The organism is Achromobacter veterisilvae (assembly GCF_037619525.1).
GTDB lineage: Bacteria > Pseudomonadota > Gammaproteobacteria > Burkholderiales > Burkholderiaceae_B > Achromobacter > Achromobacter veterisilvae.
Map to the genome: position 1 here is coordinate 3,397,717 of NZ_CP148753.1, position 53,918 is coordinate 3,451,634.

The window sequence follows — 53,918 nt, forward strand, 5'->3', positions numbered from 1 at the left end:
CTGGCCGGCACGAAGATCTCCAAGCTGGATCTCTGATCGGGCCTTGCCCGTAAAAGCGAAACGCCGCGGATTTCCTCCGCGGCGTTTCGTTTTGCCGTGCCGGCGGCTCAGCCGATCAGCGAGTCGCCGTTGTTGCGCACGGCGCTTTCGCGCTGCATTTCGGCCGCTTCTATTTTCGGATCCAGGCCGCGCCAGCGCCTGATCCGGCCGCGGTTCTCCTCGGGCTCCCAGCCCAATATGCCGTAGCGCGTGATTTCGGTTTCGCCCGTGTCGTATTCCACTTCGAAGTAGCCCTGACGATCGGGTAGCGTGCCGCCAGGGAACCAGTCGGTTTCAGGCATGGTGTGCTCCTTGCTAGACGATGGGAGGGAGGCCGGCGCGGGCTCGGCGGCCCGCGCGGCGCTTTCATTGTGGGCTGGCCCGGACGATCCCGCAAGCGGCGGGCGGAATTGGCCGGGGCGCTTCAGGAGAGCGGCACCGCGGTGGTGTAGAGCACCTGCTTCAGCGCGAAGCTGGACCGGATGCTGGCCACGCCGGGGATGCGGGTGATGTGTTCGACGATGAGGCGTTCCAGCGCGTCGACGTCGGGAACCAGGGCGCGGATGAGGTAGTCGGCATCGCCCGACATCAGGTAGCACTCCATGATCTCGGGCAGCACGGCGATTTCGCGTTCGAATACGTCCAGCGCGGCCTTGCGCTGCTTGTCCAGGGATATCTGGATGAACACATTGACCTTCAGCCCCAGCTTGCGCGCGTTGAGCAGCGTGACGCGGCGGTCGATCAGCCCTTCGGCCTCGAGCCGGCGGACCCGCGCGAGACAGGGCGACGCCGACAGGTTGACGCGGGCCGCCAGCTCGACGTTGGTCAGGCGCGCGTCGCGCTGGAGTTCGTTCAGGATACGGATGTCAGTGGCATCTAGGTTGATTTCCAGCATAAGTCACCTGGTTGTCTTCAATCGGCAGTTCGGATGTGCTGAGTATGCCGTTTATCGCAGTGAATTGAGGTGAAATGTGCTGGGGTTTACCCTATAGACTATTCCTTCGTTTGGCCATTCGGCCAAAACGCGGAATATTCATGCGGTAAGTCGAGCAGTAATGAGTCAGCAGAGCAGGTGGGTCAGGTTTTTGCCGCTGGTGGGCGCGGTGGCGGTCTGGGGCGGCAATTGGCCCGTCATGAAACTGGGCTTGGCGCACATGAGCCCGCTGTGGCTGGCCGCCAGCCGCTTCGGATCCGCCGCCGCGATCAGCGTGCTGGTGCTGGGCCTGCTGGGGCGCCTGCGCCTGCCCACGCGCCAGGAGCTGCCGCTGGTGGCGGGCGTGGCGCTGCTGCAGATGGGCGCGTTCACCGCGCTGGCCTTGTGGGCGATGCAGTATGTGGCGCCCGGCCGCGCGTCCGTCATCGCGTACGCCACCTCCATCTGGGTGATTCCGCTGTCCTCGCTGGTCCTGAAAGAGCGCCTGTCCCTGGCCCAATGGCTGGCGACGGCGCTGAGCTACGCGGGCATCGCCGTCATCGTGGCGCCCGCCTTCAGCCCGTGGCAGGCGCACACCGTCATCGGCCTGGCGATGCTGCTGGGCGCCTCCTTCGCCTGGGCGTGCAACATCATCCAGTTGCGCGGCAGCCGCCACGTCCGGCTGGGGGCGGAAATGATCCCGTGGCAGACCGCCATCGCCGCCGTGCCGCTGGCCGCGCTGGCCTGGATGCGCGACGGCGCGCCGGCGTTCCTCGCGGTGCCGGACGCCTGGCCCGTGATCCTGTACACGGGGCCGCTGGCCACGGCGCTCACTTTCATCGTGGTGCTGGGCATGACGCAGAAGATGCCGCCGGTGGCGACCTCGATCGCGATGCTCTGCGTGCCGGTGATCGGCTTGCTCGTGTCCGCGCTGGTCTTCCACGAACGCATTTCGGCCGACCTGGCGCTGGGCCTGGCCTTGATCGGGGCGAGCGTCGCGGCGTCCGCCGCGGCGGCCCGCTACGGGCGTCCGATGCTGTTGCGCCCGTCGTAGATCGTCCCCGGCCCGCGCGAGGCGCCTTTCGGCGCCGGCAGGCCCTAGAATGGCAGGCGCCGGGGAGGGCCCGGCTTCATGCGGGCGTGCGGCGGATATGGATTCGTTATATGTGTTGGTCGTGGCGGGCGCCATGACGGCGGGTTTCGTGCAAGGCCTTTCCGGTTTCGGTTTCGGCATGGTGGCCATGTCGTTCTGGGCCTGGACGGTGGACCCCAGGCTCGCGGCCGCGATGGCGGTGTTCGGATCGCTGACCGGGCAGTTGCTGGCGGCGTTCACCGTGCGCCGCGGCTTCGCGGCCAAGCGTCTGCTGCCGTTCGTCGCGGGCGGATTGCTGGGCATTCCGCTGGGCGTCAAATTGCTGCCGCACCTGGATCCCTTGGTGTTCAAGGCTTGCATCGGCGGGCTGCTGGCGATCTGGTGCCCGGTCATGCTGTTCGCGACGCGCTTGCCGCGCATCGCGGCGGGCGGGAAGGTGGCCGATGGCGTGGTGGGGGCGGTCGGCGGGATCATGGGGGGCATCGGCGGCTTTACCGGCGTGATTCCCACGCTGTGGTGCACCTTGCGCCGTTTCGACCGGGACGTGCAGCGCTCGGTCATCCAGAACTTCAACCTCTCGATGCTGGCCGTGACGATGGCCAGCTACATCTACGCGGGCGTGGTCACCCGCGACATGCTGCCGCTGTTCGCCGTGATCGTGCCGGCGATGCTGGTGCCCACGCTAGTGGGCACGCGCGTCTACGCCGGCATCAGCGATGCGGCCTTCCGCCGCATCGTGCTGGGCCTGCTGACGGCGTCGGGCGTGGCCCTGCTGGTGTCGTCCGTTCCCAAGCTGCTGGCGTAGGACGTGCTATCGTTGGAAGCTTCTAGAGAGAGTCACGCATGGCATTGCATCGTTTCCAGAAAGGCGAACTGGGTCATTGGTTGCGCGTCGTCGCCGACAACGGCGAACCGGGCGCCGAACAGACCGAAGTGCCCGAGCACGTAGCGACGGCGCTGGAGACCTTGCGTTGCATCGAAGCCGGCGCCGACGGGCGTTGGCTCATCACTGGCAAGGGCAGGCTTGCCCTGCGCATGGAAGAGCCGGGCGCCATCCACGTGAGATAGCGCCGCGCGGCGCGGCAGGCCCGGCTGGCCGGAACACAGAGCGCGCATATCGTCCCTCGGCTATGTCCGAAGGCCGCGGTATTGTTGCGTCTTGATCGCCGGCCGTACTGAATTCCGCACAATTTGCGAATGTTTTCGCAGTATTTCTCGCATTTGCGACCATTTGCCACCGGGTACGGGAATCTCCTGAGACAGAATGCGCGATTTGGTCGCTTTCGGCATATCGCGGGCATGGCGTCGCCAGTAAGATGAACTTGCGTGACGTTTGCAGGTCTATTCATTTGCGCGGGAAGAATGCTCTCGCAATGTCACGCGTGGTTCACGCGGTTTAGGTAACCGACTGGGAGGTAGCACATGCAGCATCGTGACCAGGAAGTACTGATCGACGTTTCCACGGCGGCCATGGATACCGGCGGATATGGCGTATTGCTGACGGTAACGGCCGAGGGCGGCACCGAAGTGGATGCCGCGTTTTCCCACTTGGGCAACTGCGCTTCGTTGGACGAAGCACGCGACCGCGCGGAGATCTTCGCGCAGAATTGGGTAGAGGAAAACATCTTCCGATAGGGCATCCTGCCCTGGATGGAACTGATCAGCGGGACCGGTCTGTGCGTGCATGAAACTACGGAGAATGCTCAACGATTTGCGGCGAAAATTTCGGTTATCGTTGCTGCTCCAAAACCTGGGGCCCCGATCGGGCATGCGCCGTTCCAAGATGACTGCCGCACAGACCAATTCCACTCTCGCGGTCCACATCCGCGCATTGCGCGAACATTTCGATTCCGTCATCCTGCCCATGTGGATGGAGCAGGGATTCAATGGCGCGTTGGGCCTGCCCTTCGAATCGCTGGATTCCGCTTCCGGCGCCCCGCTGCCGGCGACGCGCTATCGCGCCATGGCCTGTGCGCGCCAGTTGTATGTCTTTTCCGAGGCGCAGGGCGCAGCCGCCGCCAGGCACGCGGATACGCTCTTCGAATCGCTGCGCCGTGTGTTCCGCGATGAGGAACATGGCGGCTGGCGCTACAGTGTCGACGCCGAGGCGCGGCCGCTCGATGAAACCCAAGACCTGTATACGCACGCGTTCGTCGTGCTGGCCTGCGCGGCGTACTTCCGCCGCAGCCGCAATGCCGACGCGCGCAAGCTCATGCTGGCCACGGCGTCGGCCATCGAGGCGCGCTTCAAGACCACGGATTCCCTGTATCACGCCGCGCTGAGCGCGGACCTGGACCAGCCCTTGCGCCCGCCGGCGCAGAATCCGATGATGCACCTGACCGAAGCGTATCTGGCGGCCGCGCAAGTGGCGGAGCCGGCGCTGTTCGCGCAACGCCTGCGCAGCCTGGCGCAAGGCATCAGCCACCGCTTCGTGCACGCGCCCACGCAATGCATTTCGGAAGAGCGGCAGGGCACGGCCGGCAACCGGCTGGAACCGGGGCACCAGTTCGAATGGCTGTCGCTGGTGCAGGGGTCGGCGCCGGTGTTCGAAGGCCTGGACCTGGCGGAATCGCTGCCGCGCGCCGTGCAATGGTCCCGCAGCCATGGCGTGGACGAGGGCGGCGTGGTGGCGTCCCTGGATGAATCGGGCGCCGTGATCGACGACACCCGCAGGATCTGGGCGCAGACTGAATACCTGCGCGTCTTGGCGGTGCAGGGCGATCTGCCCGCGCTGGCCGCCGGCCTGGCCGCTTTCCGGTCCCGTTTCCTGCATCCCGGGGGTTGGTACGAATGCCTGGACGCGGGCGGGAAGGTCGTGCGCCCCGACATGCCTTCGACTTCGCCCTACCACCTGGCGACCTGTCTGTCGGCGCTGCCGGACGTTGTTTAATTGCGGCGTTAACAATTATTTGCGGTCCTATAGACATAAAGCGATAGAAAAGCATTGGTGAAATCCCTTACAATTTGGTAACTATGTTTGTGGGGAAGCATCAATGAGCGTTATGTGCTTGGCTTGCCAACGCATTAACCCGGGGCTTGCTGGCGTTGCGCCGCATGCCCAACTCGGACATCAAGGATTCACCAATCCAACCCAGAGAGGGCGCGAGGAAAGCCGCGAGGACCATTTCCGCTGCCTGAATTGCGGCGCCAAATGGCTGCGCGAAACCGACAAGTGGGGCGTCGACCTCGGCTTCAAGCTGGCGCCGTGAACATAGCGCCGCGCGATTGAAAACGGGCTCCGGAGGAGCCCGTTTTATTTGGAATAATAGGCCGGGGCCGGCGGGAAACCGGTGTTATCCCGGCGCGCCGGCCGCCAGCACGTCGGGATCGCGGCCGGCGGTTTCCAGCAGCCACAGCCGGAAACAGGCCAGCGCATAGTGGTCGCGGCGCTGGGCCGGGGCGCACAGGTGGTAGCCGCGGGCGATGCGTATGGGCAGGTCGGGGAAGGGGGCCGCCACGCGCCCGGCCTGCAGGTCGTCGCGGACCAGGCAGCGCTGCAGGACGGCGATGCCCATGTCGGCCATGACGGCGCGCACCAGGATGGACACCTGGTCGAAACCATTGGACAGCTTGACCGATTCGCGGGGAACGCCGGCGGCCGCGAACCACTGCGCCCAGTTGTCCACGCCATTCGAGTGATACAGCAGCGCTTCGCCGAGCAGGCCGGCGGGCGTGTTCCAGAGCCCCTGCGCCCGGCGCGCGGCCAGCCGGCCGGGGTGGCAGATCACGACCATCTCGCGGCCGATCACATAGTCGGCGTGCCAGCCGGGCCATTGCTCGGGCGTGCCCGACAGGATGCTGGCGTCGGGCGTGGCGGCCGAGAAGTCTTCGTTGCGGCGATACGCCGCGAAGCTGAGCTGGATGTCGGGGTGGCGCTGGTGGAAGTCGGGCAGGCGCGGCACCAGCCAGGCGCTGGCCAGCGTGGGGACCGAGGACAGCGTAAGGCGCAGCCGGCGGTCGTCGGCGCGCAGTTCGGCGCTGAGCGCCTCGATCGCCTGCAAGGGGGCCTGGGCCCCGTCGTACAGGCGGCGGCCGGTGTCGGTCAGGGTCAGGCCGTGGGCGTTCCGGTGCATCAACGGCTGTCCGAAATGCGCTTCCAGCCTGGCGATGGCGCGGCTGACCGCGCCCTGTGTGACGCACAGGGCCTCGGCGGCCTGCGTGAAACTGCCCAGGCGCGCCGCCGTCACGAAGGCATGCAGTTCGGACATGGATGGCGATTGCAGGCGCATCCAGCATGACCTTTGGTAATGAAAGAGTGCAATATAGTCGTTTGAAAGGGGACCGTAAAGTTCGGACACTGGCGGCCTTGTCGATAGACCTTCACCTTTCGGAGCCATCCCCATGTCCCGCCGCCTTTTCGGCCGGTCCGCGCGCTTCGCGCTCGCCGCCTTGTTCGCCAACCTGACCTTCGCCGGCGCCGCCCAGGCCGGCGAGTATCCCGTCCGTCCGATCAAGCTGGTGGTGCCCTTCGCCGCGGGCGGTTCGACCGACATCGTGGCCCGCCTGGTCGCCGAGTACGCGGGCCGCGACCTGAAGCAGACCATCGTGGTCGAGAACAAGGCCGGCGCGGGCGGTTCGCTGGGCATGGAGCAGGTGGCGCGCTCGACGCCCGACGGCTACACGATCGGCATGGCCACCATGAGCACGCACGGCTCGAACCCGGCCGTCTACCGGAAGATGAACTACGACCCGGTCAAGGATTTCGTGCCGGTGGCCAACGTGGTGGCCGTGCCCAGCATCTTCGCGATCAACCCGAACGTCCCGGCCAAGAACATGGCCGAATTCGTGGCCCTGGCCAAGGGCGCGCCGGAACGCTACAGCTTCGCCTCGCCGGGCGTGGGCTCGCTGGGCCACGTGAACATCGAGAACTTCATGATGCTGGCCGGCATCGAGCTGCTGCACGTGCCGTACCGCGGCGCGGGCCCGGCGCTGAACGACGTGATGGGCGGTCAGGTGGACGCGATCACCGACAACCTGTCGTCGACCTTGCCGCAGGTGCAGGGCGGAAAGCTGCGGGCGCTGGCGGTGCTGGGCGCCGAACGCTCGCCCTTGCTGCCGGACGTGCCGACCTACATCGAACTGGGCTATCCCGACATGGGCACGGGCGGCTGGTTCGGGCTGGTGGCGCCCGCGGGCACCCCGCAGGCCGTGGTCGACCGCCTGAACCAGGCCGTCCGGGCCGCGCAGCAGGATCCGGAATTCCGCAGGAAGGCCGAGGACGTAGGTGGTACGCTGATGCCCACCACGCCCCAGGAATTCCAGGCGCAGATCGAGCAGGCCCTGGCCCGCTACGCCAAAGTGGCCAAGACCGCGAACATTCAGGCTGATTGACGATGACCCACGCCGACTTCGACGCAGTTTCCGTGCATGAACCGGCAGGCCCGGCATTGCCCCTGGTCTGCGATTCGCCGCATAGCGGCGAGCGCTATCCCGGGGATTTCGGGGCGGCGGCAACCCTGGCGCAACTGCGCCAGGGCGAGGACACGCACGTGGACGCGTTGTGGTCGGCGGCGCCCGCCCTGGGCGCGACGCTGATCGCCGCGAACTTTCCGCGCGTCTATATCGATCCCAACCGCACGTTGCAGGACCTGGACCCGGAACTGCTGGCCGAACCCTGGCCCGAGGCCCTGGATCCGGGCGAGAAGACCCGGCTGGGCAAGGGCTTGATCTGGCGCAGGATGGACAAGGCGACGCCGATCTACGACCGCAAGCTGACGCTGGCCGAGGTGCGGCACCGCATCCAGGCGTACTACCAGCCCTACCATGCGGCCCTGTCGCAGGCGATTCAGCGGGTGGTCCAGCGGTTCGGCGCCGTGTGGCACCTGAACCTGCATTCCATGCCCAACGACGCCTACGAGCGCCTGGGCCGCCAGAGCGAGCATCCGCTGGCGGACTTCGTGCTGGGCGACCGCGACGGCACGACGTGCGAACCGGAATTCATCGCGTTGATCGAAGCGGCGCTGCGCGACAAAGGGTATACGGTTGCGCGCAACGATCCCTACAAGGGCGTGCAACTGATCGCGCAGATCGGCCAGCCGGCCTTGAACCGCCATAGTCTGCAGGTGGAGATCCGCCGCCCGCTGTACATGGACGAGGCCACGCGCGAGCGCAATTCGGGTTTCGCGCCGCTGCAGGCCGACCTGTCCGACGTGCTTGCGCAGGTGGCGGCATACGTGCGGGCGCGCCAGGCCGCGCCGACTTAAGTTTTCAGATGACGGGCCGTAGTCTGTAACAGGAGCCGCGCCGCTTTCGGAGCGGCGATACGGAGCCGCCATGGCTGAGAAGATCATCAATGGGTTCTCGGTGGTCGCGTACGCGACGCAGCCCGAGGGACGCACGCCGCCGCGCGCCTTTCTGGAAACGCGGCGGCTCGGCAAGAAGGACGGCGCGGAGATCGAGGCGGGCGGCCAGGACGACGATTCCGAGCCGGACAACCAGGCGTTCGAGATCTTCGCGAGCCGCCGCTTCCGCAGCACCGTCGAAGCCATGTCGGCCGCGCGCAACGCGCTGGACCGCGTCGAGGACGTGGACGCCGACGGCGTGCCGGACCACCTGCCCGAATAGCGGCGCGCGCGGGCGAGGCCGGCCGCCGCCCCATATTGTTATCCCGACTTTGTATTTGTCGAACCCCTGAGCGCAGGCCGATGATGCCGCATGGCAATCATCGCCATTCACAGTCTGCTCAAAAGGAAGGTTGATGAATACGAACGTCCATTCCGGCGCCCTGGCGGCGCGGGGGCTCTCGCGTCGCGCGCTGTTGCGCGCCGCCGGCATCGCGGGACTGGCCGCGCCGCTGGGCATGCTCGGGTCGCGTGTGCTGGCGGCCAGCGGCGCGCCGCGCGAATTCAAGATTGCATGGAGCCAGACCGCGGTCTGCCAGTCGCCCGTATCCGTGGCGCTGGAGCGCGGCTTCTTCGACAAGTACGGCCTGAAGGTCGAGCGGATCAACTTCAGCGGGTCCACCGATCAGTTGCTGGAGGCGATCGCGACCGGCCATGCCGATGGCGGCATCGGCATGGCGCTGCGCTGGCTCAAGCCGCTGGAGCAGGGCTTCGACGTCAAGCTGGCGGTGGGCACGCATGGCGGCTGCATGCGCCTGCTGACGGCGGCGGACTCGCCCGTCAAGAGCGTGAGCGATCTCAAGGGACGCCGCGTGGCCGTGTCGGACCAGGCCAGCCCGGTGAAGAACTTCTTCGCCATCCGCGTGGCGCAATTGGGCATCGATCCTGAATCGGTGGACTGGCGCCAGTATCCCCAGGACCTGTTCGGCGAAGTCCTGCGCAAGGGCGAGGTCGACGCCATCGCCGGCGACGATCCGCTGATCTACACGCTGCGCGAAGACAACAAGCTGCGCGAGATCGCGACCAATATCGAGGGCGACTACGAGAACCGCACGTGCTGCGTGCTGGGCTTGCGCGGCGACCTGGTGCGCAACGATCCCGAGGCCGCCGCGGCCATCTCGCGGGCGGTGATCGACGCGCAGCGCTGGACCGCCTCCAATCCGGACGAGACGGCCCGCATCTTCGCGCCCTACGTGCCCGGCAAGGTGCCGGCCGAGCGAGTGGCCGCGATCCTGCGCAGCCATAGCCATGGGCACGCGTCGACCGGGGCCGCGCTGCGCGAGGAGATCGTGGGCTACGCGAAGGACCTGAAGACCATCAAGGTGCTCAGCCCGGGCCTGGACATCGACAAGTACGCGCTGGCGGTGGTGCCCAATGTCCTCGGCTGACGTGCTGCCCGCGGCCGCGGCGGGCGGGAGCGCGGCGCCGCGCGGCTGGCGGGTGTGGAAGACCGGCGTCGCGGCCGCGGCGCTGTGGGCCGGCGTGGGCGGCGTGACGCTGGCGTGGCCGAACGTGCAGGTGGGCTTTTCGTCCTGGGGCTACACGCGCGAATTCGGCGCGGCGGCCGTGGCGCTGGCGGCGCTGCTGTTGCTGGCGGCCGTGCCCGGCGCCGGCCGGCTGCGGCCGGTGCGCGCGCTGCACCGGGCCGGACCCTGGCTGTCGGCGTTGGCCGTGGCGGTGGGTGCTTGGGAGATCGCGACGGCCAAGCTCGCGCTCCTGCCCAGCCCGTTCTTCGCGCCGCCGCAATCGCTGATCGAGGTGTATGCCACCGACTACCAGCGCCTGGCCGACAGCCTGGCGAATTCGCTGTGGCTGTTGGCCAACGGCTTTCTGCTCGGCGCGGCGGCGGGATTCCTCACGGGGGTCGCGATCGGCTGGTCGCGGGGGCTGGGCTACTGGGTGCATCCCGTGCTGCGCTTCCTGGGACCGGTTCCTTCCACGGCGCTGCTGCCGATGGCGTTTTTCTTTTTTCCATCGAGCTGGTCGGCCGCCGTATTCCTGATCGCGCTGGCGACCTGGTTCCCGGTCACGGTGCTGACCTGGTCGGGCGTGGCCGGAGTGAACCGGGCGTACTACGACGTGGCCCGCACCATGGGGGCCAGCGAATGGTTCCTGGTGCTGCGGGTGGCGATTCCGGCGGCGCTGCCGCAGGTCTTCGTGGGCTTGTTCATGGGGCTGGGCGCGTCGTTCTCGGTGCTGGTCGCGGCCGAGATGATGGGCGTCAAGTCGGGGCTGGGCTGGTACCTGTCGTGGGCGCAGGGCTGGGCGTCCTACGCCAACATGTACGGGGCGCTGATCGTGATGGCGCTGGTGTTCTCCGGGCTGATCAGCCTGCTCTTCCTGGGGCGCGACCGCCTGTTGGCATGGCAGAACGGAGTCGTGAAATGGTAGGGGCGGCGGTGGCGGAAAGGCCGGATGCGCGCGGCGCGGCGCTGGCCGTGCGCGGCGTGAACCATCATTTCGATCTGGACGGCGCGGCCCTGCCGGTGCTCGACGGCATCGACCTGGACGTGAAGGCGGGCGAGTTCGTGGCCTTGCTGGGCCCCAGCGGCTGCGGCAAGTCGACGCTGCTGCGGCTGGTGGCCGGTCTGGAGCCGCCGGCCGAGGGCGGCCTGCTGGCGGACGGCGAGCCGATAGCGGGGCCGTCGCCGTCGCGCATCGTCGTCTTCCAGGACCCCACGCTGTATCCCTGGCGCACTGTCTGGAACAACGTGGCCCTGGGCCTGCAGGCGCGGGGACTGCTGAAGGCGCAGCGCGGCCGGGTGGACGACGCCCTGCACCGCGTGGGCCTGAAGGCGTTCGGCCAGGCATATCCGCACCAGTTGTCGGGCGGCATGGCGCAGCGCGCCGCGCTGGCGCGCGCGCTGGTCAACGACCCGCGCATCCTGATCCTGGACGAACCGCTGGGCAAGCTGGATTCGTTGACCCGCATCGCCATGCAGTCGGAACTGGTGGAACTCTGGCAGCGCTCGGGCTTCACGGCCCTGCTGGTCACGCACGACGTGGAAGAGGCCTTGTTCATGGCGTCGCGCATCGTGGTGCTGAGCGAGCGCCCCGCGCGGATCAAGGCCGAGATCGTGAACGACCTGCCATACCCGCGGCACCGCGGCGATCCGCGCCTGGCCGAGCTGCGCCATCGCGCGCTGGCCCTGCTGGGGCTGGATGCGACGTGGTGAATACCGGAGGGCTGGCGCTCGCCGCCGTGGCGGCCGGCGCCGCCATGCTGGCGTGGTCGCGGTCCGCGCGGCGCGTTCCGCAGGCAGGCGCGGCGGGGCCGGGCCTGCCATGGCTGGCCGCGGGGGCGCTGGGCGCGGCGGGCGGACTGCTGGTCCTGGGATGGCGGCAGGCGCAAGGCGTGCCGGGCCTGCTGGGATCGCGCCTGGGGCACCTGGTGCTGGCGGTCGTGCTGGTCCTGCTGCTGGCGGCCGCGGGCGCGGCCTGGTTGCATCGGCGCCAGGCATCCGCGTCCGCCGCCGAGCGGCCCGCCTGGCGGCGCCTGGAAGCCATGCTGACCGGCGCGCTCGCGCTGCTGGCGCTGGTTTTCGGAACCGCGATCTGGCGGTTGCCCGGCGAGGCGCTGGCGATCGCCCACTGGCCCTTCGCCTGGCGCTACGACCCGGACCTGCCCGTCAGCCCGCACACCTGGCGCCGGCTGTGGGCGGCGCTGGCGCAGACCGGGGCCGCCGCGGTCCTGCTGGCGGCCGCGCTGGCGGCCGGGCGTTGGCGCCTTGCGTGCCTGGCCGCCGCCGCCGCGCTTGCGCTGGCCGCGGACTGGCCGCGTCCGCAGATGCTGTTGACCGAAGCGAACCGCTCTTCCTATCAACGTTCCGCGCTGCCGTTCTCCGACGCCAATCTGCTGGACGGCGGGCGCCTGTACCAGGCGCATTGCGCCGCCTGCCATGGCGCGGCGGCCGACGGGCGCGGCGAGCGGGCGGCGGGGCTGCCGGTGTGGCCGAGCGTGCTGGGCCCGGCGCTGTTCGAGAATCGGCTGGAGGGCGACCTGCACTGGCGGGTGGCCGAGGGCGGGCAGGTTCCGGCCGGCCGGCCCGCGATGCCGGCGTTCGGGCAGACCCTGGATCCGCGGCAGATCTGGCAGGTGCTGGATTATCTGCGCTTGCGGGCGTACGCGGCGGGCGGGGGCGCCGGGATGCCGGCCGTTCCCGCGCCGGTCGTGGCGCTGGACTGCCGCGATGGGCGCGCAACGCGCCTGAGCGGATTGCGCGGATTGCCCCTGCGCGTGGTCGCGTATGCGCCGCGGGCCCCCGAGGAACCGCAGGATCCGCGCCTGCTCACCGTGGCGTTGACGCGCGGCGGGGCGGGCTGGCCGGACGCGGACTGCGTGGCGGCCGGCGCCCAGGCCTGGGATGCGTACGCGCTGGCGGCGGGCGTGCCGCCGGACGAACTGGCGGGCGCGCAGTTCCTGGTCGACCGCCGTGGCTGGCTGCGGGCGCGCCGCCTGCCTGGCGCGGCGCCGGCCTGGACCAGCGCCGACAACGTCTGCGGGCCCGCCGGACGCATGGAAGACGGGTCGGCCGGCGGCCTGGGCGAACTTTTGCTGGCGATGGATCGTGCGCCCATCGCCTTGCCGGATATCCGCCGCGAACAGTAGGCGCGTATCCCAGCACATTCCAATCCTATGCGAGGTCTGCAAGATGAGTACGTTGAACGAGTACCTGGGCCAGAAGCGCGATGCCGTGCTGGCGCGCAACGCGCGCGATCCGCAAACGCTGGCGCCGGTGAAACTGCGCGCGCAGGTCAGCGCCGAAGGACGCAGCGGCGTGCGCCGCATCCGCATCCGGGACCACCAGGTGGTCAGCGACAGTCCGGCGGATTTCGCCGGCTACGACCTGGGGCCCAGTTCTCCCGAACTGCTGCTGGGGTCGCTGGGTAGCTGCCTGACGCACATCTTCCTGATCAAGGCGGCGGAACTGGAACTGCCGCTGGAATCGCTGCAGGTGGAGATCGAGGGCGACCTGGATCCGCGCGGCGGCAAGCCGGGCTACGAGAAGGTCCCGTTCTTTCCGCACAATATCCGCTACACGGCCCACATCGTCTCGCCGGCCGACGAGAGCGCGGTGCGCGCGGTGCACGAGGCGGTGGAGCAATGGTGCCCGATCCTGAACCTGCTCAAGCAGCCGCAGCCGCTGGAAGGCAGCGTGCGGCATACGCGCCCGGCCGCGAGCTGAGGCCGGGGGTCAGGTCAGCGTGCTGCGCATGAGGATGTCGGTCAGCGCGCGGGTGGGCCGGTTCGGCGAGGGCGCCGAAATCACGATGAATTCCACCTGCGGCAGCGCCGGCAGTTGCGCGGCGCCCGCGGGCGCGGCCAGCCCCGCGGTGGACAGGTGCGAGGGCTGCACGGTGATGCCCAGGCCCGCGCGGGCGGCGGCCTGGCAGCCGGCGTAGCTGGTGCTGGTGCAGACGATCTGCCAACTGCGCCCGGCCCGCGCGAGCGCGTCCAGCGCCAGCGTGCGCGTGACGCTGGGCTCGCGCAGCAGGATCAGCGGCAGCGGCATGTCGGGCGCCACGCGCAGCCCCTCCTTGGCCTGCCACAGCAGGGCTTCCTTGTGCAGCGTCTGGCCGCGGCGGTCGCCGCGGCGGCGCTTGCCGATCATGACGTCCAGCCCGTTGTCGTCCAGCAGCTTGTAGAGCTCGCTGGTGACGCCGATGGTCAGGTCCAGTTCCACTTCGGGGTGGGCCAGCCGGAAGGCGGCCAGCACGTCGGGCAGCGGGCCCATCGCCAGGTCGTCCGAGGTGCCCAGGCGCACGCGGCCCCGCAGGCGCGGCGCGTCGAACAGGCGTTCGGCCCGTTCATGGGCGTCCAGGATGATTTCGGCGTGCACCAGCAGGCTGCGGCCGTCGCTGGTGAGGACGAGCGAGTGCGTGTCGCGCAGGAACAGGCGGCGGTTCAGCGCCAGTTCCAGTTGGCGGATGTGTTCGCTGACGGTCGGCTGCGTCAGGCCCAGCCGCCGCGCGGTTTCCGTGAAGCTGGGAGCGGCGGAGGCGGCGGCGAAGGTTTTGAGCCACAAGGGATTGAGCATCGTGCCTGGTCATAGGGTATTTCGATGACAGTTAAAGTACTCAATGGCCTTCACGATGACAAGGCGCGCGCCTATAGTTTTCCGCAAGTTCCACGGAAATCCCTGCCATGCGCCGCTTTCTTCCCGACCAATTCACGCTCGTCCTGATCGCCACCGTGGCCTTCGCCAGTTTCTTTCCGGCGGTGGGCAAGGGGGCGTCGTTCATGATGGTGGCGAGCAACCTGGCGATTTCGCTGCTGTTCTTCCTGCACGGCGCGCGCCTGTCCACGGAGGCCATCGTGGCCGGGGTGAAGGACCTGCGCCTGCACGCGCTGATCCTGGCCTGCACCTTCCTGCTGTTTCCCGCGCTGGGGCTGGGCCTGCGGGCGCTGTTTCCGGGCCTGCTGGCGCCGGCGCTGTGGCTGGGCGTGCTGTTCGTCTGCACCTTGTCCTCCACCGTGCAGTCTTCCATCGCCCTGACGTCCATGGCGCGCGGCAACATCCCGGGCGCGATCTGCGCGGCCACCGCGTCGAATCTGCTGGGCACCGTGCTGACGCCGCTGCTGGTGGCGGTGCTGCTGCACCGCCAGGGCGGGGGCCATGGCCTGGCCGATGCCGGCCGCATCCTGTTGCAGCTACTGCTGCCGTTCGCGATGGGCAGTCTGTTGCGGCCGTGGATCGGCGCCTGGGCCCAGCGCAACAGCCGCACGCTGGCGAAAGTGGACCGCAGCTCCATCCTGCTGGCGGTCTACACCGCGTTCAGCGAAGCCGTGGCGCAAGGAATCTGGCATGCGTTCCCGGCGATCGACATGGCCTCCATGGTGCTGGTGAACGCCTTGCTGCTGGGGTCGGCGCTGTTGATCACGACGTGGGGCGCTCGCAAGCTCGGATTGTCCAAGGAGAACGAGATCACGCTGGTCTTCTGCGGTTCGAAGAAGTCGCTGGCCTCGGGCATCCCGCTGGCCACCGTCCTGTTCGGCACGTCGCAGATGGGGGTGGTGGTGCTGCCCCTGATGATCTTCCACCAGATGCAGTTGATGGTGTGCGCGGTGCTGGCGCGCCGCTACGCGGAGCGGCCGGTTCCCGTTCAGGCGGCCGCGTCGTCCAGCGGCCGGATCTTGCCGGCGGGCCGCCAGTAGACGCCGCCCTGGCGTTCCTCGACCGACAGCGCGGTCAGTCGGCCGTTCTTACAGGGTCCGCCCACGCACAGGCCGGTGTCGGGCTGATAGGTGGCGCCGTGGCGCGCGCACATGAGCAGGTCGCCCGCGCGGGTGAAGAAACTGCCTTCCCAGTCCAGTTCCACGCCCACGTGGGCGCAGCGGTTCAGGTAGCCGTGCACGCGGTCCTGGTAGCGCACGAAGAACGCGGTCGTGCGGCCGGCGCCGTCGGACACGGGGACTTTCACGCCCAGGCCGCCATTGACGAGGTCGGTGGCGGCGCAGACGCGGACTTCGGCGGCGGCGGGAGAGTCCTGCATGGAAGGCCTGGAAATCAAAGGGGAGGATAGTCGTCCAAGGGGGCGGCCTTGTCAATCCGCCGGGACGGCGGGGGCGCGTTCCTGCTGGCGCGCCCACATGCTGGCGTACACGCCGTCTTGCGCGAGCAGGTCGGCATGGCGCCCGCGCTCGACGATGCGGCCTTCGGCCAGCACGATGATCTCGTCGGCGTCCGCCACGGTGGACAGCCGGTGGGCGATGATCAGGGTGCTGCGGCCCTGGCTGACTTCGCGCAGATTGGCCTGGATCTCGCGCTCGGTGTGGGTGTCCAGCGCGCTGGTGGCCTCGTCGAACAGGAAGATGGCGGGATTCTTGAGGAGGGTGCGGGCGATCGCCACGCGCTGCTTTTCGCCGCCGGACAGCTTCAGGCCGCGCTCGCCGACCAGGGTCCGGTAGCCGTCGGGCATGGCCATGATCAGGTCGTGGATGTGCGCCAGGCGGGCGGCCGCCTCGATTTCTTCGTCGCCGGCTTCGGGGCGGCCGTAGCCGATGTTGTAGCGGATGGTGTCGTTGAACAGCACGGTGTCCTGCGGCACCACGCCGATCGCCGCCCGCAGGCTGGCCTGCGCGACGTCGCGCACGTCCTGGCCGTCGACCAGGATCGCGCCGCCGTCGGCGTCGTAGAAGCGGAACAGCAGGCGGGCGATGGTGGACTTTCCGGCGCCCGACGTGCCCACGACGGCCACCGTCTTGCCGGCGGGGATGGTGAAGCTGACGCCCTTGAGGATGGGCCGGCGCGCGTCGTAGCCGAAGCGCACGTCGCGGAACTCCACCTGCCCGCCCGCCACGCGCAGGGGCCGGGCGTCCGGACGGTCGGCCACTTCCCGGTCCTGGCCCAGCAGCTCGAACATGCGTTCCATGTCGACCATGGCCTGCTTGATTTCGCGGTAGATGAAGCCGAAGAAGCTCAGCGGGGAGTACAACTGCAGCAGGTAGGTGTTGACCAGCACGAAATCGCCCAGTGTGTAGCGGCCCTCGGCGATGCCGGTGGCGGCCATCCACATGACGAGGGTCAGCCCGGCCGAAATGATCGCTGCCTGGCCGATATTGAGGATCGACAGGCTGACCTGGCTGCGCACGGCGGCGCGTTCGTAGCGGGTCAGCGACGCGTCGTAGCGGCGGGCTTCGTGCTCTTCGTTGCCGAAATACTTGACCGTTTCGTAGTTCAGCAGGCTTTCGATGGCCTTGGTGTTGGTTTCGGAGTCGGTCTCGTTCATCAGGCGCCGGAACTTGGCGCGCCATTCCGTGACGACGAGGGTGTAGCCCATGTACAGGATGACGGTCGCGCCGGTGGCCAGCGCCAGCCAGACGTCGAACATCTTCCACAGCACGATGCAGACCAGGCCGATTTCGAAGAAGGTCGGCAGGATGTTGAAGAGCAGGAACGACAGCAGCGTCTGGATGCCTTTGGTGCCGCGCTCGATGGCGCGGTTCAGGCCGCCGGTCTGGCGCTCCAGGTGGAAGCGCAGCGCCAGCGCGTGCAGGTGCCGGAAGATCTGCAGCCCGACCGCGCGGATGGCGTGCTGGCCGACCCGGGCGAAGATCGCGTCGCGCAGTTCGGAAAACAGCAGGGAAAGCACTCTGGCGCTGCCATAGGCCAGGATCAGGCCCAGGGGCACCGTGACGGTCCCCGGCGCGCCCTTGCCGAGTTCGTCCACGGCCTGCTTGTACAGCAGCGGCACGTAGACCGTGGCCGCCTTGGCGGCGAACAGGCACAGCAGCGCCGCGACCACGCGGGCTTTCAGGCCCGTCCTGCCGGGCGGCCAGAGGTAGGGAAAGAGGGTGCGCAGCGTATGCAGATTGCCGCCGTTCTCGGGCCGGGTTTCAGGAGGATTCATGGGGCGGGTGAGGGTGGTTGCGCAGGGCCGGGCGCGGGGCGGCGGGCCGGGTGAACGGCATTATCGGGCACCTGCCGCATTCTTGCCCGGGACCGCGGCGCGCAGGCCCTGGGGGTATTATCGGGATCATGGCGCCGGGATGGGCAGGTCTCTCCCGGCGCTTCCAATCCGGTATCGCGACACGGGCGCAGCCTGGAGGGCCCGCATTTTTACTGTTCCAACCAAGGATCGAGCCCGGCTGCCCCTTGGTTGCGCGACCTGGCGCGTATTCGCCGCGCGAGCGTCGCGTTGCAAGCTACGGAGGGTCTTATGGCGAAAGTACCCGCAGTGAAATTGAACGACGGCGGCAGGATTCCGCAACTGGGCCTGGGCGTCTGGCAGGTTCCGGACGAGCAGGCGGCCTCCAGCGTGAAAGAAGCGCTGGCGGCAGGCTACCGCTCCGTGGACACCGCGGCCATCTACGGGAACGAGGCCGGCGTGGGCGCGGGCCTGCGCGGCTCCGGCGTGGCGCGCAAGGACCTGTTCATCACGACCAAGCTCTGGAACGACCGGCACGGCTACGACGAGGCCCACAAGGCCATGGACGAGAGCCTCGGGAAGCTGGGCCTGGCATACGTGGACCTGTACCTGATCCATTGGCCGGTCGCCGGCGGCGAGACGTTCCTGGATGCCTGGCGGGCCATGATCGAGATGAAGGAAGACGGCCGCGCGCGCTCGATCGGCGTGTCCAATTTCACGCAGGCCAACCTGGAGCGCCTGATCGACGCCTCCGGCGTCACCCCGGCGGTGAACCAGATCGAGCTGCACCCCGGGTTCTCCCAGCGCGGCTTGCGCGCCTTCCATGCCAGGCACGGCATCGCGACCGAATCCTGGAGCCCCCTGGCCCAGGGCGGGGTGGCCAAGGAAAAGGCCATCGTGGACCTGGCGCGGAAGTACGGCAAGTCGCCCGCCCAGGTGACGCTGCGCTGGCACCTGCAGAACGATCTGATCGTGATCCCGAAGTCGGTCACGCCGGCCCGCATCCGCGAGAACATCGACGTCTTCGACTTCGAATTGTCGGCGGCGGACATGGCCGCCATCGACGGCATCCCGGACGGCAAGCGCCTGGGACCGGACCCGGAAACGTTTGGGTAGGATGGGTGGAGCGCGGCAGTTCCTGGGCAAGAACTCAGGTATCCAGCGCGCGCAACCCATGCGGCCGCAATCGCTTGTTTTCCGGCCGATGCCAGGCACAATCTGCCTACGGCCGCATGGGTTGCGCGCGCTGGAGGGCGGTGTTCTAGCTTAAGAACTCTCGCGCTCCACCCATCCTACTTGATTGGGAATGCCCAGTAGCGCACGATCACCACCAGCAGGATGGCCAGGGCGACCCAGGACGCCCAGTGCCAGCCGCCGGTGCCGAGCAGGGCGGCCATCAGGCCGAACACGCTGAGCACGCCCAGCACGATCGGCGCGCCCCAGACAAACATGAAACCGCGGGTCGTCTTCGTCATGCGGGGGTCCTGTCGGGAATGGCGGCGGCCTGGTGCTTGCGCACGAGTTCGGCGATGCGCGCGTCGGTGGCGCGGCGCCGCGCCAGCCAGAGATAGAGCCCGCTGACCAGGACGACGATGGTGATGATGTCCAGCAGCGCCCAGAGGATCTTCAGGGGCATGCCGGCGTAGTCGCCGAAGTGCAGCGGGCGCGACAATTCAAGGGCGGTCAGGTACCAGGGCATGCGGGCCACGGTCGTCAGTTCGCCGGTCTTGCCGTCAATCAGGACGGGCGTGTTCAGGCGCGAGGTCAGCGGCGAATCGCCGCGCATCCAGGCGATGTAGTGGTGGGGGCTGCCGAAGGCGTTGCCGGGGAAGGCGATGAACGACACTTCGTTGCCGGGCAGGGCCTTCCTGGCCGTGTCGGCGGCGGACTGGGCCGAGGCCAGTTCGGTGGGCACCGTCTCGCCCTTGTAGGGTTCCAGGATGCGCACCAGTTCGGTGGACTGCCACAGGCGGAACAGCGGCGTCGACAGTTCGTTGATGACGCCGGTGACGCCCACCACGAAGGCCCAGACCAGCGTCACGATGCCCAGCAGGTTGTGCAGGTCCAGCCATTTCAGGCGCGTGGAACGGGCCGCGCGCACCGTGCCGAATTCCAGTTTCTTCATGAACGGGCCGTAGAGCACGACGCCGGAGACGATGGCCACGCAGAACAGCAGGCCCATGAAGCCCAGGAACAGCTCGCCGGGCAGGCCGGCGAACAGGTCCACGTGCAGGGCCAGCATGATGCCCATGAACGAAAAGCGGTCCTGGGCATAGGGCGGGCCGTCCAGCAGCACGTCGCCCGTGCGGCCGTCCATGCGCACGGCATGGCCGGACACCTGGCCGTCGCCGGGTTTTTTCGCCATGCCGACGTAGACCTGGGGTTCGTCGGGATCGAAGAACAGGTAGTCGACGGCTTCGCCCGGGTACATGGACTTGGCGGTGCCGATCAGTTTGTCGAGATTGGCGGGCGGCGTCGAGGCGGGCACGTCCGACAGCGGTTTGCCGTCGTCCAGCCAGTGTTCGATCTCGTGATGGAACACCAGGGGCAGGCCCGTCAGGCAGATGATGAGCAGGAAGATCGTACAGACCAGGCTGGTCCATTTGTGGACCAGATACCAGGTTTTGATGGTGGACGCGGCTGTCATGGAACTGGGCAGTGGCGGTTCACGCGGCCCTTCGAGGCGCGTGTTGGGGAAAGTCCCGACATTATCACGAATAATATCGATTCTCGTCACGTGGTTTTTCCACGGCGTGGCGCGGGGGCGCGGCGGGGACGGATCGAAAGCGGGTTAAAAAGAAGGTTCAGGCATCAATACGGTGGTAGTTCCGGATCATGGAGCAGCGTTTTCTCAAAGTCCCGCGCAACGAGCACGGCCGCGATTTCGCGGTGGGCGACCTGCACGGCCATTTTTCCCGCCTGGAGGACAGCCTGGACCAACTGGGCTTCGAGCCGTCCAGGGACCGGCTGTTCTCCGTGGGCGACCTGGTGGACCGCGGCCCGGAAAACGAGGCCGCGTTGGACTGGCTGGCCCGTCCCTGGTTTTACGCGGTGCAGGGCAACCACGAGGACTACGCCATCCGGCACGTGCGCACGGGGCGGGTGGACGTGGAGAACTGGCGCGGCTACGGCGGCGGCTGGTTCCTGGATTTGCCGCCGGAACGGCAGGAGGTCTTCGCCGAGGCCTTCGCGCGGCTGCCCATCGCCATCGAGGTCGAGACCTCGGCCGGCGCGGTGGGCCTGCTGCACGCGGACTGCCCGGTGCTGTTCTGGCCGCGCCTGGAATCCGCGCTGCAGGACCGTTATCAGCGCACCAGCGAGGCCTGCCAGTGGTCGCGCGACCGCCTGCGGCAGATGAACCGGACCGGCATCCAGGGCGTGCGGGCGGTGGTGGCGGGGCATACCCCGGTCGCGGCGCCGCTGCTGCTGGGGAATGTCTATCACATCGACACCGAAGGGTGGAAGTCCGGCTACTTCACGTTCCTGGAACTGGAGACGCTGCAGGCCTGGCCGCGGGAGGTGGTGACGGAAGCCTGATGCTCCGTGTGTCAGACACCAGCCGAGCCTTCCGTGTGTCAGACACCGTGGTGTCTGACACCGGCTGAATGTGAAACGCCTTCTGAAGTATCAAGCACCTGGGCGGTGCGATGGGTGTCAGACACCCGGAAACGTTGTTGCGGCCTGGCGTCTGTCTCGTACGGGTGTCTGACACCTGCGCGAAGTATCAAGCACCAGGGCGGTGCGATGGGTGTCAGACACCCGGAAACGTTGTTGCAGCCTGGAGTCTGTCTCGTACGGGTGTCTGACACCTGCGCGAAGTATCAAGCACCCGGGCGGTGCGATGGGTGTCAGACACCCGGAAACGCTGTTGCAGCCTGGAGTCTGTCTCGTACGGGTGTCTGACACCCGCGGGAGGCACTGCGGTCAGGCTAGAGCGGCCGCGCCGAGACCGTTCCGGGGCCGCTGACGGCGCCGGGTTGCGCGGGGGCGTCGGCGTCGACGCGCGGCACGGGGATGGGCGGGAAGAACGGCGTGTTGCCGGCCGGGGCGCCGTCGGCGCGGGGGACCGGGATCGGCAGCGCCTGCGGCGTCTGGACGGGGGCGTCGAGCGGCGCCGCGCCGCCGTTGGGCGGCAGCGGCTTCACCGAGGTGTCGGCGCCGTCCGTCGAACGGTTGTTGTTGAGGAAGTCCGTCAATTCGTCGCCGGACGACAGGTCCAGCGACGCCACGGCCTGCCCGGGCGGGAATTCCGAGAAATAGTATTCGCCGTTGTCCACCAGCAGCCCGTCGGGGCGCGGCGCGGGCTTGCCTTCCGGGACGCCCTTGAGCACCGGCTGCATGTAGTCCAGCCAGGTGGTCAGGGCCAGGCCGCTGCCGAACTCGTTGGTTCCCAGCGAGCGGGGCTGGTCGAAGCCCATCCAGACGGTGGTGGCCAGGTTGGGCGTGAAGCCCGAGAACCAGACGTCCACGGCTTCGTTGGTGGTGCCGGTCTTGCCGCCCACGTCGTTGCGCTTGAGCACCTGGTGCGCGCGCGCGGCCGTGCCGCTGACCGTGACGCCGCGCAGGATGTCGTCCATGACCCAGGCGGTGCGCGGGTCGATGGCGCGCGCCTGCTCGTCGCCGGCGACGACCGGCTGCGCCTGCATCAGCACGTGGCCGGAGCGGTCGGTGACGCGGTCCACCAGGTAGGGGGTGACGCGGTAGCCGCCATTGGCGAACACGCCGTAGGCGTTGACGACCTGCAGGGGCGTGGCGCCGCCCGCGCCCAGCGCCAGGGGCAGCACGGCGGGCCAGCGGGATTTGTCGAAGCCGAAGCGGGTCAGGTAGTCCTGCGCGTACTGCGGCGTGATGGCCTGCAGGATGCGGATCGACACCATGTTCTTGGACCGCACGAGGCCCTGGCGCAGGGTCAGCATGGGCTCGTACTTGTTGCCGTCGTTCTTGGGCTGCCAGGCCTTGGAGCCGGTCTGTTCGGCGGTCAGCATGAAGGGCTGGTCCGAGATCTGGGTGGCCGGCGTCAGGCCGCGTTCCAGGGCGGCCGCGTAGACGAAGGGCTTGATGTTGGAGCCGGGCTGGCGCCAGGCCTGGGTGACGCGGTTGAAACCGCCGCGGTTGTAGTCGAAGCCGCCGACCATGGCGCGGATGGCGCCGTCCTGGGGCGCCATGGACACCAGCGCGGCCTGCAGCGCCGGCATGTTGATGATTTCCCAGTTGTCGCCGTTCTTGTGGAGGTACACCACCGAGCCGCGGCGCAGGCGCTGGCTGTCGCCGGCCTTGGGGTTCAGCGCGCGGGCGACGACCGCCAGGGCCTTCTTGTCGGAGATCGTGACGATGTCGCGCGCGCTGCGGGCCAGCGTCACTTCGGTGGGGCTGGCGGCCAGCACCACGGCGGTCAGCAGGTCTTCGCTGTCGGGCGTCTTTTCCTGCACCCCGTCCAGGATCTCGTCCAGCGCGGCCGGGTCCTTTTCGACGCCTTCGGGCAGGTCGATCTGGTCTTCCGGGCCGGGATACGGCGCGCGGCGCGTGTAGTCCAGCACGCCGTCGCGCACCGCGAGGTAGGCGGCTTCCTGGTCCTTGGAGTCGATGGTGGTGTAGACGTCGATGCCCTTGGAATAGGTTTCTTCCTGGAACACGCCGTACATCAACTGGCGGGCCAGTTCGGCGGGATACTCGCCGTGCACCGCGAAGCCGCGCGCGCTCGTGCCGTCCGCGCCGCGGATGGTCAGGCGCTGTTTCAGAGCTTCGTCCGCCTGTTCGGGCGTCAGGTAGCCGAGCGTCTTCATGCGGCCCAGCACGTAGTGCTGGCGGATCTCGGCGCGCGGGAAGTTGGTGATGGGGTTGAAGCGCGAGGGGGCCTTGGGGATGCCCGCCAGCATGGCGGCTTCGGCCGGGGTCACTTCGGATAGGGGCTTGCCGAAGTAGGTGCGCGAGGCGGCCGCGAAGCCGTAGGCGCGGTGGCCCAGGTAGATCTGGTTCATGTAGAGCTCTAGGATCTGGTCCTTGGTGAGCTCGGATTCGATTTTGAAGGTCAGCAGCAGTTCATAGAACTTGCGCGAATAGGTCTTTTCCGACGACAGGTAGAAGTTGCGCGCCACCTGCATGGTGATGGTGCTGCCGCCCTGCGTCTTGGATCCCTTGACCAGGTTGGTCAGCACCGCGCGCGCCACGCCCATCCAGTCCACGCCGCCGTGGCTGTAGAAGCGGTCGTCCTCGGCGGCCAGCACCGCCTGGCGCATCACGGGCGGGATCTCGTCGAAACGCAGGACGTTGCGGTGTTCTTCGCCGTATTCGCCGATCAGCACCTTGTCCGCCGTATAGATGCGCAGCGGCACCCGGGGGCGGTAGTCGGTCATGGCGTGCAGGTCCGGCAGGCTGGGCCATGCCAGGGCCAGCGCCAGCCCGAGCAGGACGGCGCCGCACACGCCGGCGCCGGCGGCGGCGATGCCCGTCTTGACGAGGAGTCGTTTCCAGGGGAAGCCCGGTTTGCCGCCCGGGGTGGCGGGAGATTGCTGGGGGGTGCTCATTGCAGGCGATTCTAGGACAGAACGGTATAGACCGCCCAGCGTGCAATAAGGTTTCGGTAACCAAAATTGTATTTCGGGCCGTGACAAACGGCAAGGCCGGCCGCCGCGGCCGCGCGCCCGTTCACCCTTTCGGGGCCGGCCGCAGGTAACGCTGGGGCGGCGCGCCCAGCGCGCGGTGGAACATGGCCGAGAACGCGCTGGCGCTGCGGTAGCCCAGGCCGGAGGCGATCCGCGCGATGGGCTCGCCGAGGGACAGGCGGCACACCGCGTCGGCCAGCCGCACCTGCTGCACCCACTGGCGGTAGTTCAGCCCCAGTTCGGCCTGGAACAGCCGGATCAGCGTGCGGGCGCTGGCGCCGACCTCGCTGCCCCAGTCCTCGATGCCGCGTTGCAGGCCCGGCTGGTCCAGGATGGCCGCGCAGATGGTCTGCAGGCGGCGGTCGCGGGGCCAGGGGATCTGGATCGGCGCGACGCGGGCGGCGGACAGTTCGGACAGCGCCAGGGCGGCGATCTGCTCGGCCCGGCCGCCCAGCGGGTAGTCGATGGGTTCCGCCGTGAGCGCCAGGACCAGTTCGCGCAGCAGTCCGCTGACCTCGACCACCTGGCATTGCGGCCAGTAGCGCTCGGCGGCCTCGGCCTGGAGATAGAGCGACCGCATGGAGACGGCGCCCACCATGTCCACGCCGTGCGGCACGCCCGCCGGCACCCACAGCGCGCGCAGCGGGGGCAGGGCCCAGAAGCCGCTGGGCGTGGTGACGCGCATGATGCCCTCGACGGCATAGATCAACTGGGCCCGGGGGTGGGAGTGGGTGCCCGTCTGGGCGCCGGCGGGGAATTCCTTGGCCATGGCCGTGACCACGCGCGGCCGGTCCTGGTAGTCCTGCGCGTTGACGCTGCGGGCGGGGTCGGGCAGGGCGGGGCGTGCGGGCATGGGTGTCACTTCCGACATAAGGATGAGCAGGATGCCAAAAGGGCGATATCCGCATTTTGTCACTTATACGACGAAAATTGGCATGTCGGGCCGGCGCGGGATTCCTACACTGTCCACAGGTCCCGGCGCGGCGCCGGGCAGGCCATCCCATTATCGTCCGAGACCATGAACTCCGCCCAGAACCCCGCTGCCGTTGCCGACGGCAATCCCGCCCCGCCCGCGGCCCCGGCCGCCGCCTCGGATCCGTCCACCGCCTTCAAGGTGCTGGGCGCGATCAGCGTGGCGCATCTGATGAACGACATGATCCAGTCGATCCTGTTGGCCATCTACCCCATGCTGAAGGATTCGTTCAGCCTGTCGTTCGCGCAGATCGGCCTGATCACGCTGGTGTACCAACTGGCGGCCTCGCTGTTGCAGCCTTTCATCGGCTTCTACACCGACCGCAATCCCAAGCCGTATTCGCTGCCGGTGGGCATGGGTTTCACGCTGGTGGGGCTGCTGATGCTGTCGGTCGCGCCGTCGTTCGGCTGGCTGCTGGCGGCCGCGGTGCTGGTGGGCACGGGCTCGTCGGTGTTCCATCCGGAATCGTCGCGCGTGGCGCGGATGGCGTCGGGCGGCCGCCACGGGTTGGCGCAGTCGCTGTTCCAGGTGGGCGGCAACGTGGGGTCGGCGCTGGGCCCGCTGCTGGCCGCGCTGTTCATCATTCCGCACGGGCAGCGCAGCGTGGCGTGGTTTTCGCTGGCGGCGCTGTTCGGCATCGTGGTGCTGACGGGCATCGGGCGCTGGTACAGCGCCAACCGCGTCAGGCTCAAGCCGCGGGCGCGCCGCGAGGGAGCCGGCCACGGGCTGTCGCAACGGCAGGTGATGGGCGCCCTGGCCGTGCTGGGCGTGCTGGTGTTCTCCAAGTATTTCTACCTGGCCAGCCTGAACAGCTATTTCACCTTCTACCTGATGGACAAGTTCGCCCTGTCGGTGCGCGAGGCGCAGCTCTTCCTGTTCCTGTTCCTGGCCGCGGTGGCGGTGGGCACCCTGGTGGGCGGCCCCGTCGGCGACCGCATCGGCCGCAAGATCGTGATCTGGGTGTCGATCCTGGGCGTCGCGCCGTTCACGCTGCTGCTGCCGCATGCGAACCTGTTCTGGACGGGGGCGCTGGTCGTGGTCATCGGCATGGTGCTCGCCTCCGCCTTTTCGGCCATCGTGGTCTACGCGCAGGAACTGGTCCCGGGCAAGGTGGGCATGATCGCCGGCCTGTTCTTCGGCTTCGCCTTCGGCATGGGCGGCGTGGGCGCAGCGGCGCTGGGCAAGCTGGCGGACGCCACGAGTATCGGCTACGTGTATCAGGTCTGCGCCTATCTGCCCTTGCTGGGCGTGGTGGCGATCCTGCTGCCGGACGTGGAAAAGGCGCGCGCCTGAGCCGGCGCGCGAGGGGCGGGACGGCGCCGTCCCGCCTTCGGGCTCAGCCTGTCCGCAGGGCGGTCAGGAGGGGGCTGCGGGTGTCGATGCTGGTGATTTCCCCGTCCTCCCCGTGGTGGACGACGGCCGAACGGCTGGATCGCAAATGCGTTAGCTGCGCCGGCGTGAGGGCGAAGCTCATCGCCAGCCCGTGGTCGCTCAAGGGTTTGATCGGCTTGCGGCGGTCCTTGCCGGAAAAGCGGCGATGGTTGTAGACCGCCCACGCCACCAGCACGGCGGCGTTGGCCGCCGCGAGCAGGGCATAGCCCGACAGCGTGCGCAGGGTGGGCACGAAGGCCGGCCACGGCGACAGGCCGGGGCCTTCCGCCGCGCCGCTCAGGATGGCCAGGATGCCCGCGCCGAACAGGTAGACGAAGGCGAACCAGCCGACGGCGGTCAGGACGAGGTCGAACAGATAGCCCGCGCGGGACCGTTGCGTGGTGATGATCATGATGCGTCCGGTGATTTGATGCCCCGGTCCGGGCTGGTCCAGCGCGCGCGCTGGGCCTGCTTGCGGAGCATGACTTTGGGGAAACTGACCAGGGTGGTGAACAGGCTCACCATCCAGAAGGCCAGCGGATACCAGATGACCCAGTACAGGGCGCGCGGCAGGCCGGGTTCGTAGCGGCGGTCGATCAGGATGCTGACGGCGAATTGCAGCAGGCACACCATCGCGAGCATCATGCCGGTGAAGGCGGGAGGTATCAGACTGGCGATGTGCATGTCGTTGGGCAGATCGACCACCTGGCTGACGGCCCACAGCAGCACCGATATGGCGAAGGCGAAGGCCCAGGCGGTGGACAGGCAGAATTCCGCCACCAGCGGCCACAGCCGGCGATGGCGCCAGCTCCAGATGGAGCGCAGGTTCTTCAGGAAGACTTCGGCGCCGCCCTGCGCCCAGCGCAGCCGCTGCTTCCACAGCCCGCGCAGGGTTTCGGGCATCAGGATCCAGCACAGTCCGCGCGGCTCGTAGAAGATCGACCAGTGGTCGCGTTGCAGCTTCCAGCTTATGTCGATGTCTTCGGTGATCATGTCCAGGCTCCAGTAGCCCACGCGGTCCAGCGCGGCGCGGCGGAACGCGGCGACCACGCCGGACACGGTGAAGACCTGTCCATAGACGCGCTGCGTGCGCTTGATGAGGCCGATGATCGAGGAGAATTCCCCCACCTGGATCCGGCCTATCATCGTCGAGCGCGTGCGGATGCGCGGGTTGCCGGTGACCGCGCCCACGCGCGGATTGTCGAGCAGCGGCGCCACCAGGTAGGCGGCCGCGTCCGGATCCAGCATCGCGTCGCCGTCGATGCAGACCAGGTATTCGCTGCGCGCCGCCAGCGCGCCCATGCGCAGTGCCATGGCCTTGCCCTGGTTCTGCGCCAGGTGCACCACGCGCAGGCGGTCATGGATGGATGCCAGCCGGTCCAGCATGTCCGCCGTGCCGTCGCTGGAGCCGTCGTTGATGGCGATGACTTCGATGTGCGGATAATTCTGGCCCAGCGCGGCCAGCAGGGTCTCTTCGCCATGGTCCGCCTCGTTGAAGCAGGGCACCAGGATGGAGACCAGCGGATTGCCCGCCAGCGGCGGCGGCTCGCGGTCCTTGCCCCATTGCCAGTGCCGCTCCCAGTGCCACCAGAAATAGAGGCCGCCGGTCATCCACATGCCGGACATGAACAGGGGGTAGAAGAACACGAAGCCCAGGAGCGCCTCGCCGGTCAGCATCAGGGTGAAGCCGAAGGGCGCGCCGAGCATCGCGCAGAGAATAATCAGGGCGATCAGTCGGTCTATCATCGGATGGGATACCACGCATCGGAAATGGCGGGCCGGATGTCTTGCAGCCGGGGCTGGTCTTGCGAGAAGTCGTCGGGGTAGTAGCCGAAGCTGCGGGCGCCGCGCAGTTGCAGGCGCTTCATCCAGCCGGCGAGCACGGCGGTGTCGACCGGCGCGGCTTCCGGACGGCCGGGGCCCGTGCGCCAGTCGCGCGCCTGCAGTTCGAACACGGTCCTGTCCAGCGCGCCGGGCCGCCTGGCGACGGCGTCGACCATCCGGTCCAGCCAGGCGTTTTCGCGGTTCTCGGGCACGTTCTCCATGCGCGGCATGGCCATCGGCGCGGTCCAGTCGTAGGCGCCGAGGAAGTCGTCCAGGTTCTGCGCGAACCAGGTCTCGCTGGCGGGGTTCAGGATGGGTTCGGCGTAGATATTGCGGGCCGTCTTGATCTGCGGGCCGCGCACCGCGCGCACGCGTTCGGCCAGCTCGGCCGTGAAGTCGACCAGCGCGCGGCTTTTCAGGCGCGTCCAGCGCTGCAGCGTGTCCGGGTCCGCGCGCAGTTCGGCGACCGACCCGGGCAGACCGGCCTTGCGGTAGGCCGCCAGGGCGCCGGGGCTGGCGTCCTCGAAGTCGCTCAGGACGGCATCGTCATGGAACAGCACGCCGTCGAACAGGGTGTAGCGCGCCAGGTCCTCGTACAGATCGCCGATGCGCTGGCGCGCCACCGGATCGAAGGGCGACAGGCGCAGGTACTGGTCCGGATCCGGCGCCGGGGCGGCGTCGGGATGGGCGGGATCCCAGCGCGTGACACGCCCGATGGAGGGGTCGAGGTCGACCGCCAGCACCGGCATCCAGGCATAGACATTCACGTGCGCCCGGTTCTGCAATTGCCAGGAAACGCGGTTGAACAGGTCCGCGCGCATGGGCAGCCAGCGGTTGGGGAAGTACACGGACTTGACCAGCCCGTCGGCCTCGGGGTCGGCGAACGCCTGCAGGAACACCGTATTGATCTGCATGTCCACGATGCGCTGCACCAGTTCGCCCAGGTTGCGGTCGGCTTGGTCCGGATCGGGATCGTAGACATAGTCCAGGTCCACGTGCGCCACGCGCATCATGGGCAGGGCCTCGATGCCCGCGATGCTGTCGGCGAAGGGCCGCAACCGCGGGTCGTTGGCCAGCAGCAGGCGCGGCGTCGACATGAGGCGGGACACCCGGCTGGGGCCGTCCTCCAGCGTGAGCGCCATCCGGTAGCCATGCTCGTCCGCGATCTTCAGGGTCGAGCCGCCTTCGGCGCCGTAGGGCCACACCCAGACGCGCGGCGACTTGCCGGTGGCGCGGCGGATCTTGTCGGTGATGGCGGCCACGTCCCGTCCCATGCGGGCCTGGAACTGCGCCTCCGATTCGTACTGGCGGCCGCGGCCGTCGTAGACCCGGATGGCGGCGGCCGGTTCGGTGTTGCCTTGCGGATTGGCCAGCGCGCCGTAGTGGGAGGCGTCCGTGTGCGCGGCGATCTCCACCAGGCCGGACTGCGAGATCTCGCGGACCTCGTTCCAGTCCAGGAAGCGGCCGCGCGGCTGGGGGCTGCCGCCGAAGTCCACCTGCCTGCCGGCGGGCGTATCCATCCACATGCCCACAGGCGCCAGCAGGGCCGGCCACCGATAGGCTTTCAGGATGGGCAGGACTCGGGTAAGGAAGCTGCGGTAGCCGTCGTCGAAGCTCAGCAGCACGGCCCGCTCGGGCAGGGGCTTGCCGCCATTGCGCGCGTCCAGGATCTGGTCCACGGACACGGCCTGGTAGCCGTTCTCGCGCAGCCAGGCCAACTGGTCGACCAGGCGGTCGGTGCGCACGCTGAGGAAGCCCTGGTCGGGGTCTTCGTCTTCGACGTCGTGGTAGGCGAGGGCCAGGAACTGGCCGGATACCCAGGGCTTGTCGACGGGCGCGACGGTCCGTTCGGCCGGAGGCGTGTAGACGGGGATGTCCTTGGCGCAGGCGGTCAGGAGCAGGATGACCAGCAACAGCAGGCCCGCCAGGAGGACACGGGTATGGGTTTTAAGCATGAAGGCGGTCTCAGAAGCGGTAGGCGAGGTCGAAGACGATGCGCAGTTCGCGCTCGCGGTCGCCGTCGTACGGGCGGCTGATGCCGGTGATCATCGCGCCCATGTCGAGCACGTCATTGGCGCGGTAGCGCTGGCCGTAGCCCAGCGCGATCACGCCGCCGGTACCGTAGCCCTGCTGGGCGTACGCGCCGGCGCCGACGGTGCCGATCTGTTCCCAGGCGGTTTCGTAGCGGCGGTACAGCGTGTGCGTCAGCCGCAGTCCGGGCAGCAGCATCAGGTCGGAGCGCGGATTGAAATAGGGCACGTCGCTGCCGCCGCTGTTGCGCTGCGTGGAGATGTCGAATTCCAGGTCGGCTTTCAGGTGCGGCGCGGTGTAGACGCGCTCGCGTCCGTTCAGGCCGAGCGACCAGCGGTCGTTGCCGTCGCTGAAATGCGAAGGCGATAGCGACAGCGTCCATTCGCGGCGCTCGTTGGCGAGCCAGCGCACGTATCCCGACAGGCTGTTGGACGTGACCCCGCTGGCCAGGGCGCGCAGCGGCGTTTCGCGCGACATCAGTTCGGCCGAGCCGCCCACCTGCCAGTGGTCGTCCACGTCATAGGCGGCGGTCAGGCGCAAGCCCGGCTTGACCCCATGGCCGTAGTCATGGGTGGAGACCTCGCCCTCGACCGTCAGGTCGCGGCCGCGCCATTGCACGCCGGTGCGGACCCAGCGGTAGGTGCCGCGGCCTTCTTCGAAGTCGCCGGCCGCGTATCCGCCTCCGCCGAACACGCGCCAGTTGTAATCCAGCGGCCGGGAGTACAGCACCGCGTCGATGCCGAAGTCGCCGCTGCCGGAAACCGGGCTGTCCGATGCCAGTCCGCGATAGCCGTTGATCTGGAGTTCGGCCTTGTTGTGCACCTCCCATTGCCGGGCGAGCCGGCGCGACACCAGGTCTTCGGGGGCGCGCGCGAGGGTGTCCTGGCTCAGGGCCTCGGCCTGGCGCCATTCCTGCAGTTCCAGCGCGCCGAAGCCCTGGCCGTTCTCCACGCCCAGGTTGCGGGGCGTCAGCGTCTCCGCCATTTTCAGCGTGCGTTCCGACGCGCGCGGCAGCGAGCGCGCCCGGTACGTCGCCGCCAACTGGGCGAGCAGGGTGGAGTTGTTGGGCGCCTCGCGCACCATGTCTTCCAGGCCGCGCTGGGCGGCCTCGGTGTCGTCCGCCATCAGGCTGGCCGCGGCGTCGGTCTGCAGGCGTTCCAGGTGCAGGTCGTTCGGGATGCGGCTGGGCTGGCCCTTGGCGTAGACCCAGGCCGGATAGCCGTCCCGCATGGCGTCCAGGGTTTCCGAGGCTTCCTCGAACGTTTCGGCTTCGGCCAGGGAGTAGTACAGGCCGGTTTCGTTGTTCAGGCGGTCCTCGGCGTCGTCGTCGCGCGTGGCGCCGCCGGCGGCGACCTGCCGGTAGATGTCGCGGGCCTTCTCGGGCTCGCGCAGGTACAGGTAGGCCGACGCGACGTCGTTCAGGGCGTAGCGCGGCACCTCCGCCCCTTCCGCCCGCAGCGCCTCGTATTCGCGCACGAGGTCCGCCATGCGCACGCGGGCATGCAGGGCGTGGAGCCGGTCGATGCGCGCGCGCAGCACGTCGCCGCGGGCGGCTTCGCCCGCTTCGCGCCAGGCGGGAATCAGTTCGTCGTAGCGGGCCAGCGCGCGGTCGGCGATGGTGAAGCGTCCGGCCTCGCCGCGCGTGGGCATGGAGGCCAGGCGCACTTGCTGGGCCACGGCGTCGGCTTCCAGGCGCCGCATCTGCGCGGCGTCGAGCAGGCCGGGATGTTCGCGGGCCCGCGCCAGCGCCTCGGCCGGCATGCGGGCGCGCTGCAACGCGTGGACATACTCGCGCTGGACGTAAGGCGCGCCGGGGGCGATGGCCAGGGCCTGGTCGGTCTGGCGCAGGGCGTCGAACGGGCGGCCCTGGCGGGCGTGGACGTAGGCGAGCGCCAGGCGCGCATCGGCGTCCCGGGGCTGGCGTCCGACCCAGCGCTCGCCCGCCGCAAGCGCGGTTTGCGCCTGGCCGGCGTCGGCCAGCGTCATGATTTCGCCGGCCTGGAACGCCGCCAGCCGGGGATGCCGGCGCAGGCCCGCCCGGTAGGCGGCCAGCGCCTCGGGCCAGCGCCGCAGGTCGCGGTAGGCGCGCGCCGCGGCGAGCTGGACGTCGGCGGGCGGGGTGGCGCCGGCCGGCAGCGTTTCGTAGGCGGCGGCCGCTTCGGCCGGCCTGCCGGCCCAGCCGGCGATGACGATGCGGTCGAGGATGGCCCGCCGGCCGGCGGCCGCCGGACCTTGCTGGCGCAGCATGGCCAGCGCGGGTTCGTATTCGCCGGCGCGGGCGCGGGCGATCAGGCTGTCGTAATCGTCATTGCCGGGGCTGGCCAGGGCCAGGGCAGGCGCCAGGGCGGCGCAGGCGGCAAACAGGCTCAAGCCCGCCGCGGCAATGCAGGGAGATGGCGGCTGGTCGGCGGCTTTCCCCGTGGGTCTTCCTTTGCATGGCATCTGTAGTACTTCCGCAGTTGCAACTAAGGGCGTTCGCGATCTCCGCCGGATGCGCGCGCGGCCGGCGCGACGGCCGGACGCCTCGCAGGCGCAAGGCGCCGGCGACGGAGATGGAAACATGGGTTTTGGTTGCGCGGCGCCCGCTTCGGGGACCTTCGCACTCGCGCAATGGGAGTGCATGGCTAGTACGCGCCACGCCCGCAGGGCGTGGTTGCGGCGCTCTCGCGGCGTCGTCAACAGGACGGACTTTAGGGGTTTTCGAAGAAGTTAACTGTCAATTACTGCAAAGAGAGGGGCGCGCGGGTCGACCTTGACGTATTCTTCATCGCTCGTACCGCGTCCGTCTTGGCGCGGACACGGCGGCTGCGGGCCCATGCACAAGCGTGCCCCTTTGCCGCACAAGTAACAAAAAGCATCAAAAATGCTGAGGTGTAACGCGTTCCGCGGTGCGGACCCTGGGCAACGGCAATTCCGAGCGACGGCGGACGCCGCGAAAGCGCGAGCCGGCAAGAACCATGACGACTTCCTTATTCTTCCTGATGTGGGGCCTGGCCACGGGATTGGCATTGCCATTGTTCGTGCCCTTCCACGCCAGCAACGTGGGGGGCATCAAGGCGTTCACGGCCGCCAACGCGCTGGCCGTCCTGTCCTTGCTGGCGTATGCGTCCTCGCGGATCCTTCCGCCGGGCGTCTACGTGATCGTGTCGAACGCGGCATGGGTCTGCGCGCTGAGCCTGGTCTACGTCGGCGTGCGGCTGTTTTTCGGCCTGCGTCCACAAGTCCTGCGCACGGCCGGCCTGGGCGCGCTTTGCATCCTGGCGTTCGCGTTGCTGCTGTACGGCGGAGACGACCTGCGCGGACGCATACTGCTGTTCTCCGTCTATACCTGTACGGGCGCCCTGGCGACGGGGCGGGTGATTTTCCAGCAGCGCAAGCGGCTCAAGACCCGCGGCGTGATGCTGTACCTGATGCTGGCGATCTTCGGGCTGGCGGGGCTGCATGCGCTGCGCGTGGCGGTCTATACCATTGGCGGGCAGATGCCCGTGTCGTTGCTGGATCCGTCGCCCTGGGCCCTGTTCTTCATCGTCTGCGGAGTGGTCACCGTGCCGGCGCTGTTCCTGGCGCTGCTGCTGTTGGTCCAGACCAGCCAGTCCGAGCAGATGCAGGCCGCGCTGACTTTCGACAGCCTGACGCGGGCCTATTCGCGGCGCAGCATCCTGGACGAACTCGGCCGCGAGCTGCGGCGCTGCAAGCGCGTCGGCGGAAAGCTGGCCGTGCTGGTGCTGGACATCGACCATTTCAAATCCATCAACGACCGCTACGGGCACGCGGGAGGCGATACCGCGCTGCGCCACTACGCGCAGGTCGTCCAGCGGGCCGTCCGGAGCAGCGACCGCTTCGGCAGGCTGGGCGGCGAGGAATTCGTGCTGCTGATGTATGACTGCGACTCGGCCCGCGCGCTGGTGCAGGCGCAGCGGGTGTGCGACGTCCTGCGCGACGCGCCCCTCTACCTGCAAGGGGCGGAAGTCCCGATGACGACCAGCGGCGGCCTGGCCGTGTACCTGCCGGGCGACACCGCCGACGGCATCCTAGCCCGCGCCGACGCCGCGCTCTACCGCGCGAAGCAGCAGGGCCGCGACCGGGTGGAGATGGCTTGGCCCGGGCGCGCCCCGGGCCGCCCGGCGGACGCGGCGCCGGCCGCCCACGAGGGCGCGGAGTCTACGGCTTGAGGTGTTCCTTCAGGAACTTTTCCATGGCCTCGTAGAACTCGAACTTGTTCTCGTCGTTGTGGAAGCCGTGGCCCTCGTTGTCCTTGACCATGTATTCGACCTCGACGCCGCGCGCGCGGAGCGCCTTGACCATCTGGTCGCTCTCGTCCTTGTTCACGCGCGGATCCTTGGCGCCCTGCGCCACGAACAGCGGCGTCTTGATCCTGTCGGCGTGCAGGGCGGGCGAGGTCGCGGCGAGGCGTTCGCGGTCGCGCTCGGGGTCGCCCACCATGTCCTGCATCTTGGCCAGCATGGGCTTCCAGTACGGCGGAATCGACTTCATGAACGTGAACAGATTGGACACGCCCACGTAATCGACCGCGGCCGCGTAGAGGTCCGGCGTGAACGCGACGCCGGCCAGCGTGGCGTAGCCGCCGTAGCTGGCGCCGTAGATGCCGATGCGCTTGGGATCGGCGATGCCTTGCCCCACCAGCCATTGGACGCCGTCCGTGATGTCGTCCTGCATCTTCAGGCCCCATTGGCCGAAGCTGGCTTCCCAGAAGGCGCGCCCATAGCCGGTGGAACCGCGGAAATTCATCTGCAGCACGCAGAAACCGCGGTTGGCCAGGAATTGCACCTCGGGGTTGTAGCCCCAGCCGTCGCGCGCCCACGGGCCGCCATGCGGGTTCACGATGCAAGGCAGGTTCGTGGGGGCGCGCCCGGCGGGCAGCGTCAGGTAGCCGTGGACGGTCAGGCCGTCGCGCGTCTGGTAGCTGATGGGCTGCACGCGGGACATGTCCGCTTCGGGGATGGCCGGGTTGATGTCGGCCAGCTTGGTCAGCGTGTCGGAGGCGGCGTCGTAGATGTAGCGCGAACCGGGAGTGCGGTCGTTGTAGGCGGCGACGATGAACTTGTTTTCGTCGCGGTTGGAGCCCTGGATGGCGAATTCGTAGCCTTCCAGCCTGGCCGACAGCTTCTTGAACAGCGTCTCGGTCTCGGCGTCGAAAAAACGGTATTGCGGCTTGTCGGTCTGGTAGGCGGCCAGCGTCAGCACGCGGCGCTTGCGCGAATAGGCCGCGGCGTCCAGGTCCACCGTGTCGGGGGTGAAGATGGTTTCTTCCACGTCGGGCGCGGCCGGGTCGATGACCACCAGCGCCAGCTTGTCGCGGCCGCGGTTGGACAGGGCGTAGAACTTCTTGTCGTCGAAGGTGAAGAACGCCGGGCTCACGCTGGTCCGGTAATCGGTGGTGATCAGCGGACGGAACTCGGAGGCTTCGTCGTCGCGGTAGAGCAGGGTGGTGTTCAGCCCGTCGCTGGCGACCGCCGCGCGCACCTTGCCGGCGTGGTCGGTCTGCCAGCCGACGATATTGCCGGGATTCTGCGCCACCAGCACCGCCGCGCCGGTGTGGACGTTGACGCGGTAGACGTCGAAGACCTCCGGGTCGCGCTGGTTGTGGCTGATCAGGACGTGGTCGGGGTCGTCTTCGAGGTCGTCCTCGATCCCGGCGCGCACGCCCTCGTAGGGCGTCAGGTCGGTGATCTTGCCGGTCTTGGCGTTGACGGCCAGCACGTGGAAGTTCTCGTCGCCGCCGAAGTCCTTCTGGTAGAGCACCACGTCGGCGCCTTTCCAGAAGAAATTGCTGATGTCGCGCGCGGTTTCGCTGGTCAGTTGGCGGGGGTCTCCCACCGGCGTGCTGCCTTGCAGGGGCTGCACATAGATGTTCATGCGGGCGGGGTTGCCGTCCACGCTGGTGGGCTGCATGAAGCCCAGCGTCCTGCCGTCATCGGCCAGCCGGAAAAAACCGCGTTCCGGATTGCGGAAGAAATCCTTCAGGGGGTAGGCGCGGGGCGGTTGCGCGGCGCTGGCGCCCAGCGATGCGCTGACGATGCCGGCGGCCAGGACGGTGCGCTTCAGGAATGAGAACAAGGGGAACCTCCGAGGTTGCTGCGGCCGCGGGCAGGGCCGGCTGCCGGCTGGTCCACCGATAATGCCATAGCGGCGCGGGCGGTGTCGAACCGCCGGCGCGCGAGGTCCCCGCCCCGGCCCGGCTCCCGGCGGGCACGCGTGCCGGGCCGATATGCGGGATAATCGCGGGCACTGATTTGGAGATACACATGTACAGGAATCTGGTCGCGGCATCGGCGCTGGCCCTGGGCCTCGCGGGATGCTCGATGGGCATTTCGCAGAACGGCTCGTCCCCGCACAGCGAGTTCAAGGCGCCGGTGGCCTTCAAGGACGCCTACGCGACGGCGATCCGGCAATCCCGGGATTGCCTGCGCAGCACGGACAACGCCTACCGCGTGGTGGCCGACCTGAACGAAAGCGCGCAGTCCGGCGTGGTGCGGGTGCTGGCGCCCTACACCGACAATGAAATGTCGCGGGTCGAACTGAAGGCCGCCGGCGCCAAGAGCACCGACGTGCGCATCGCCATGTGGGGCAAGGGCACCTGGGACGCCGCGGCGATGCGCGCCATGCAGGATGCCGTCTATTACAGCCTGGTGTCGTGCAGCAGCTACATGCCGCTGGATCCGCGCCCCAAGGTCAAGCCCTCGCGCGACCTGAAGGACTGAGCCAAAGGCGTCAATCGCCGCCCGGGCGGCGGCGGATGATCTTGAACGTGGCGGTGGCGCGCGCGACCAGTTCGCCGTCGGCGCGCCGGACGTCGCCCTCGCAGAAGGCAATGGAGGCGCCGCGGCGCAGGCAGCGCCCCTCTATGGTCAGGTCGCCCGTGCCGGGCGACAGGAACGAGGTGTTCATGTCGATGGTGGCCATGCCTTCCAGGCCGTCGGCCGAGCCGCGGGCGGCGGCGCTGAGCGTGAAGTCCAGCACGCTCATCAGCGTGCCGCCGTGCACGTCGCCGCGGCTGTTGGTCAGGTCCTGCCGCCAGGGCAGGGTGGTGCGGGCGTAGCCCTGCTCGATGTGCTCGGGCACCAGGCCGAGGAAATTCATGAAAGGAATGGCGAGGCCGAAGTAATCGGTCTGGGCAGTTGCGGATGCAGTCATGGAACCGTTATGGACGGAAAGGGATAGCGGGTTGTCGCCGGTCATAATATATGTTTTTGCCACGGGGTTTCAGGGTGTCTGAGGCGCGCAAGATCGTGCATGTGGACATGGACGCGTTCTATGCGTCCGTGGAGCAGCGCGACAACCCGGACCTGCGCGGCCAGCCGGTGGTGGTGGCCTGGACCGGCCCGCGCTCGGTCGTCTGCGCCGCCTCGTACGAGGCGCGGCGCTTCGGCATCCATTCGGCCATGTCCGCGGCGCGGGCGGAACGGCTCTGTCCGCACGCCGTCTACGTGCCGCCCGATTTCAACCGCTACCGCGAGGTCTCGCGCCAGGTCCGGCAGATATTCGCCAGGCATACCGACCTGATCGAACCCCTGTCGCTGGACGAGGCCTACCTGGACGTCACCGTCAACAAATGCGGGCTGCCTTCGGCCACCGAGGTGGCCCAGGTCATCCGTCACCAGATTCGCGAGGAAACCGGCCTGACCGCCTCGGCCGGCGTGGCGCCCAACAAATTCCTGGCCAAGATCGCCTCGGACTGGAACAAGCCGGACGGCCTGTTCGTGGTCCGGCCCGGCAAGGTGCTGGCCTTCCTGGAGCCCCTGCCGGTGCGCAAGGTGCCGGGCGTGGGCAAGGTCACCCAGGCGCGGCTGGAGCAATTGGGCATCCATACGGTGGGCGACCTGGCGACGCACAGCGCCCAGGAACTCGAACATCATTTCGGCCGCTACGGCCGGCGCCTGTACGAATTGGCGCGCGGCATCGACGAACGCGAGGTGCAGACCGACGCGCCCTTGCAGCAGGTGTCGGCCGAAACCACGTTCTCGCAGGACGTCCGCCTGGACGCGCTGGGCGAGGCCATCGACCGCATGGCGCAGAAAGTGTGGGACCAAGCGCTGAAGAAGGGCGCGCTGGGCCGCACCGTGGTGCTCAAGCTGAAGACCGACCGCTTCCGCATCCTGACGCGCAGCCAGACCAGCCTGAACCCGCCGGGCTCCGCGGCCGAGCTTGCCGCGGCGGCGAAGCTGCTGTGCGAACGCGTGGAACTGCCGCCGGCGACGCTTTACCGGCTGGCGGGGGTGGGAATGAGCAATTTCGCCGATCCGGCGGAGCTGTCGCGCCAGCCGGACCTGTTCGGCGGCGCGTTCTGAGGGCGCGCCCGCGCGCGGCGGGCCGCCCGGAGATCAGGCCAGGCGGGCCTTCACTTGCTGCGACAGCGCGGTCATGTCGGCGCGGCCGGCCAGGGACTGCTTGAGCAGGGCCATGACCTTGCCCATGGCGGGCGCGCCCGTCACGCCTTGCGCGGCCACGTCGGCCAGCGCGGCGTCGATGGCGGCGGAGACTTCCTCGGGCGTGGCGGCCTGGGGCAGGAATTCCTGCAGCACGGCCAGTTCGCCCTTTTCCTGCTCGGCGGTTTCCGTGCGGCCGGCCTGTTCGAACGCGGCGATGGATTCGCGGCGTTGCTTGACCTGCTTTTCGATGATGGAGGTGATCTCGGCGTCGGTCAGGTCGCGGCGTTCGTCCACTTCCTTCTGCTTGACGGCGGCCAGGAGGAAACGCAGCGTGGCCAGGCGCTCGGCGGCCTTGGCGCGCATCGCTTCCTTGACGGAATCGGAGAGGCGGGTCTTGAGCGTAGCTGTGCTCATGGGTGAACCTTTGTGGTGTTGCGGCAAAGAAACAGTGTAAACCGGCGGCCTGCGGTTCGCCGCCGGGTGTTCGGCGGAGCGGTCGGACCCGTCTCTACTTTACCTTGGCGAGATCGCCGCGCAGCGCCACGCCCGCGACCATGGCGCCGGCATGGCACTCGTAATCCGTCTTGCTGCTGTATTCGTTCTTGCGATAGTAGCTAACGATGTTGGTGACCGCGTTCGCGCCCGCCTTTTTCGCCGCTTCGTGCAGCGCAATGACGGCGGATTGGGCGACCCACAGGCAAGCCTCTTCGTCTTTCTTCGCGAACGCATTGGTCTTGCGGTTGGTGACGACGTTCGCTTCCAGCACCTTCCCCCTGGGCCCGGTGCCCGCCAGGTAGAAACTGACGCTGCCGTCGATTTTTCCGGCCGCCTGCGCGGCTTCGATCGCCGGCTTCAGCGGCAGGTGGACAGTGCGGTCCGCCGCGACGGCTTGCGTGGAGCAGACGAGCGACAGAGCCAGGGTTCCAAACAGCTTGTTAGACATGTTCATGGCGGGGATTCCAATTGTGAAACGGGAAAAAAGCGGCGGCATGGGGCAACTCAGCGCCAGCGGCGGAAAATCAGCGACGTGTTGATCCCGCCGAAGGCGAAGTTGTTGTTCATGACGTATTCGTTGTTCATGCGGCGGCCTTCGCTGAGGTAGTCGAGCTCACCGCAGCGGGGGTCGACATTGCGCAGATTCAGCGTCGGAGCGTACCAGTCGCCGTTGAGCATTTCGATGCTGAACCACGACTCCAGCACGCCGCAAGCGCCCAGCGTGTGGCCCAGATAGCTTTTCTGCGAGCTGATCGGCATGCGGTTGCCGAACAGGCCGTGGGTCGCTTGCGTTTCGGCGATGTCGCCCTGTTCGGTGGCGGTGCCGTGGCCGTTCACGTAGCCGATGGCCTCGGGCGGCACGCCGGCGTCCGCCAGCGCCATCTCCATCGCGATGCGCATGGTCTTCGCCTCCGGGCGCGTGATGTGCGTGCCGTCCGAATTGCTGCCGAATCCCACGACTTCGGCGTGGATGCGCGCGCCGCGCGCCAGCGCGTGGTCCAGCGATTCCAGGACCAGCATGCCTCCGCCTTCGCCGATCACCAGGCCGTCGCGGTCGCGGTCGTAGGGGCGCGGAGTGAGTTCGGGCGTGTCGTTCTTCTGGCTGGTCGCGTAGAGCGCGTCGAACACCAGGGCTTCGCTCGCGCAGAGTTCCTCCGAACCGCCCGCCAGCATCAGGTCCTGGCGTCCGTACCGGATCGCCTCGTAGGCGTAGCCGATGCCCTGGCTGCCCGAGGTGCAGGCGCTGGAGGTCGGGATGATGCGGCCCTTCAGTTCAAAGAAGATGCCCACATTGGCCGCGGTGGTATGGGGCATCATGCGGACGTAGGAGTTGGCGTTCAGGTCGTCGGTGACGCCGTTGAGCAGCATGTTGCCGAACGCGCGGATTTCCGCCGTGCTGCCCACCGAAGAGCCGCAGGCCACGCCCATGCGGCCATCGGCGATGGCGGGATCGCTCAGCAGCGCGGCGTCGGCCAGCGCCAGTTCCGCGGCCCGCACCGCCAACTGGGACACGCGCCCCATGCTGCGCAGTTGCTTGCGGGTCCAGTGCGAGGGCACCTGGAAGTCCTCGATGGGGCCGGCCAGGCGGGTGTTCAGTTCCGCGTAGCGCGACCAGTCCGGCATGATCCGGATGGCGCTTCGGCCCGCCTCGAACGCCTGCCGCACGCTGGTCCAGTCGGACCCGAGCGCGCTGATGCCGGCCATGCCGGTGATCACGACCCGTTTCATCAGCACAGCCCTCCGTTGACGGCAATGACCTGGCGCGTGATGTAGGCCGCGCCCGCGGACATCAGGAAGACGACCGCGGCGGCCACTTCCTCGGGCCGCCCCATGCGTTGCGCGGGCACGGCCTTCAGGATTTCCTCGACCGGCACGTGCTCGTCGATCATGTCGGTATCGATCAGCCCGGGCGCCACGCAGTTCACGGTGATCTGGCGCTTGGCCAGTTCCACGGCCAGCGCCTTGGCGGCCCCGATGAGGCCGGCCTTGGACGCGCTGTAGTTGACCTGGCCGCGGTTGCCCACCAGGCCGGACACCGACGCCATGCAGACCACGCGGCCCGGCGCGCGGCGGCGGATCATGGGCATGGCCAGCGGGCTGAGCACGTTGTAGAAGCCGTCCAGGTTGGTGCGCAGCACTGCGTCCCAGTCATCGCCGCTCAAGGCGGGGAACGCGCCGTCCCGCGTCAGGCCGGCATTGAGGACCACGCCGTAATAGGCGCCGTGCCCGTCGATGTCGGCCTGCAGCGCGGCCGCGCATTGCTGGCGGTCCGCCACGTCGAATTGCAGCACGCGCGCCTGCCGGCCTCGCGCCTGTATTTCGGCTTGCACGGCTTCGGCCTGGCCGCGTTGCTGGCGGCAGTGCAGCACCAGATCATGGCCGGCGTCGGCCAGGGCCAGCGCGATCGCGCGGCCGATGCCGCGGCTCGAACCGGTTACGAGGATGGGGGCAGCGCTCATTCGGGTGACTCTTCCTGGATAAAAGCGGCGGGGTCCTTGGGCTGGTAGACATTCAGCCTGGCCTGGGCCAGCAGGCGGGCTTCATCGTGCAATTCGCATTCGAAGACGCTCATGCCGCTGACGTCGACCAGCCCCCGGCGCACGTGGATGGTGAGGCGGGCGCCGGCAGGGATCGCGTCGGCGTGGCTTTCGTAGCGTCTCGTGCCAAGGAGGAAGCCCAGTTTGACGGGTTCGCCCGCCTGGCGGGCCTGGCAGCCGGCCCAGGCGCCCACGGCCTGGGCCATGAGTTCCATGCCCAGCCAGGGCGGCAGCGAGCCGTCGGGCAGGGAGTAGGGGCCGGGCCTGACGACGGCCAGCGCGCAGAGGCTGTCCGCATCATAGCTGCGGACCTGGTCGAGCAGGATCATGTCGCCGGCGTGCGGCAGCAGGCTGGCGATGGACCACGGGATCATGGCTGCGCTCCGAAGAGCAGGCTGACATTGTTGCCGCCGAATGCAAAGGAGTTGCTCATCGCCACGCGCGGTCGGCCCTGCGCGTAGCGGTGGGCCGCCGTGCTGAATTCCAGCGCCGGAAGCGCCGGATCGGGCACACCGTCCCAGACATGGGGCATCAACCGCCCGCCGGCATTGCCGGAGGACAGGGTCGCCCATGCCAGCGCCGCTTCCAGCGCGCCGGCGGCGCCCAGCGCGTGGCCGGTGAGCGCCTTGGTCGAGGAGCAGGGCACGCCCTGCGGGAAGACGGCGTGCATCGCGTGGCTTTCCATGGCGTCGTTGTGCGGCGTGCCCGTGCCGTGCAGGTTGACCCAGCCGATCTGGCCGGCCTCGATGCCGGCCGATTCCATGGCGGCGAGCATGGCCTGGCGCGCGCCGGCTCCGGTCGGCTCGGGCGCCGACATGTGCCAGGCGTCGGAACTGGCGCCGCCGCCGAGAAACGCCACGGAGCGGGCGTCGGCTCGTTCGCGCTCCATCAGGAACAGGACGCCGGCCTCTCCGATATTGATGCCGCGGCGGTTGGCCGAGAACGGCAGGCAGAGCGCGTCGTCCAGGGCGTCCAGCGTGGCGAAGCCATTGATGGTGAGCCGGCAGAGCGTGTCCGCGCCGCCGCAGACCACCGCGTCGCACAGGCCCAGCTCGAGCAGGCGGTGCGCGGACAGCAGCGCGCGGGCGCTGGAAGTGCAGGCCGTGGACAGGGTATAGGCCGGGCCGCGCGTTCCCAGCCAGTCCGCGAAGAACGCCGAGGGAGACGAGAGGGCCTGGCGGCGATAGTCGTAGTCTTCAGGCCAGGCGCCTTGCGCCGCCAGTTGGCGGAAGGCGGGGGCGTTGTCGTTTACGCCGGAGGTGCTGGTGCCCAGCACGACGGCAACGCGGCCGGGGCCATGCCGCGCCACGGCGCCGCGCAATTGCGGTTCGATCTGCAGCGCCGCGGCCAGCAGCAATTGATTGTTGCGGCTGCGGTGGTGCGCGGGCAGGGCTTCGCCAATGGGAGGCAGCGTTCCGGCATGGCCGCCCAGCGTCAGCGTGCGGCCCTGGACCCAGCCGGTCCGCGCGCGCATGCCGGAGGTGTCGCCGGCAAACGCCGCTTGCGCCACGGCGTCCATGCCCGAGCCCAGCGCGCACACGACGCCGGGCATGCCCAACCAGGTGTTCATGGCTGTTCCTTCAATGGCGAAATCCGCCAGGTAATGCCGTCGGCATCGACGACGGTGAACGTGTCGGCTTGCGCGGCTTGCGGCCATCGCACGGTCCAGCGCGGGCGGCCATGCTGCCGCAGTTCGCGCTCCGCCGCGCCGTCTTCCTGGGCGCGCGCGCGCCAGTTGCCCGCGCCATAGGCGGCGTCCAGCTCCGCCTCCGGCGTCCAGGCGAATATCAGGGCGGCGAACAGGTCGCGGGCCTGGCTGTTCGGCCTGACGAATCCGTCATTGCGCCATCGGCCGTCCTGAAGCATCTGCCTGGCCTGGGGCACGCCCATGGGGTCGAACAGCGACCAGCGCAGGGCCGGGCCTTCGCGCTGCACCACCAGCAGCGTGTCCAGGGACGGCTGGCCGGCGGCCGCCTGCTCGACATGGAGCCGGCGGGGCAGCGAAAACGTCGCGTCGCGCCCGGGTACCGGCGGCGCACCCGCGCAGCCCGCCAGCAAGGCCAGCAGCGCCGCCGCGGCCAGGGCGCGGCCGATCGCCAACAGGGAGCGGAGGCTGGCTGCCATCGGACGGATCACGCGGATGCCGGCTGCGCTTCGGCGCCGCGGCAGAGTTCGCTCAGTGTGCGCAGGCGGCGCTGCGGACTGGCGACAAAGGGATTGGTCGGGTCCCAGGCGTAGCCCGCCAGGATGGAACTGATCATACGGCGGATTTCCGGCTGCGCGTGTTCGTAGAAAACCACGTCCTGGAATTCGCCCGAGTACCAGCCCTGCACGTAGGCGCGGAATGTTTCCACCCCCACCATGAGCGGATCGGCGAACTCGGCCTGCCAGTCGACCTGGGCGCCGGTCAGTTGGCGGTGCAGCGCATCGGCGGCCAGCTTGGACGAGCGCAGGGCGATGGTGACGCCGGAGGAAAACACGGGGTCCAGGAACTCCGCCGCGTTGCCCAGCAGCGCATAGCCGGGGCCGTGCAGCCGCTGCACGCTGGCCGAGTAGCCGCCGATCGTGTTGGCGGGGGTATCCCAGACCGCGTTCTTCAGGATGCGTTTCAGGTTCGGCGCGGCGTCCGCCATCGCGCGCAGCGTGGCCATCAGGTCCTCTCCGGGGCCGCCGAAGAGATTCTCGCCGCCCACGACGCCGAACGAGCAGCGGCCATTGGAGAACGGGATCAGCCAATACCAGATGCCGCGTTGTTCGGGATGCACGCTGATCAGGATCTTCTCGCGGTCGAAGCCGGGGTCGTCGATGCGGTCCTCGATATGGGTGAAGATGGCTTTGCGCGGCGGCATCGAGGACGGGCGTTCGAGGTCGAGCAGGCGCGCCAGCACGCGTCCGTAGCCGCTGGCATCGAGGACGAAGCGGGCCTTGACTTGGTACGACGCGCCGTCCGCGCCGCGCACGTCGAGCAGCGGACCGTCTCCGCCGAAGTCGGCCGCGGTGACTTCCTGCAGATAGCGCACCTCCACGCCCTGGCGCGCCGCGTCGTCGGCCAGCACCTTGTCGAAGTGCGCGCGTTGCACCTGGAACGTGGTGCCGGGGCCGGGGGTGAACTTGTCGCGGAAGTCGAAGTAGGTATAACGGTCTCCGCAGGCGAAGGCGGCGCCGTTCTTGACCTGGAAGCCGGCGGCCTGGACGGCCGGCAGCATCCCCGCTTCCTCCACGAATTCCAGGCAGTGGGCGAGAAGGCTCTCCCCGATGGAAAAGCGGGGGAACTGCTGGCGTTCCAGCATCAGGACGTCATGCCCCTGGCGTTTCAGCAGGGCGGCGGCAACCGCGCCGGCCGGGCCTGCCCCGATTACTACGACTTCCCGATGTTCCATATCCAATGTATCCACATTCAGTGATTGACGGAGGAGTGCTGCCCGGCCTTCCGGGGCCGCCGGATCCATGGCGCCCACAGCAGCGAAAAGGCGACTCCGAGCGCCACCGCCAGTCCGAAATTGGCAAGGGCCGGCGTGCGGCTGAGGGCAAGGAGTCCGAAGGACAATAGCGTGGTGGCGGCGCTCAGCAGAATGCCGACCAGGCTGGCGGAAGCGCCCGCCACGCGTTCATACATGAAGATCGCGTAGTCCACGCCGATGGCCGACACCAGCAGCAGGCCGAACAGGCTGAACAGTGTGAGCGGCTGGCCCAGGTAGCCGAGCGCGGCCAGGCTGCACGCGGTGGCCGCCACGGGCACGGCCAGGATGCGCCAGGCGGCGGCGCGGCCCAGGGTCGCGAGCAGCAGAGCGGCGGCAACCGCATAGGACAGCAGCTTGAGTTCGGCCGCCTCTATCCGGGTCGCCGCGAACATGCGGTTCAGTTCGCCGCTGCGGTCGACGAGCGTCACGCCAGGCACGGACCGGGCAATGGCGTCCAGCGCCGATGCGCTTCGCAGGCCCAGCAATGTCACCATGCCCGCGGCCTGCCCATCGTGCACGCCCAGCCACAACGAACGCCAGCGTTCAACCTGCTGGCCTTGCAGCGCCTGGTCGATGGTGACCGCAGGGAGCGTGGCCATGGACCGCAGTTCCCGCTGCAAGGCTTCATAGGGGATGCCGAGACCGGTAATGGGTTCCCAGACTTCGGGTTGCGCGGCTCTGGCGGCCAGGCTCCGACCCAGCGCCCTCTGGTCGGCCATCGGCGATACCAACTGGCTGAGGGAGCTATAGGCGGCAAGGTCGCCGCGTTCGATCAGCGCGTCCAGTGCCAGGGACACCCGCGCCTGCCTGCGCAGCAGCTCGTCCGTATCGGGGGCGCGCACCAGGAAGAACTGGCTGGTCGGCACGAAGCCCGTTATTTCGCCGATCTGCCTTGCCTGCTGCACCAACGGCGCGGGCAGGCTCAGCCATTGGCGCAGGTCGTCCTGGATGCCCAGCCTGGAAATGCCTCCCGCGGTGGCCGCGGCCAATGCCAGGGCGCCGAGCCATAGCGCCTTGCGATTTCCGGCAAGCTGCCCGCGTGCGCGCAGCGCGGCCTGCGCGAAGCGCAGCAGCGGCTGCCAGGGCCGGGGGCGCCAGTCCGCCATCCAGGCCGGAAGCTGGCACACGGTGCAGGCATAGGCGCCCAGCAGGCCCGCGGCCGAGAACACCGCTGTCTGCGTCAGCGCCGGGAACGGCGTGAAGGCCAGGGCGACGTATCCCACGAGGCTGGCGGCGAGACTGATGGTGAGACCCGGCAAGACGCGCCGCAGCGCGGGCCAGGCCCGCCAGTCTTCCATGCCGTAGCGCTTGCCCAGCCAGTGCAGCGGGAAATCCACCGCCACGCCGATCAGGCTCGCGCCGATCACGAGCGTAAGCAGATGGATCGACCCGAATACCGCCACGCAGGCTACCGCGCCCGTCAACAGGCCGACCGCGACCGGCACGAAAGCCAGTAGGGCGCGGGCGCGCCGCAGCGCCAGCAGCAGGACCAGGACGATGCCTATCGTGGCGCCGGCGCCGATCCAGCCGCTTTCGGCCATGGCCTGGGTCCGTCCCGCGGCCGCGTACAAGGGGCCGCCGGCCACCAGCAGTTCGGCGCCCTCCGCGCCCAGGGTCCGGCGATCCTGTTCCAGTTGCGCCGCGATGCGCTGGGGCGTGCCGGAGTCGAAGGCATTGTCCCGGGTTTCGGCGCGCACCAGTACCCAGCGCCTGCCCGCCTGTTCCGCCTGCAGGGTGCCGGTACGGATGTCGTACTGCACGGCGCCGCCGGGGTGCAGCGCCTGTTCGGCCCGGCGGGTGAGTCCCAGCCAGTCCTGGTCCGCGGGAACCAGCCCCGAAGATGAAAACGGATCCGACAATTCGCGCGCGCGGCGCCGCGCATAGGACGCGGGGTCTGTTTCGAGCTGGCGCCGGTCGGCGGCGGGCAACATGGCCAGGCGGCCCGCCGCCAGCCGCGTGCGCAGGGCGGCCAGGTCGACTTCCAGTTCCATCTGCACGCTGGAGAACAGTCCGCTGTCCGTCCAGCGCTGCGCCAACTGGCGCGCGGGCGCGGTGGAGTCCGTGCCGGAGCGGCCCGCGACCAGCGCGATGATCTGGCGGGACAGCGGTTCCTGGATGCGGGCCTCGGCCAATTGGCGGGTGGCGTCGTTGCCGGCATGCGGCACCAGGTCCATCAGATTGGCGGACACGGGCCAGCCGTTGCGGCATTGCCACGCGCCGATGCACAGAATCAGCAGGAATCCCAGCTTGAACAGCCGGGGCAGCCACCGTTCAATCGGCGAACGCACGTTGCTCCTCGGCGGTCAGGGTCTGATCGGCTTTCGCGTCCGTCATCTGCAGCACGCTGCGGTCGCCCTGCGTCTCGCGCAATTCGATGCGGTCGACCAGCGCCGAGCCGTCGATCTGGATGTTGTCGAAGATCTGGCGCAGAAGGGCGGATTTCGGTGTCAGCACCAATTGCCACGCGTCCGGTTCGCCGGTGAGCGCCAGATCGAAGTTCTCGCGCAGCCCGGTGGTATCGCCCGCCAGCACGGACAGGAACAGTTGGTTCTCGCGGCCCGCGCCCGAGCGCTGCGGCAGCGCCTCCCATTTTCCGCTTTCGTCGCGGCGGGAGATGCCGCCGCCATCGATGCGCAGGTCTTGCGCAATGGGGGTGCGCAGCAGCCACAGCAGACCTTTGCCCGCCGCCAGGGTGAAGTCGCCCCGGCTGGTCAGCGGCTGCGGCAGCGATCGCAGGAACTTCTGCTGCACGAAATGGCCCCGCACGACGGGCGCCGCGCGCAGTTGTTGCTGCAAATCGGCCAGGTCGAAGGCGCTGGCGTTCCAGGACAGGCAGGCCAGCATCAGCAAGGTGAACAGTCGCTTCATGCCGGCGTATCCCTCGATTGCAACTGGCGCTGCACGGCGTCTTTCAGCGCGGAAGGAGACGCCAGTTGCATTTCGCGGGTCCGCAGGCAGACCGCGACCTGTTCGGAGGTGGCCCGCGTCAGGCGCCGGCCGCTGTCGGCGTCCAGGATCAGATAATTGATCTTCAAGCGATGTTCCCATTCCACGAGTTCGGCGCGCACGACCAGGCGCTGGCCGAACTGCGCGGGTTGCGCGTAACGCAGATGCAGGTCGATCACCGGCCAGACATAGCCGCTGGCCCGCATGGCGTCGTAGTTGTAGCCCAGCGCGTCCAGCAGTTCGCAGCGCGCCTGTTCCAGATATTTCACATAGTGGCCGTGCCACACGACGTTGATCGAATCGACATCGAAGAAGGGCACCCGGATTTCGACTTCAGCGCCGATCACGCCTCGTTTACGCATCGTCTTTCCAGAAGGGGTAGAAGTTGAACCATTGCAGAGGCGCCAGGCGGCAGTGCGCGGCGAGGCGGTCGGCATAGCGCTGGGCCAGGCCGGCGATCCGCGCCTGGCGGGTGGCGCGCGTCCATTCGATGCCGTCGGAAAGGCGTTCCATGGCCACGCGGTAGCGCGAGCCGTGACGCGTGCAGAACAGCAGATTGACCGGGCTGCGCAGCAGGCCGGCGAGCAGCCAGGGCCCCTGGGGGAACAGGGCGGTGGCGCCAAGAAAATCCACGGGCGTCGTGCGATCGCCCTGCAACGGAATGCGGTCGCCGGCGATGGCCAGCCACTCGCCGCGGTCCAGCCGCTGCGCCAGGTCCAGCATGGCGGGCGCGTCCAGATCGCTGACCTGGATCATGCGCAGCGCGCCGCCGGCCTCGTCGAGCAGGCGGCTGAATTGGGCCGCGTGCTTGTCGTGGACCAGCACGTTGAGCTTCAGGGCGCCGGTCCGTTCCGCCAGCGCGCGGCAGATTTCGAGATTGCCCAGGTGCGAACCGACCAGGATCTGGCCGCGCCCCGTGCCCATCTGCCCGTGCAGGCCGTCGGGGTCGGCGATGTCCAGGCTGGCCATGGTGATCTTGCCCTGCCAGACGTCCAGTTTGTCCAGTATTGCATCGGCAAAAGCGAGGTACTGGCGGTAGACGGGCAGGTTGCGCGGCAGCGGAACAGGCATTTCGCCGGATTGCGCCAGCCGGCGCTGGTATTCGGCAATGGCCCGCCGCGCCCGGGCGCCGAAGACGTAGAAATACAGGACGACCGCCCAGACCAGCGGCGCCACGAGCCGCCGGCCGAGGTTGCGCGCGGCCCAGGCGGTAAGGCGCATGAGCACAAGGCTGCCGCGCTCGGGCTGATCCGCCCAGTGCCGCTCCATGACGCTCATGGCCGCGGCCCTTTCGCCAGCCGGCGCCACAAAAGCGCGGGCGAGCGGGCAAGCATGCCGAAGAACAGGCGGGCGTGCATGCGGCTGATCAGCAGGTTGTCGCGCACCCCCTTGAAGTGCGAGATGCCGCCTTCCGGGTAGGCCACGCGCGTGGGCAGCCAGACCATGGCGACGCCGCGCCAATGCAGGCGTACCAGGATGGCGATGTCGAAATCCATGCGCTGGCCGACGTGGGCGCCGTCGATCACGGGCAGCGCCTGGGCCAGTGGGTAGACGCGGAACCCGCACATCGCATCGGGAATGTCGGCCGAGAGCGTATTGATCCAGACCCAGACGCGGGTCAGCCAGCGGCCGTACAGGCGGCTGCGCGGCACGTCGTCGCCGTATACCGGAAGGCCGCAGACGACGGCTTGCGGCCTGGCGCGCGAGGCCTCCACGAATGCCGCCGCGTCCGGCAGCGCATGCTGCCCATCGGCATCCACCTGCAGAGCGTGGGTATAACCCAGCTCGGCCGCGGCGCGCAGCCCGTCCTGCACCGCCGCCCCTTTGCCGCCATTCGTCCCGCGCCGCAGCAGATGCGTGCGAGGCAGCGCCGCCAGCGCGTCCAGGGCCGCGGCGCAGCCCGGCTCGGAGCCATCGTCCACCAGCACGCAGGGCAGGCCTTGCGCCGCGAGTTGCGCATGCACGGCGCCCACCGTGGCGCCGTGGTTGTAGACGGGGATGACTGCGCAGAGGCGGTGGGCGGTCATTGCAGGTCGCCTTCAACGATGCGGCCCGACGAGCAGGGCGCGCCGTCCAGGGTGAAGGCGAAATGCAGTTTTCGCTTCGAGGCGTCCCATTTCAGCGCCAGGGAGGCGATGTCGCCCGGACGAAGCAGCCGTTGGAACTTCAAGACTTCCATGCCGGCGAAACGCAGGCCGGGATGGAGGTCCCGTTGCGCCAGCGACATGGCCCAGCTAATTTGCGCCGCCCCGGGAACCACCGGGGCCGTGGGGAAGTGGCCGGCGAAATGGGCGAGATCGTAGGGGATTTCCAGCGTATAGCGACGCTCGTTGTCGGCTGCGCCGGGCAGTTCCACGGCCTGGGGCATCAGGGGCCGGGGGCCCGCCGCGGCCTCGAATTCGCGGCGGGGCAGCTTGCCCTGCGCGTTGCTGGGCAACTGCGGAAAGAAGCGCCAGGTGCGAGGGACGGCCAGCGATCCGAAGATCGCGCCCAGATGCGCGCGCAGTTCGCCGACCAGCGCTTTCCGGCCCCGGTTGCGCAGGGTGTGCAACCCCTTGGCCGATAACGCGACCAGCGCGGCGAGGCGCGGGGCGCCGGCAATCGCGCCCAGGCGTGCTTCCGTCACGTAAGGGTGCCGCGCCAGCGCCCGCTCCAGCATGGGCAGCGAGATGCGCTTCTCTTCGATCTTCACGATGCGGTCCAGGCGGCCGAGCAGCCGGAATCCGCCGGCGGCGAGTTCCGCTCCGTCCGCCGTTTGCTCCTCGGCGGCGTTGATCCAGGGGGATCGCACCCGCAGCGCGCCGTCGGCGTTCACGCTGACGGCGACGCCGGGCAGCGGCCGCCAGTCTTCCGCGCCCCGGCGCCAGGCGACGGCGCCCGTCTCCGAACTGCCATAGATCTCCGTGGGACGCAGGCCCAGTTCTTTTTCGATGTGGTCGGATACGTCGGACGGCAGTTCGCCGCCCGAGGAATGGATGCGGGTCAGCCTGCCGCGCAATTCGCGCCAGTCCAGCCGCTGCCCCAGGCGCCGCAGCAGCGCGGGGCTGGCGATCCAGGTGAAGGAGGGGTGGCGCAGGCTGGCCCGCTGCAGGTCTTCGGGGTAGATGCGCTGTAGCCGGTCGAGCAGGCGTCCCGCGCACAGCGGCCACAGCACCCTGAAGGGCAGGCCGTACATATGCTGCGCCGATACGCTGCCCAGCACGGGCGTGCGCGCATCGGGCCATTGCTCTTGCAAGGCGCGGACTTCGTCCATCAGTTGCCGCCAGTTCTTGGCGATGTGCTTGGGTTCGCCGCTGGATCCCGAGGTGCACAGCACCAGCTCCAGCGAGGGGTCCAGTTCGGCGGGCGCCAGCGGCGGCTGGCCATGAAGGCCGGCCAGCCGCCGTTGGCGGTCCGCCGGCACCGGCAGGCTGGCATCGGTCAGCCAGGCATCCACCGTGGCGTCGAGAGCGGCGCAGGTGTGCGCCTGGGCATCGCCCGGGAGCACCGCCACCACGCCGGCGCGCCAGCAGGCAAGGAGCGCGGTCGCCATCAGGGCGGCGTCTTCGAACCAGAGCGCGACGCGGCGCAGCGGGCTTGCCCGCAACGCGCCGGCCGCCGAGAGGCAGGCATGCGCGAACTCGCCGCGCGTCAGGAGCGGTTCGTCAGCGACGGGAACATCGGCTTCCGCGGGCGAGGCGGGCAGCAGGAGATGCGTCAGAGGAGTCCAGGCCATCATGGTTCAAGCCGCTTTGGCGGCCGCGGGACGCAGCAGCCATTCGCCGGCGATCAAGAGGCCCATCAGTCCATAACTGATGGCGCCGTTGTAGGCCAGCCACCAGCTCCAGGGCGCCCATGCCGCCAGCGCCGCGGCCGTGGCGCCGTTCAAGGCGAAGAATACGCACCACACGCGCGTCACGTTGCGGGTGTAGCGCACGCCCTCGGGGGGCAGGCCGGGATGGCGCAGGCGGGCCAGTTGCTCGATCACCGGGCGTCCGGCCATCAGGCTGCCGCCGAAGATCGCCAGCATCATGCCGTTGACCATCACGGGGTACCAGCGCAGCCAGGCTTCGGAATCCGTGACCGCCAGGATCAGGCAGAAGGCAATCGCCACGGCGGGCAACAGGCGCGAGCCGCGCTGCGCGGCGCTTGCGGTCAGGCCGCGCGCCAGCCACAGGAGCGCGAGCGGCAAAGCCACCCAGGCCGCGTTCACGCGCCCCAGCGTCGCATAGACGGCGAAGGGGTAAGCGATGCCGGCCAGGGCCAGGGCGGCGGCAACGCCTTGCTTCATGCGGCCGGGTCCTGCTTTTGCCACATGGCCTGCACTACGTCTTCGACGGTGCGCACCGTGCGGAAGTCGTTGGCGTCGAGTTTGCGGCCCGTCTGCCGGCGCACGTGGTCGATGAGGTCGATGGCGTCGATGCTGTCGATCTCCAGATCGGTATACAGGTTCGCCTCGGGCGTGATGCGTTCCGGCTCGATCTCGAACAGTTCGACCAGCGCGCCGCGCAGCGTATTGAAGATTTCCTCGCGGGTATGCATCGTGACTCCGTATGCGTTAATCGTGACGTTGCGCGGCGACGAAGGCCGCCAGCTTGGCGATGCTGGCGAAATGCTCGCGCATGTTCCTCGTTTCCGGATCGATGGTGATGCCATAGCGCTTTTGCAGCGCAAGGCCGAGCTCCAGGGCGTCCACGGAGTCCAGTCCCAGCCCGTCGCCGAACAGGTGGGCGTCGCGGTCGATGTCCTCGGGCGAGATGTCTTCCAGCCCCAGGGATTCGATGACGAGGGTCTTCAGTTCAAGTTCCAGTTGATTCATCCAGCTTGGACTCCGCATTCGCCGCCATGGGCGATGGTTTGTTCGTTGAAATGCCGTCCGGCGCGGTGCGCGCCAGTTCGGCTTCGAAATAGGCGTGCAGGTGATCGTTCATTCTGCGCCCTGCGATCGGCAGCGGGTGCGCATCGCGCCACGTGGAGGGATCGATGTCCTCTCCCACATGGATCACGTAGCGCATCCGGCACGCCGGAATCCGGTACCAGGGTTCGCCCTTGGTCAGGCTGCGCGGATTCATGCTGATCACCACGGGCGTCACGGCTCGCGCGCCGCGCAGCGCGATGGCGCAGGCGCCCCGGTGGAACCGGGGCAGTGTGTCTCGCGGCGTGCGGGTGCCTTCGGGAAAGACGATCAGGGTTTCGCCGTTGCGCAGCACGTCGGCGGCGCGGTCGAACATGTCGAAGCTTTCGTCGTTGGTAATGTAGCCCGCATTGGCGATCGGTCCGCGGGTGAAGGGATTCGTGGCCAGGCTGTGCTTGACGATGCAGTTGGCGTTCTTGACGTGGCCGACCAGAAAGACCACGTCCAGCAGCGAGGGATGATTGGCCAGTATCATCTGCCCGGGTTGGCCGAGGCGTTCGGCGCCCTTGAATTCCACCGTCAGGATGCCGGTGCGGATCATGAAGCGGATGAAGAGGCGGAATGTGCGGTTCAAGGTCCCGCGCGCGCGGCGCTGGCGATCCAGCTTGCCGCCCGGCAGCAGGCGCTGCGACGGGAACA

General features: G+C 68.6%; 56 protein-coding genes (2 of these 56 only partly in view). 22 read left to right on the top strand and 34 right to left on the bottom strand.

Annotation, left to right across the window (positions count from 1 at the left end):
* A protein-coding gene (locus WHX56_RS15785; RefSeq protein ID WP_129244293.1) for a BPSL1445 family SYLF domain-containing lipoprotein crosses the window boundary here: on the top strand, positions 1-36 show its final stretch. It extends 558 nt beyond the left edge of the window; 36 of the gene's 594 nt are visible here — the last part of the coding sequence; its start codon lies off the left edge, out of view; its stop codon occupies positions 34-36.
* 71 nt (positions 37-107) lie between these two features.
* On the opposite strand, the gene WHX56_RS15790 is transcribed toward WHX56_RS15785, so the two are convergent.
* Positions 108-341: a hypothetical protein gene (locus WHX56_RS15790; protein WP_129244295.1), complete on the bottom strand. Its 234-nt coding sequence runs from the start codon at positions 339-341 to the stop codon at positions 108-110.
* A gap of 122 nt (positions 342-463) precedes the next feature.
* The gene (locus WHX56_RS15795; RefSeq protein ID WP_102771617.1) at positions 464-934 is read right to left on the bottom strand and encodes an Lrp/AsnC family transcriptional regulator; all 471 of its coding nucleotides are present in this window, start codon (positions 932-934) and stop codon (positions 464-466) included.
* Between the two features lie 160 nt (positions 935-1,094).
* Between WHX56_RS15795 and WHX56_RS15800 the strand changes: the two genes are divergently transcribed.
* The 6 genes from WHX56_RS15800 to WHX56_RS15825 all read left to right on the top strand — a co-directional run bounded on the left by WHX56_RS15800 (position 1,095) and on the right by WHX56_RS15825 (position 5,254).
* The gene (locus WHX56_RS15800) at positions 1,095-2,006 is read left to right on the top strand and encodes a DMT family transporter (RefSeq protein WP_129244297.1); all 912 of its coding nucleotides are present in this window, start codon (positions 1,095-1,097) and stop codon (positions 2,004-2,006) included.
* 97 nt (positions 2,007-2,103) lie between these two features.
* Positions 2,104-2,850, top strand: coding sequence for a sulfite exporter TauE/SafE family protein (locus tag WHX56_RS15805; protein ID WP_287751665.1), 747 nt, complete (start codon positions 2,104-2,106; stop codon positions 2,848-2,850).
* Between the two features lie 38 nt (positions 2,851-2,888).
* The gene (locus WHX56_RS15810) at positions 2,889-3,113 is read left to right on the top strand and encodes a hypothetical protein (protein WP_129244302.1); all 225 of its coding nucleotides are present in this window, start codon (positions 2,889-2,891) and stop codon (positions 3,111-3,113) included.
* Between the two features lie 354 nt (positions 3,114-3,467).
* Positions 3,468-3,680 carry a hypothetical protein gene (locus WHX56_RS15815; RefSeq protein ID WP_006218759.1) on the top strand — a complete coding sequence of 71 codons (213 nt, stop codon included), beginning with the start codon at positions 3,468-3,470 and terminating at the stop codon, positions 3,678-3,680.
* 148 nt (positions 3,681-3,828) lie between these two features.
* Positions 3,829-4,935, top strand: coding sequence for an AGE family epimerase/isomerase (locus tag WHX56_RS15820; protein ID WP_338878322.1), 1,107 nt, complete (start codon positions 3,829-3,831; stop codon positions 4,933-4,935).
* Positions 4,936-5,038: 103 nt separating this feature from the next.
* Positions 5,039-5,254: a hypothetical protein gene (locus tag WHX56_RS15825; protein ID WP_129244306.1), complete on the top strand. Its 216-nt coding sequence runs from the start codon at positions 5,039-5,041 to the stop codon at positions 5,252-5,254.
* Positions 5,255-5,338: 84 nt separating this feature from the next.
* Here the strand turns inward: WHX56_RS15825 and WHX56_RS15830 are convergent, their stop codons facing one another.
* Positions 5,339-6,274, bottom strand: coding sequence for a LysR substrate-binding domain-containing protein (locus WHX56_RS15830; RefSeq protein WP_338878323.1), 936 nt, complete (start codon positions 6,272-6,274; stop codon positions 5,339-5,341).
* Between the two features lie 112 nt (positions 6,275-6,386).
* On the opposite strand from WHX56_RS15830, the gene WHX56_RS15835 reads away from it, so the two are divergent.
* The 8 genes from WHX56_RS15835 (at position 6,387) to WHX56_RS15870 (ending at position 13,572) form a co-directional block, all read left to right on the top strand.
* Positions 6,387-7,376 carry a tripartite tricarboxylate transporter substrate binding protein BugE gene (locus WHX56_RS15835; protein WP_338878324.1) on the top strand — a complete coding sequence of 330 codons (990 nt, stop codon included), beginning with the start codon at positions 6,387-6,389 and terminating at the stop codon, positions 7,374-7,376.
* Between the two features lie 2 nt (positions 7,377-7,378).
* Positions 7,379-8,248 (top strand): N-formylglutamate amidohydrolase, encoded by an 870-nt coding sequence (locus WHX56_RS15840; protein ID WP_338878325.1) that lies wholly within the window; start codon positions 7,379-7,381, stop codon positions 8,246-8,248.
* Positions 8,249-8,318: 70 nt separating this feature from the next.
* Positions 8,319-8,609 (top strand): hypothetical protein, encoded by a 291-nt coding sequence (locus WHX56_RS15845; RefSeq protein ID WP_287751675.1) that lies wholly within the window; start codon positions 8,319-8,321, stop codon positions 8,607-8,609.
* A gap of 133 nt (positions 8,610-8,742) precedes the next feature.
* On the top strand, positions 8,743-9,774 hold the full coding sequence (locus WHX56_RS15850; RefSeq protein WP_287751677.1) for an ABC transporter substrate-binding protein: 1,032 nt from the start codon (positions 8,743-8,745) through the stop codon (positions 9,772-9,774).
* The gene (locus WHX56_RS15855; RefSeq protein ID WP_338878326.1) at positions 9,761-10,777 is read left to right on the top strand and encodes an ABC transporter permease; all 1,017 of its coding nucleotides are present in this window, start codon (positions 9,761-9,763) and stop codon (positions 10,775-10,777) included. Before WHX56_RS15850 ends, WHX56_RS15855 begins: the two co-directional genes overlap by 14 nt.
* A complete protein-coding gene (locus WHX56_RS15860) occupies positions 10,771-11,562 on the top strand; it encodes an ABC transporter ATP-binding protein (RefSeq protein ID WP_129244320.1) in 792 nt (263 codons plus the stop codon). Before WHX56_RS15855 ends, WHX56_RS15860 begins: the two co-directional genes overlap by 7 nt.
* A complete protein-coding gene (locus WHX56_RS15865) occupies positions 11,556-12,995 on the top strand; it encodes a c-type cytochrome (RefSeq protein ID WP_338878327.1) in 1,440 nt (479 codons plus the stop codon). The genes WHX56_RS15860 and WHX56_RS15865 overlap by 7 nt, the downstream gene beginning before the upstream one ends.
* Positions 12,996-13,038: 43 nt before the next feature.
* On the top strand, positions 13,039-13,572 hold the full coding sequence (locus WHX56_RS15870) for an OsmC family protein (protein WP_129244322.1): 534 nt from the start codon (positions 13,039-13,041) through the stop codon (positions 13,570-13,572).
* A gap of 9 nt (positions 13,573-13,581) precedes the next feature.
* Here WHX56_RS15870 and WHX56_RS15875 read toward each other — a convergent pair whose 3' ends face one another.
* On the bottom strand, positions 13,582-14,424 hold the full coding sequence (locus tag WHX56_RS15875; RefSeq protein WP_338878328.1) for a LysR family transcriptional regulator: 843 nt from the start codon (positions 14,422-14,424) through the stop codon (positions 13,582-13,584).
* 107 nt (positions 14,425-14,531) lie between these two features.
* On the opposite strand from WHX56_RS15875, the gene WHX56_RS15880 reads away from it, so the two are divergent.
* A complete protein-coding gene (locus tag WHX56_RS15880; RefSeq protein ID WP_338878329.1) occupies positions 14,532-15,542 on the top strand; it encodes a bile acid:sodium symporter family protein in 1,011 nt (336 codons plus the stop codon).
* On the opposite strand, the gene WHX56_RS15885 is transcribed toward WHX56_RS15880, so the two are convergent.
* Positions 15,491-15,880 (bottom strand): Rieske (2Fe-2S) protein, encoded by a 390-nt coding sequence (locus WHX56_RS15885; protein ID WP_338878330.1) that lies wholly within the window; start codon positions 15,878-15,880, stop codon positions 15,491-15,493. The genes WHX56_RS15880 and WHX56_RS15885 overlap by 52 nt on opposite strands.
* 51 nt (positions 15,881-15,931) lie before the next feature.
* Positions 15,932-17,737, bottom strand: a complete 1,806-nt coding sequence (locus tag WHX56_RS15890) for an ABC transporter ATP-binding protein/permease (protein WP_338878331.1) — start codon at positions 17,735-17,737, stop codon at positions 15,932-15,934.
* A 309-nt stretch (positions 17,738-18,046) separates the two neighbouring features.
* Between WHX56_RS15890 and WHX56_RS15895 the strand changes: the two genes are divergently transcribed.
* Positions 18,047-18,871 (top strand): aldo/keto reductase, encoded by an 825-nt coding sequence (locus WHX56_RS15895; RefSeq protein WP_287755046.1) that lies wholly within the window; start codon positions 18,047-18,049, stop codon positions 18,869-18,871.
* Positions 18,872-19,047: 176 nt separating this feature from the next.
* Here WHX56_RS15895 and WHX56_RS15900 read toward each other — a convergent pair whose 3' ends face one another.
* Together WHX56_RS15900 and WHX56_RS15905 are read right to left on the bottom strand one after the other, a co-directional pair.
* Complete coding sequence (locus tag WHX56_RS15900; protein WP_129244332.1) at positions 19,048-19,230, bottom strand: hypothetical protein; 183 nt, start codon at positions 19,228-19,230, stop codon at positions 19,048-19,050.
* Entirely contained in the window at positions 19,227-20,402 is a 1,176-nt protein-coding gene (locus WHX56_RS15905) for a PepSY-associated TM helix domain-containing protein (protein WP_129244334.1), read from the bottom strand. The genes WHX56_RS15900 and WHX56_RS15905 overlap by 4 nt, the downstream gene beginning before the upstream one ends.
* 188 nt (positions 20,403-20,590) lie before the next feature.
* On the opposite strand from WHX56_RS15905, the gene WHX56_RS15910 reads away from it, so the two are divergent.
* Positions 20,591-21,292, top strand: coding sequence for a metallophosphoesterase (locus WHX56_RS15910; RefSeq protein WP_129244336.1), 702 nt, complete (start codon positions 20,591-20,593; stop codon positions 21,290-21,292).
* Between the two features lie 392 nt (positions 21,293-21,684).
* Here WHX56_RS15910 and WHX56_RS15915 read toward each other — a convergent pair whose 3' ends face one another.
* Positions 21,685-24,279, bottom strand: coding sequence for a PBP1A family penicillin-binding protein (locus tag WHX56_RS15915; protein WP_338878332.1), 2,595 nt, complete (start codon positions 24,277-24,279; stop codon positions 21,685-21,687).
* A 121-nt stretch (positions 24,280-24,400) separates the two neighbouring features.
* A complete protein-coding gene (locus tag WHX56_RS15920) occupies positions 24,401-25,210 on the bottom strand; it encodes an AraC family transcriptional regulator (protein ID WP_129244340.1) in 810 nt (269 codons plus the stop codon).
* Positions 25,211-25,375: 165 nt separating this feature from the next.
* Between WHX56_RS15920 and WHX56_RS15925 the strand changes: the two genes are divergently transcribed.
* On the top strand, positions 25,376-26,623 hold the full coding sequence (locus WHX56_RS15925; protein ID WP_287756502.1) for an MFS transporter: 1,248 nt from the start codon (positions 25,376-25,378) through the stop codon (positions 26,621-26,623).
* 43 nt (positions 26,624-26,666) lie between these two features.
* Here WHX56_RS15925 and pgaD read toward each other — a convergent pair whose 3' ends face one another.
* The 4 genes from pgaD to pgaA are packed head-to-tail and all read right to left on the bottom strand — an operon-like array spanning position 26,667 to position 32,926.
* Positions 26,667-27,113, bottom strand: coding sequence for a poly-beta-1,6-N-acetyl-D-glucosamine biosynthesis protein PgaD (pgaD, locus tag WHX56_RS15930; RefSeq protein WP_287756501.1), 447 nt, complete (start codon positions 27,111-27,113; stop codon positions 26,667-26,669).
* Positions 27,110-28,447 (bottom strand): poly-beta-1,6-N-acetyl-D-glucosamine synthase, encoded by a 1,338-nt coding sequence (gene pgaC, locus WHX56_RS15935; protein ID WP_338878333.1) that lies wholly within the window; start codon positions 28,445-28,447, stop codon positions 27,110-27,112. The genes pgaD and pgaC overlap by 4 nt, the downstream gene beginning before the upstream one ends.
* On the bottom strand, positions 28,444-30,480 hold the full coding sequence (pgaB, locus tag WHX56_RS15940; protein WP_338878334.1) for a poly-beta-1,6-N-acetyl-D-glucosamine N-deacetylase PgaB: 2,037 nt from the start codon (positions 30,478-30,480) through the stop codon (positions 28,444-28,446). Before pgaB ends, pgaC begins: the two co-directional genes overlap by 4 nt.
* A gap of 10 nt (positions 30,481-30,490) precedes the next feature.
* On the bottom strand, positions 30,491-32,926 hold the full coding sequence (gene pgaA / locus WHX56_RS15945) for a poly-beta-1,6 N-acetyl-D-glucosamine export porin PgaA (protein ID WP_338878335.1): 2,436 nt from the start codon (positions 32,924-32,926) through the stop codon (positions 30,491-30,493).
* A 587-nt stretch (positions 32,927-33,513) separates the two neighbouring features.
* Between pgaA and WHX56_RS15950 the strand changes: the two genes are divergently transcribed.
* Entirely contained in the window at positions 33,514-34,728 is a 1,215-nt protein-coding gene (locus WHX56_RS15950; RefSeq protein WP_338878336.1) for a GGDEF domain-containing protein, read from the top strand.
* Here the strand turns inward: WHX56_RS15950 and WHX56_RS15955 are convergent.
* Entirely contained in the window at positions 34,718-36,634 is a 1,917-nt protein-coding gene (locus WHX56_RS15955) for a S9 family peptidase (protein WP_287752313.1), read from the bottom strand. The genes WHX56_RS15950 and WHX56_RS15955 overlap by 11 nt on opposite strands.
* Positions 36,635-36,822: 188 nt before the next feature.
* Between WHX56_RS15955 and WHX56_RS15960 the strand changes: the two genes are divergently transcribed.
* Positions 36,823-37,278, top strand: coding sequence for a BPTD_2524 family lipoprotein (locus tag WHX56_RS15960; RefSeq protein ID WP_338878337.1), 456 nt, complete (start codon positions 36,823-36,825; stop codon positions 37,276-37,278).
* Positions 37,279-37,288: 10 nt separating this feature from the next.
* Here WHX56_RS15960 and WHX56_RS15965 read toward each other — a convergent pair whose 3' ends face one another.
* Complete coding sequence (locus WHX56_RS15965) at positions 37,289-37,711, bottom strand: PaaI family thioesterase (RefSeq protein WP_338878338.1); 423 nt, start codon at positions 37,709-37,711, stop codon at positions 37,289-37,291.
* A gap of 50 nt (positions 37,712-37,761) precedes the next feature.
* Here WHX56_RS15965 and dinB point away from each other — a divergent pair, with 50 nt between their 5' ends.
* Complete coding sequence (dinB, locus tag WHX56_RS15970; RefSeq protein WP_422393596.1) at positions 37,762-38,865, top strand: DNA polymerase IV; 1,104 nt, start codon at positions 37,762-37,764, stop codon at positions 38,863-38,865.
* A gap of 33 nt (positions 38,866-38,898) precedes the next feature.
* Here the strand turns inward: dinB and WHX56_RS15975 are convergent, their stop codons facing one another.
* From WHX56_RS15975 to WHX56_RS16060, 18 genes are all read right to left on the bottom strand, one after another.
* Entirely contained in the window at positions 38,899-39,360 is a 462-nt protein-coding gene (locus WHX56_RS15975) for a GatB/YqeY domain-containing protein (RefSeq protein WP_129244361.1), read from the bottom strand.
* Between the two features lie 94 nt (positions 39,361-39,454).
* Complete coding sequence (locus WHX56_RS15980) at positions 39,455-39,895, bottom strand: excinuclease (protein ID WP_338878339.1); 441 nt, start codon at positions 39,893-39,895, stop codon at positions 39,455-39,457.
* 50 nt (positions 39,896-39,945) lie between these two features.
* Positions 39,946-41,169: a beta-ketoacyl-ACP synthase gene (locus WHX56_RS15985; RefSeq protein ID WP_338878340.1), complete on the bottom strand. Its 1,224-nt coding sequence runs from the start codon at positions 41,167-41,169 to the stop codon at positions 39,946-39,948.
* A complete protein-coding gene (fabG, locus tag WHX56_RS15990; RefSeq protein WP_129244365.1) occupies positions 41,169-41,900 on the bottom strand; it encodes a 3-oxoacyl-ACP reductase FabG in 732 nt (243 codons plus the stop codon). The genes WHX56_RS15985 and fabG overlap by 1 nt, the downstream gene beginning before the upstream one ends.
* The gene (locus WHX56_RS15995; RefSeq protein ID WP_129244367.1) at positions 41,897-42,352 is read right to left on the bottom strand and encodes a hotdog family protein; all 456 of its coding nucleotides are present in this window, start codon (positions 42,350-42,352) and stop codon (positions 41,897-41,899) included. The genes fabG and WHX56_RS15995 overlap by 4 nt, the downstream gene beginning before the upstream one ends.
* Complete coding sequence (locus tag WHX56_RS16000) at positions 42,349-43,548, bottom strand: beta-ketoacyl-ACP synthase (RefSeq protein ID WP_338878341.1); 1,200 nt, start codon at positions 43,546-43,548, stop codon at positions 42,349-42,351. Before WHX56_RS16000 ends, WHX56_RS15995 begins: the two co-directional genes overlap by 4 nt.
* Positions 43,545-44,102, bottom strand: coding sequence for a hypothetical protein (locus WHX56_RS16005; RefSeq protein ID WP_338878342.1), 558 nt, complete (start codon positions 44,100-44,102; stop codon positions 43,545-43,547). Before WHX56_RS16005 ends, WHX56_RS16000 begins: the two co-directional genes overlap by 4 nt.
* 8 nt (positions 44,103-44,110) lie before the next feature.
* Positions 44,111-45,358: an NAD(P)/FAD-dependent oxidoreductase gene (locus WHX56_RS16010; protein WP_338878343.1), complete on the bottom strand. Its 1,248-nt coding sequence runs from the start codon at positions 45,356-45,358 to the stop codon at positions 44,111-44,113.
* A gap of 17 nt (positions 45,359-45,375) precedes the next feature.
* Positions 45,376-47,727 carry a hypothetical protein gene (locus WHX56_RS16015; protein WP_338878344.1) on the bottom strand — a complete coding sequence of 784 codons (2,352 nt, stop codon included), beginning with the start codon at positions 47,725-47,727 and terminating at the stop codon, positions 45,376-45,378.
* Positions 47,711-48,307 (bottom strand): outer membrane lipoprotein carrier protein LolA, encoded by a 597-nt coding sequence (locus WHX56_RS16020; RefSeq protein WP_287752305.1) that lies wholly within the window; start codon positions 48,305-48,307, stop codon positions 47,711-47,713. The genes WHX56_RS16015 and WHX56_RS16020 overlap by 17 nt, the downstream gene beginning before the upstream one ends.
* Positions 48,304-48,747: an acyl-CoA thioesterase gene (locus WHX56_RS16025; protein ID WP_129244378.1), complete on the bottom strand. Its 444-nt coding sequence runs from the start codon at positions 48,745-48,747 to the stop codon at positions 48,304-48,306. The genes WHX56_RS16020 and WHX56_RS16025 overlap by 4 nt, the downstream gene beginning before the upstream one ends.
* Positions 48,740-49,663, bottom strand: coding sequence for a glycosyl transferase (locus WHX56_RS16030; RefSeq protein WP_208742433.1), 924 nt, complete (start codon positions 49,661-49,663; stop codon positions 48,740-48,742). The genes WHX56_RS16025 and WHX56_RS16030 overlap by 8 nt, the downstream gene beginning before the upstream one ends.
* Entirely contained in the window at positions 49,660-50,412 is a 753-nt protein-coding gene (locus WHX56_RS16035) for a glycosyltransferase family 2 protein (protein WP_338878345.1), read from the bottom strand. The genes WHX56_RS16030 and WHX56_RS16035 overlap by 4 nt, the downstream gene beginning before the upstream one ends.
* Complete coding sequence (locus WHX56_RS16040) at positions 50,409-52,103, bottom strand: AMP-binding protein (RefSeq protein WP_338878346.1); 1,695 nt, start codon at positions 52,101-52,103, stop codon at positions 50,409-50,411. The genes WHX56_RS16035 and WHX56_RS16040 overlap by 4 nt, the downstream gene beginning before the upstream one ends.
* A gap of 3 nt (positions 52,104-52,106) precedes the next feature.
* Complete coding sequence (locus WHX56_RS16045) at positions 52,107-52,655, bottom strand: hypothetical protein (protein ID WP_338878347.1); 549 nt, start codon at positions 52,653-52,655, stop codon at positions 52,107-52,109.
* Complete coding sequence (locus tag WHX56_RS16050; protein ID WP_043545299.1) at positions 52,652-52,906, bottom strand: acyl carrier protein; 255 nt, start codon at positions 52,904-52,906, stop codon at positions 52,652-52,654. The genes WHX56_RS16045 and WHX56_RS16050 overlap by 4 nt, the downstream gene beginning before the upstream one ends.
* Before the next feature lie 16 nt (positions 52,907-52,922).
* A complete protein-coding gene (locus WHX56_RS16055; RefSeq protein WP_129244385.1) occupies positions 52,923-53,183 on the bottom strand; it encodes a phosphopantetheine-binding protein in 261 nt (86 codons plus the stop codon).
* Positions 53,164-53,918: the 3' portion of a lysophospholipid acyltransferase family protein gene (locus tag WHX56_RS16060; protein WP_338878348.1), read on the bottom strand. The gene runs 130 nt beyond the window's last position; only the last 755 of its 885 coding nucleotides appear in the window; its start codon lies beyond the right edge, outside the window; it ends in the stop codon at positions 53,164-53,166. The genes WHX56_RS16055 and WHX56_RS16060 overlap by 20 nt, the downstream gene beginning before the upstream one ends.

Bases quoted from the DNA above. Each gene is read 5' to 3' on its own strand.
- WHX56_RS15790 (WP_129244295.1), bottom strand. From the start codon at position 341: ATGCCTGAAACCGACTGGTTCCCTGGCGGCACGCTACCCGATCGTCAG.
- WHX56_RS15795 (WP_102771617.1), bottom strand. From the start codon at position 934: ATGCTGGAAATCAACCTAGATGCCACTGACATCCGTATCCTGAACGAA.
- WHX56_RS15800 (WP_129244297.1), top strand. From the start codon at position 1,095: ATGAGTCAGCAGAGCAGGTGGGTCAGGTTTTTGCCGCTGGTGGGCGCG.
- WHX56_RS15805 (WP_287751665.1), top strand. From the start codon at position 2,104: ATGGATTCGTTATATGTGTTGGTCGTGGCGGGCGCCATGACGGCGGGT.
- WHX56_RS15810 (WP_129244302.1), top strand. From the start codon at position 2,889: ATGGCATTGCATCGTTTCCAGAAAGGCGAACTGGGTCATTGGTTGCGC.
- WHX56_RS15815 (WP_006218759.1), top strand. From the start codon at position 3,468: ATGCAGCATCGTGACCAGGAAGTACTGATCGACGTTTCCACGGCGGCC.
- WHX56_RS15820 (WP_338878322.1), top strand. From the start codon at position 3,829: ATGACTGCCGCACAGACCAATTCCACTCTCGCGGTCCACATCCGCGCA.
- WHX56_RS15825 (WP_129244306.1), top strand. From the start codon at position 5,039: ATGAGCGTTATGTGCTTGGCTTGCCAACGCATTAACCCGGGGCTTGCT.
- WHX56_RS15830 (WP_338878323.1), bottom strand. From the start codon at position 6,274: ATGCGCCTGCAATCGCCATCCATGTCCGAACTGCATGCCTTCGTGACG.
- WHX56_RS15835 (WP_338878324.1), top strand. From the start codon at position 6,387: ATGTCCCGCCGCCTTTTCGGCCGGTCCGCGCGCTTCGCGCTCGCCGCC.
- WHX56_RS15840 (WP_338878325.1), top strand. From the start codon at position 7,379: ATGACCCACGCCGACTTCGACGCAGTTTCCGTGCATGAACCGGCAGGC.
- WHX56_RS15845 (WP_287751675.1), top strand. From the start codon at position 8,319: ATGGCTGAGAAGATCATCAATGGGTTCTCGGTGGTCGCGTACGCGACG.
- WHX56_RS15850 (WP_287751677.1), top strand. From the start codon at position 8,743: ATGAATACGAACGTCCATTCCGGCGCCCTGGCGGCGCGGGGGCTCTCG.
- WHX56_RS15855 (WP_338878326.1), top strand. From the start codon at position 9,761: ATGTCCTCGGCTGACGTGCTGCCCGCGGCCGCGGCGGGCGGGAGCGCG.
- WHX56_RS15860 (WP_129244320.1), top strand. From the start codon at position 10,771: ATGGTAGGGGCGGCGGTGGCGGAAAGGCCGGATGCGCGCGGCGCGGCG.
- WHX56_RS15870 (WP_129244322.1), top strand. From the start codon at position 13,039: ATGAGTACGTTGAACGAGTACCTGGGCCAGAAGCGCGATGCCGTGCTG.
- WHX56_RS15875 (WP_338878328.1), bottom strand. From the start codon at position 14,424: ATGCTCAATCCCTTGTGGCTCAAAACCTTCGCCGCCGCCTCCGCCGCT.
- WHX56_RS15880 (WP_338878329.1), top strand. From the start codon at position 14,532: ATGCGCCGCTTTCTTCCCGACCAATTCACGCTCGTCCTGATCGCCACC.
- WHX56_RS15885 (WP_338878330.1), bottom strand. From the start codon at position 15,880: ATGCAGGACTCTCCCGCCGCCGCCGAAGTCCGCGTCTGCGCCGCCACC.
- WHX56_RS15890 (WP_338878331.1), bottom strand. From the start codon at position 17,737: ATGAATCCTCCTGAAACCCGGCCCGAGAACGGCGGCAATCTGCATACG.
- WHX56_RS15895 (WP_287755046.1), top strand. From the start codon at position 18,047: ATGGCGAAAGTACCCGCAGTGAAATTGAACGACGGCGGCAGGATTCCG.
- WHX56_RS15900 (WP_129244332.1), bottom strand. From the start codon at position 19,230: ATGACGAAGACGACCCGCGGTTTCATGTTTGTCTGGGGCGCGCCGATC.
- WHX56_RS15905 (WP_129244334.1), bottom strand. From the start codon at position 20,402: ATGACAGCCGCGTCCACCATCAAAACCTGGTATCTGGTCCACAAATGG.
- WHX56_RS15910 (WP_129244336.1), top strand. From the start codon at position 20,591: ATGGAGCAGCGTTTTCTCAAAGTCCCGCGCAACGAGCACGGCCGCGAT.
- WHX56_RS15915 (WP_338878332.1), bottom strand. From the start codon at position 24,279: ATGAGCACCCCCCAGCAATCTCCCGCCACCCCGGGCGGCAAACCGGGC.
- WHX56_RS15920 (WP_129244340.1), bottom strand. From the start codon at position 25,210: ATGCCCGCACGCCCCGCCCTGCCCGACCCCGCCCGCAGCGTCAACGCG.
- WHX56_RS15925 (WP_287756502.1), top strand. From the start codon at position 25,376: ATGAACTCCGCCCAGAACCCCGCTGCCGTTGCCGACGGCAATCCCGCC.
- pgaD (WP_287756501.1), bottom strand. From the start codon at position 27,113: ATGATCATCACCACGCAACGGTCCCGCGCGGGCTATCTGTTCGACCTC.
- pgaC (WP_338878333.1), bottom strand. From the start codon at position 28,447: ATGATAGACCGACTGATCGCCCTGATTATTCTCTGCGCGATGCTCGGC.
- pgaB (WP_338878334.1), bottom strand. From the start codon at position 30,480: ATGCTTAAAACCCATACCCGTGTCCTCCTGGCGGGCCTGCTGTTGCTG.
- WHX56_RS15950 (WP_338878336.1), top strand. From the start codon at position 33,514: ATGACGACTTCCTTATTCTTCCTGATGTGGGGCCTGGCCACGGGATTG.
- WHX56_RS15960 (WP_338878337.1), top strand. From the start codon at position 36,823: ATGTACAGGAATCTGGTCGCGGCATCGGCGCTGGCCCTGGGCCTCGCG.
- WHX56_RS15965 (WP_338878338.1), bottom strand. From the start codon at position 37,711: ATGACTGCATCCGCAACTGCCCAGACCGATTACTTCGGCCTCGCCATT.
- dinB (WP_422393596.1), top strand. From the start codon at position 37,762: ATGTTTTTGCCACGGGGTTTCAGGGTGTCTGAGGCGCGCAAGATCGTG.
- WHX56_RS15975 (WP_129244361.1), bottom strand. From the start codon at position 39,360: ATGAGCACAGCTACGCTCAAGACCCGCCTCTCCGATTCCGTCAAGGAA.
- WHX56_RS15980 (WP_338878339.1), bottom strand. From the start codon at position 39,895: ATGAACATGTCTAACAAGCTGTTTGGAACCCTGGCTCTGTCGCTCGTC.
- WHX56_RS15985 (WP_338878340.1), bottom strand. From the start codon at position 41,169: ATGAAACGGGTCGTGATCACCGGCATGGCCGGCATCAGCGCGCTCGGG.
- fabG (WP_129244365.1), bottom strand. From the start codon at position 41,900: ATGAGCGCTGCCCCCATCCTCGTAACCGGTTCGAGCCGCGGCATCGGC.
- WHX56_RS15995 (WP_129244367.1), bottom strand. From the start codon at position 42,352: ATGATCCCGTGGTCCATCGCCAGCCTGCTGCCGCACGCCGGCGACATG.
- WHX56_RS16000 (WP_338878341.1), bottom strand. From the start codon at position 43,548: ATGAACACCTGGTTGGGCATGCCCGGCGTCGTGTGCGCGCTGGGCTCG.
- WHX56_RS16005 (WP_338878342.1), bottom strand. From the start codon at position 44,102: ATGGCAGCCAGCCTCCGCTCCCTGTTGGCGATCGGCCGCGCCCTGGCC.
- WHX56_RS16010 (WP_338878343.1), bottom strand. From the start codon at position 45,358: ATGGAACATCGGGAAGTCGTAGTAATCGGGGCAGGCCCGGCCGGCGCG.
- WHX56_RS16020 (WP_287752305.1), bottom strand. From the start codon at position 48,307: ATGAAGCGACTGTTCACCTTGCTGATGCTGGCCTGCCTGTCCTGGAAC.
- WHX56_RS16025 (WP_129244378.1), bottom strand. From the start codon at position 48,747: ATGCGTAAACGAGGCGTGATCGGCGCTGAAGTCGAAATCCGGGTGCCC.
- WHX56_RS16030 (WP_208742433.1), bottom strand. From the start codon at position 49,663: ATGAGCGTCATGGAGCGGCACTGGGCGGATCAGCCCGAGCGCGGCAGC.
- WHX56_RS16035 (WP_338878345.1), bottom strand. From the start codon at position 50,412: ATGACCGCCCACCGCCTCTGCGCAGTCATCCCCGTCTACAACCACGGC.
- WHX56_RS16040 (WP_338878346.1), bottom strand. From the start codon at position 52,103: ATGATGGCCTGGACTCCTCTGACGCATCTCCTGCTGCCCGCCTCGCCC.
- WHX56_RS16045 (WP_338878347.1), bottom strand. From the start codon at position 52,655: ATGAAGCAAGGCGTTGCCGCCGCCCTGGCCCTGGCCGGCATCGCTTAC.
- WHX56_RS16050 (WP_043545299.1), bottom strand. From the start codon at position 52,906: ATGCATACCCGCGAGGAAATCTTCAATACGCTGCGCGGCGCGCTGGTC.
- WHX56_RS16055 (WP_129244385.1), bottom strand. From the start codon at position 53,183: ATGAATCAACTGGAACTTGAACTGAAGACCCTCGTCATCGAATCCCTG.